54 protein-coding genes (1 of these 54 only partly in view) are annotated in these 57,671 nt (G+C 41.5%); 18 read left to right on the top strand and 36 right to left on the bottom strand.

The window, feature by feature from the left end; all coding sequences use genetic code 11:
* From pnpS to IEE86_RS11215, 6 genes are all read right to left on the bottom strand, one after another.
* Positions 1–184 carry the 5' end (the start) of a two-component system histidine kinase PnpS gene (pnpS, locus tag IEE86_RS11240; protein WP_191097306.1) on the bottom strand. Its footprint begins 1,559 nt before the window's first position, so the window shows 184 of its 1,743 coding nt (coding positions 1–184); it begins with the start codon at positions 182–184; its stop codon lies beyond the left edge, outside the window.
* Complete coding sequence (locus IEE86_RS11235; RefSeq protein WP_012010858.1) at positions 177–905, bottom strand: response regulator transcription factor; 729 nt, start codon at positions 903–905, stop codon at positions 177–179. Before IEE86_RS11235 ends, pnpS begins: the two co-directional genes overlap by 8 nt.
* A 186-nt stretch (positions 906–1,091) precedes the next feature.
* Positions 1,092–2,030, bottom strand: coding sequence for a malate dehydrogenase (gene mdh / locus IEE86_RS11230; RefSeq protein WP_191097305.1), 939 nt, complete (start codon positions 2,028–2,030; stop codon positions 1,092–1,094).
* 34 nt (positions 2,031–2,064) lie between these two features.
* On the bottom strand, positions 2,065–3,336 hold the full coding sequence (icd, locus tag IEE86_RS11225) for an NADP-dependent isocitrate dehydrogenase (RefSeq protein WP_024424789.1): 1,272 nt from the start codon (positions 3,334–3,336) through the stop codon (positions 2,065–2,067).
* A gap of 149 nt (positions 3,337–3,485) precedes the next feature.
* The gene (gene citZ, locus IEE86_RS11220) at positions 3,486–4,604 is read right to left on the bottom strand and encodes a citrate synthase (RefSeq protein WP_191097304.1); all 1,119 of its coding nucleotides are present in this window, start codon (positions 4,602–4,604) and stop codon (positions 3,486–3,488) included.
* Between the two features lie 375 nt (positions 4,605–4,979).
* Positions 4,980–5,444 (bottom strand): DUF441 domain-containing protein, encoded by a 465-nt coding sequence (locus IEE86_RS11215; RefSeq protein WP_191097303.1) that lies wholly within the window; start codon positions 5,442–5,444, stop codon positions 4,980–4,982.
* Positions 5,445–5,545: 101 nt separating this feature from the next.
* Here IEE86_RS11215 and ytvI point away from each other — a divergent pair, with 101 nt between their 5' ends.
* Positions 5,546–6,664 (top strand): sporulation integral membrane protein YtvI, encoded by a 1,119-nt coding sequence (ytvI, locus tag IEE86_RS11210; RefSeq protein ID WP_191097302.1) that lies wholly within the window; start codon positions 5,546–5,548, stop codon positions 6,662–6,664.
* 24 nt (positions 6,665–6,688) lie between these two features.
* On the opposite strand, the gene IEE86_RS11205 is transcribed toward ytvI, so the two are convergent.
* The 7 genes from IEE86_RS11205 to dnaE all read right to left on the bottom strand — a co-directional run bounded on the left by IEE86_RS11205 (position 6,689) and on the right by dnaE (position 17,115).
* A complete protein-coding gene (locus IEE86_RS11205) occupies positions 6,689–7,075 on the bottom strand; it encodes an FxsA family protein (RefSeq protein ID WP_191097301.1) in 387 nt (128 codons plus the stop codon).
* A gap of 99 nt (positions 7,076–7,174) precedes the next feature.
* Entirely contained in the window at positions 7,175–8,935 is a 1,761-nt protein-coding gene (gene pyk / locus IEE86_RS11200; RefSeq protein ID WP_191097300.1) for a pyruvate kinase, read from the bottom strand.
* Between the two features lie 27 nt (positions 8,936–8,962).
* Positions 8,963–9,922 (bottom strand): 6-phosphofructokinase, encoded by a 960-nt coding sequence (gene pfkA / locus IEE86_RS11195; protein WP_191097299.1) that lies wholly within the window; start codon positions 9,920–9,922, stop codon positions 8,963–8,965.
* A 341-nt stretch (positions 9,923–10,263) separates the two neighbouring features.
* On the bottom strand, positions 10,264–11,241 hold the full coding sequence (gene accA / locus IEE86_RS11190; protein ID WP_191097298.1) for an acetyl-CoA carboxylase carboxyl transferase subunit alpha: 978 nt from the start codon (positions 11,239–11,241) through the stop codon (positions 10,264–10,266).
* On the bottom strand, positions 11,226–12,101 hold the full coding sequence (gene accD, locus IEE86_RS11185; protein WP_191097297.1) for an acetyl-CoA carboxylase, carboxyltransferase subunit beta: 876 nt from the start codon (positions 12,099–12,101) through the stop codon (positions 11,226–11,228). Before accD ends, accA begins: the two co-directional genes overlap by 16 nt.
* A 304-nt stretch (positions 12,102–12,405) precedes the next feature.
* Positions 12,406–13,638: an NADP-dependent malic enzyme gene (gene ystJ / locus IEE86_RS11180; protein ID WP_191097296.1), complete on the bottom strand. Its 1,233-nt coding sequence runs from the start codon at positions 13,636–13,638 to the stop codon at positions 12,406–12,408.
* Positions 13,639–13,779: 141 nt separating this feature from the next.
* Positions 13,780–17,115 (bottom strand): DNA polymerase III subunit alpha, encoded by a 3,336-nt coding sequence (gene dnaE / locus IEE86_RS11175; protein ID WP_191097295.1) that lies wholly within the window; start codon positions 17,113–17,115, stop codon positions 13,780–13,782.
* A gap of 137 nt (positions 17,116–17,252) precedes the next feature.
* Between dnaE and ytrH the strand changes: the two genes are divergently transcribed.
* The 3 genes from ytrH to IEE86_RS11160 all read left to right on the top strand — a co-directional run bounded on the left by ytrH (position 17,253) and on the right by IEE86_RS11160 (position 18,389).
* Positions 17,253–17,594: a sporulation membrane protein YtrH gene (gene ytrH, locus IEE86_RS11170; protein ID WP_034320977.1), complete on the top strand. Its 342-nt coding sequence runs from the start codon at positions 17,253–17,255 to the stop codon at positions 17,592–17,594.
* A complete protein-coding gene (gene ytrI, locus IEE86_RS11165; protein ID WP_191097294.1) occupies positions 17,591–18,094 on the top strand; it encodes a sporulation membrane protein YtrI in 504 nt (167 codons plus the stop codon). The genes ytrH and ytrI overlap by 4 nt, the downstream gene beginning before the upstream one ends.
* Positions 18,095–18,203: 109 nt before the next feature.
* Positions 18,204–18,389 carry a YtzJ family protein gene (locus IEE86_RS11160; protein ID WP_047945299.1) on the top strand — a complete coding sequence of 62 codons (186 nt, stop codon included), beginning with the start codon at positions 18,204–18,206 and terminating at the stop codon, positions 18,387–18,389.
* Between the two features lie 47 nt (positions 18,390–18,436).
* On the opposite strand, the gene IEE86_RS11155 is transcribed toward IEE86_RS11160, so the two are convergent.
* Positions 18,437–19,378 (bottom strand): DHH family phosphoesterase, encoded by a 942-nt coding sequence (locus IEE86_RS11155; RefSeq protein WP_191097293.1) that lies wholly within the window; start codon positions 19,376–19,378, stop codon positions 18,437–18,439.
* A 147-nt stretch (positions 19,379–19,525) separates the two neighbouring features.
* Between IEE86_RS11155 and IEE86_RS11150 the strand changes: the two genes are divergently transcribed.
* Complete coding sequence (locus IEE86_RS11150; RefSeq protein ID WP_191097292.1) at positions 19,526–19,828, top strand: YtpI family protein; 303 nt, start codon at positions 19,526–19,528, stop codon at positions 19,826–19,828.
* 38 nt (positions 19,829–19,866) lie between these two features.
* Here the strand turns inward: IEE86_RS11150 and IEE86_RS11145 are convergent, their stop codons facing one another.
* The 14 genes from IEE86_RS11145 to sppA all read right to left on the bottom strand — a co-directional run bounded on the left by IEE86_RS11145 (position 19,867) and on the right by sppA (position 33,239).
* On the bottom strand, positions 19,867–21,189 hold the full coding sequence (locus IEE86_RS11145) for a CBS domain-containing protein (RefSeq protein ID WP_034279630.1): 1,323 nt from the start codon (positions 21,187–21,189) through the stop codon (positions 19,867–19,869).
* A 145-nt stretch (positions 21,190–21,334) separates the two neighbouring features.
* Positions 21,335–22,018 (bottom strand): metal-dependent hydrolase, encoded by a 684-nt coding sequence (locus IEE86_RS11140; RefSeq protein ID WP_191097291.1) that lies wholly within the window; start codon positions 22,016–22,018, stop codon positions 21,335–21,337.
* A gap of 65 nt (positions 22,019–22,083) precedes the next feature.
* Complete coding sequence (locus IEE86_RS11135) at positions 22,084–22,839, bottom strand: SDR family oxidoreductase (protein WP_191097290.1); 756 nt, start codon at positions 22,837–22,839, stop codon at positions 22,084–22,086.
* 90 nt (positions 22,840–22,929) lie between these two features.
* Positions 22,930–23,826 carry a phosphotransferase gene (locus IEE86_RS11130; RefSeq protein ID WP_224740932.1) on the bottom strand — a complete coding sequence of 299 codons (897 nt, stop codon included), beginning with the start codon at positions 23,824–23,826 and terminating at the stop codon, positions 22,930–22,932.
* A 134-nt stretch (positions 23,827–23,960) separates the two neighbouring features.
* Positions 23,961–25,334 carry an argininosuccinate lyase gene (argH, locus tag IEE86_RS11125; protein ID WP_191097289.1) on the bottom strand — a complete coding sequence of 458 codons (1,374 nt, stop codon included), beginning with the start codon at positions 25,332–25,334 and terminating at the stop codon, positions 23,961–23,963.
* Complete coding sequence (locus IEE86_RS11120; RefSeq protein ID WP_191097288.1) at positions 25,331–26,542, bottom strand: argininosuccinate synthase; 1,212 nt, start codon at positions 26,540–26,542, stop codon at positions 25,331–25,333. Before IEE86_RS11120 ends, argH begins: the two co-directional genes overlap by 4 nt.
* A 174-nt stretch (positions 26,543–26,716) precedes the next feature.
* Entirely contained in the window at positions 26,717–27,232 is a 516-nt protein-coding gene (locus tag IEE86_RS11115) for a MogA/MoaB family molybdenum cofactor biosynthesis protein (RefSeq protein ID WP_191097287.1), read from the bottom strand.
* Between the two features lie 100 nt (positions 27,233–27,332).
* The gene (locus IEE86_RS11110; protein WP_191097286.1) at positions 27,333–28,517 is read right to left on the bottom strand and encodes an acetate kinase; all 1,185 of its coding nucleotides are present in this window, start codon (positions 28,515–28,517) and stop codon (positions 27,333–27,335) included.
* A 230-nt stretch (positions 28,518–28,747) separates the two neighbouring features.
* Positions 28,748–29,722: a class I SAM-dependent methyltransferase gene (locus IEE86_RS11105; RefSeq protein WP_191097285.1), complete on the bottom strand. Its 975-nt coding sequence runs from the start codon at positions 29,720–29,722 to the stop codon at positions 28,748–28,750.
* 88 nt (positions 29,723–29,810) lie between these two features.
* The gene (gene tpx, locus IEE86_RS11100) at positions 29,811–30,311 is read right to left on the bottom strand and encodes a thiol peroxidase (RefSeq protein WP_003216787.1); all 501 of its coding nucleotides are present in this window, start codon (positions 30,309–30,311) and stop codon (positions 29,811–29,813) included.
* Between the two features lie 113 nt (positions 30,312–30,424).
* On the bottom strand, positions 30,425–30,877 hold the full coding sequence (gene ytfJ / locus IEE86_RS11095) for a GerW family sporulation protein (protein ID WP_007501733.1): 453 nt from the start codon (positions 30,875–30,877) through the stop codon (positions 30,425–30,427).
* Between the two features lie 14 nt (positions 30,878–30,891).
* Positions 30,892–31,599, bottom strand: coding sequence for a DUF2953 domain-containing protein (locus tag IEE86_RS11090; protein WP_191097374.1), 708 nt, complete (start codon positions 31,597–31,599; stop codon positions 30,892–30,894).
* Positions 31,600–31,698: 99 nt separating this feature from the next.
* Entirely contained in the window at positions 31,699–32,223 is a 525-nt protein-coding gene (locus tag IEE86_RS11085) for an RDD family protein (RefSeq protein ID WP_191097284.1), read from the bottom strand.
* A 14-nt stretch (positions 32,224–32,237) separates the two neighbouring features.
* Entirely contained in the window at positions 32,238–33,239 is a 1,002-nt protein-coding gene (sppA, locus tag IEE86_RS11080) for a signal peptide peptidase SppA (protein WP_191097283.1), read from the bottom strand.
* 445 nt (positions 33,240–33,684) lie between these two features.
* On the opposite strand from sppA, the gene IEE86_RS11075 reads away from it, so the two are divergent.
* The 10 genes from IEE86_RS11075 (at position 33,685) to IEE86_RS11030 (ending at position 44,849) form a co-directional block, all read left to right on the top strand.
* Complete coding sequence (locus tag IEE86_RS11075) at positions 33,685–34,488, top strand: NAD kinase (protein WP_191097282.1); 804 nt, start codon at positions 33,685–33,687, stop codon at positions 34,486–34,488.
* Positions 34,489–34,600: 112 nt separating this feature from the next.
* Complete coding sequence (locus tag IEE86_RS11070) at positions 34,601–36,043, top strand: DEAD/DEAH box helicase (protein WP_191097281.1); 1,443 nt, start codon at positions 34,601–34,603, stop codon at positions 36,041–36,043.
* Between the two features lie 187 nt (positions 36,044–36,230).
* On the top strand, positions 36,231–37,280 hold the full coding sequence (desA, locus tag IEE86_RS11065; protein ID WP_191097280.1) for a Delta(5) desaturase DesA: 1,050 nt from the start codon (positions 36,231–36,233) through the stop codon (positions 37,278–37,280).
* Positions 37,281–37,397: 117 nt separating this feature from the next.
* Positions 37,398–38,516, top strand: a complete 1,119-nt coding sequence (locus tag IEE86_RS11060; RefSeq protein ID WP_191097279.1) for a sensor histidine kinase — start codon at positions 37,398–37,400, stop codon at positions 38,514–38,516.
* A 14-nt stretch (positions 38,517–38,530) separates the two neighbouring features.
* Positions 38,531–39,130, top strand: coding sequence for a response regulator transcription factor (locus IEE86_RS11055; protein WP_191097278.1), 600 nt, complete (start codon positions 38,531–38,533; stop codon positions 39,128–39,130).
* Between the two features lie 199 nt (positions 39,131–39,329).
* Positions 39,330–40,250, top strand: a complete 921-nt coding sequence (locus IEE86_RS11050) for an iron-hydroxamate ABC transporter substrate-binding protein (protein WP_191097277.1) — start codon at positions 39,330–39,332, stop codon at positions 40,248–40,250.
* A 110-nt stretch (positions 40,251–40,360) separates the two neighbouring features.
* A complete protein-coding gene (locus IEE86_RS11045) occupies positions 40,361–41,047 on the top strand; it encodes a response regulator transcription factor (protein WP_191097373.1) in 687 nt (228 codons plus the stop codon).
* A gap of 2 nt (positions 41,048–41,049) precedes the next feature.
* Positions 41,050–42,054: a sensor histidine kinase gene (locus IEE86_RS11040; protein ID WP_191097276.1), complete on the top strand. Its 1,005-nt coding sequence runs from the start codon at positions 41,050–41,052 to the stop codon at positions 42,052–42,054.
* Positions 42,055–42,160: 106 nt separating this feature from the next.
* The gene (locus IEE86_RS11035; RefSeq protein WP_012010889.1) at positions 42,161–42,922 is read left to right on the top strand and encodes an ABC transporter ATP-binding protein; all 762 of its coding nucleotides are present in this window, start codon (positions 42,161–42,163) and stop codon (positions 42,920–42,922) included.
* The gene (locus IEE86_RS11030; RefSeq protein ID WP_191097275.1) at positions 42,912–44,849 is read left to right on the top strand and encodes an ABC transporter permease; all 1,938 of its coding nucleotides are present in this window, start codon (positions 42,912–42,914) and stop codon (positions 44,847–44,849) included. The genes IEE86_RS11035 and IEE86_RS11030 overlap by 11 nt, the downstream gene beginning before the upstream one ends.
* 40 nt (positions 44,850–44,889) lie before the next feature.
* On the opposite strand, the gene IEE86_RS11025 is transcribed toward IEE86_RS11030, so the two are convergent.
* Together IEE86_RS11025 and IEE86_RS11020 are read right to left on the bottom strand one after the other, a co-directional pair.
* Positions 44,890–46,242 carry an amidohydrolase family protein gene (locus IEE86_RS11025; RefSeq protein WP_191097274.1) on the bottom strand — a complete coding sequence of 451 codons (1,353 nt, stop codon included), beginning with the start codon at positions 46,240–46,242 and terminating at the stop codon, positions 44,890–44,892.
* A 103-nt stretch (positions 46,243–46,345) separates the two neighbouring features.
* Positions 46,346–46,933: an NAD(P)H-dependent oxidoreductase gene (locus IEE86_RS11020; RefSeq protein WP_191097273.1), complete on the bottom strand. Its 588-nt coding sequence runs from the start codon at positions 46,931–46,933 to the stop codon at positions 46,346–46,348.
* A gap of 117 nt (positions 46,934–47,050) precedes the next feature.
* On the opposite strand from IEE86_RS11020, the gene IEE86_RS11015 reads away from it, so the two are divergent.
* Positions 47,051–47,482, top strand: a complete 432-nt coding sequence (locus IEE86_RS11015) for a MarR family winged helix-turn-helix transcriptional regulator (protein ID WP_191097272.1) — start codon at positions 47,051–47,053, stop codon at positions 47,480–47,482.
* Positions 47,483–47,606: 124 nt separating this feature from the next.
* Here the strand turns inward: IEE86_RS11015 and IEE86_RS11010 are convergent, their stop codons facing one another.
* From IEE86_RS11010 to IEE86_RS10990, 5 genes are all read right to left on the bottom strand, one after another.
* The gene (locus tag IEE86_RS11010) at positions 47,607–48,221 is read right to left on the bottom strand and encodes a LysE/ArgO family amino acid transporter (protein WP_191097271.1); all 615 of its coding nucleotides are present in this window, start codon (positions 48,219–48,221) and stop codon (positions 47,607–47,609) included.
* 136 nt (positions 48,222–48,357) lie between these two features.
* Positions 48,358–49,935, bottom strand: coding sequence for an acyl-CoA synthetase MbcS (mbcS, locus tag IEE86_RS11005; RefSeq protein WP_191097270.1), 1,578 nt, complete (start codon positions 49,933–49,935; stop codon positions 48,358–48,360).
* A 225-nt stretch (positions 49,936–50,160) separates the two neighbouring features.
* Entirely contained in the window at positions 50,161–50,373 is a 213-nt protein-coding gene (locus IEE86_RS11000; protein WP_191097269.1) for an alpha/beta-type small acid-soluble spore protein, read from the bottom strand.
* 89 nt (positions 50,374–50,462) lie between these two features.
* Positions 50,463–51,668 (bottom strand): tRNA uracil 4-sulfurtransferase ThiI, encoded by a 1,206-nt coding sequence (thiI, locus tag IEE86_RS10995; RefSeq protein WP_191097268.1) that lies wholly within the window; start codon positions 51,666–51,668, stop codon positions 50,463–50,465.
* A 4-nt stretch (positions 51,669–51,672) separates the two neighbouring features.
* Positions 51,673–52,815 carry a cysteine desulfurase family protein gene (locus IEE86_RS10990; RefSeq protein ID WP_191097267.1) on the bottom strand — a complete coding sequence of 381 codons (1,143 nt, stop codon included), beginning with the start codon at positions 52,813–52,815 and terminating at the stop codon, positions 51,673–51,675.
* 200 nt (positions 52,816–53,015) lie between these two features.
* Between IEE86_RS10990 and brnQ (IEE86_RS10985) the strand changes: the two genes are divergently transcribed.
* Entirely contained in the window at positions 53,016–54,359 is a 1,344-nt protein-coding gene (gene brnQ, locus IEE86_RS10985; RefSeq protein ID WP_191097266.1) for a branched-chain amino acid transport system II carrier protein, read from the top strand.
* 208 nt (positions 54,360–54,567) lie between these two features.
* Complete coding sequence (gene brnQ, locus IEE86_RS10980) at positions 54,568–55,911, top strand: branched-chain amino acid transport system II carrier protein (protein WP_191097265.1); 1,344 nt, start codon at positions 54,568–54,570, stop codon at positions 55,909–55,911.
* Between the two features lie 41 nt (positions 55,912–55,952).
* On the opposite strand, the gene ezrA is transcribed toward brnQ (IEE86_RS10980), so the two are convergent.
* On the bottom strand, positions 55,953–57,656 hold the full coding sequence (gene ezrA / locus IEE86_RS10975; RefSeq protein ID WP_191097264.1) for a septation ring formation regulator EzrA: 1,704 nt from the start codon (positions 57,654–57,656) through the stop codon (positions 55,953–55,955).
* Between the last annotated feature and the right edge of the window lie 15 nt (positions 57,657–57,671).

Below are 57,671 nucleotides of genomic sequence, written 5' to 3'. Positions count from 1 at the left end.
TCGCCTTCAGATCCTCACCATTCATGGAAGAAAGGAGGAAGCTCGATTCCTTTTCCATTCGTTCCGTTAATTTTGTTTCATAGAAAACATGAAACATGTGATCCAGGAAAAGACCAAGTGCGACAAACACAATAAAAAGGAGAAAAATGAGCCCAGAGAACAGGCGGGTTCTTATTTTACTCATTTGGCTTTGGCTCCTCCAATTTGTAGCCTAAGCCGCGAATGGTTTTAATGTATGTTGGTTTTTTTGTATTCTTTTCAATTTTGTCCCGCAAGTGGCTGATATGAACATCCACGATACGTGTATCTCCTGCAAAGTCATAATTCCAAACGGCACTAAGCAGTAGATCACGCGTGAGGACACGGCCTTTATGCTTGGCCAAATAAAGCAGCAGCTCAAATTCTTTCGGCGTGAGCTCTAGTCGTTCTTCCTGGAAGTAGACTTCGTAATGTTCAGGTAAAATACGCAGTTCACCAATTTTGATTTGGTCTGCAATGATCTCTTCCTTCTCCTCCTGCGTGGGGGCAGGCTGAGATTGCTGCGCTCTTCTTAAAATGGCTTTGACCCGAGCACCAACTTCTCTAGGACTGAATGGCTTTGTCATGTAATCATCGGCACCAAGTTCAAGTCCGAGCACCTTATCAAATTCATCGTCCTTTGCTGTCAGCATTAAAATAGGGAACATCATTTTTTGAATTCTCAGTTGCTTGCACACTTCAATGCCGTCCATCTTCGGAAGCATTAAATCTAATACAATGAGATCAGGCTGTTCACTTGCTGCTTTTTCAAGCGCTTCTTCCCCATCTCTTGCCGTGACGACATCATAGCCCGCCCTTTCAAGGTTATAGCTTAGAAGTGTTACAATTGATTCTTCATCATCCACAACTAATATTTTTTTATTCATGTTGTGCCTCCAATTAGTGATTTCCCCTGCATCCGTTTTTTGTATTTTATGTGAAAAGCGAGAAGTCATGCTTTCTCTTTCATTTTAACGAAAGCTTAACAAGAGGACAATTTAAAATTTCGACAAGTTTTGTTTTGTAAACAAAAAGAAGACTCCTCTTAAGAGAAGCCTTCTTTTTTATTCATATTAAGACAATACTTTCATGACGTTCTTAACAGATTCAACAGAACGGTCAAGCTGACTTCTTTCTTCTTCTGTCAATTCAAGCTCAATGATCTGCTCAAGTCCGTTTCCACCTACGATTGTTGGAACACCAAGGTAAATGCCTTCGTAGCCATATTCACCTTCTAGGTATGCAATCGTTGGGATAACGCGGCGCTGATCTTTGAGGATTGCCTCAACCATTTCAACTAGTGAAGCAGCAGGTGCATAATACGCACTACCGTTACCTAATAGGTTCACGATTTCGCCGCCGCCCTTTCTTGTTCTTTCAACAATCGCATCAATTCGATCTTTTGGAAGCAATGTTTCAAGCGGGATACCGCCTGCATAAGAGTAACGAACAAGCGGAACCATGTCATCACCATGTCCACCAAGCACAAAGCCCGTCACATCTTTGACAGATAGGTTTAATTCTTGCGCAACGAACGTACGGAAACGTGCTGTATCAAGAATGCCCGATTGTCCAATGACTTTCTCTTTTGGTAATCCTGATTCTTTATAAACTGCATACGTCATTGCATCAACAGGGTTTGTTAACACAACAATGATCGCATCTGGAGAATATTTAACGATTTCACGTGTCACACTGCGCATGATTTTTTCATTTGTTGACACGAGGTCGTCACGGCTCATTCCCGGCTTTCTTGCAATTCCTGCCGTAATGACCACAACGTCAGAACCGGCTGTATCTTCGTAGTTAGAAGTTCCTGTAATGTTCGCATCGAAGCCTTGAACAGGGCTTGCTTCCAGCATATCAAGTGCTTTCCCCTTTGTTGGGTTCTCAAGCTGCGGGATATCGACTAATACGACATCCGCTAATTCTTTTTGAGCCGTTAGAAATGCTGTAGTTGCTCCAGTAAAACCTGCTCCGATGACAGATACTTTTTTACGCTTGTTTGCCATTTCCTTTTTCCCCTTTAACTTTAAAGTTTAAGAATCAAGACAAGTTTTTGATGAGCTCGTCAGCAAACTCAGAACATTTCACTTCTGTTGCGCCATCCATTAATCTAGCAAAATCGTATGTGACGACTTTTGATGCAATTGTTTTTTCAACTGATTGAATCACTAGATCAGCTGCTTCCTGCCAGCCAAGGTGCTCAAGTAAAAGCACGCCTGATAGAAGAACAGAAGATGGATTCACTTTATCAAGACCAGCATATTTTGGTGCTGTTCCGTGAGTCGCTTCAAAAATAGCGTGTCCTGTTTCGTAGTTGATGTTCGCACCTGGTGCGATACCAATTCCACCAACTTGTGCTGCTAGTGCATCAGAGATGTAATCTCCGTTTAAGTTCATTGTTGCTACAACATCGAACTCAGCTGGACGAGTTAGGATTTGTTGAAGGAAAATATCTGCAATGCTGTCTTTGACAATGATTTTGCCAGCAGCCTCTGCTTCACTTTGCGCTTTGTTTGCCGCGTCTTTTCCATCTTGTTCTACAATACGATCATATTGTGCCCATGTAAAGACTTTGTCGCCAAACTCTTTTTCAGCCACTTCGTAGCCCCAGTTTTTGAAGGCACCTTCTGTAAATTTCATGATGTTTCCTTTGTGAACAAGCGTCACAGACTTACGGCCTTGATCAATTGCATATTGGATCGCTGCTCTGACAAGACGAGATGTTCCTTCTTCAGAAACTGGCTTGATGCCGATACCTGACGTTTCTGGGAAACGGATTTTGTTCACACCTAATTCGTTTTTCAAGAAGTCGATTAACTTCTTCACTTCGTCTGATCCTTTTGCATACTCGATTCCTGCATAGATATCTTCAGTGTTCTCGCGGAAGATGACCATATCTGTGTCTTCTGGACGTTTTACAGGAGAAGGTACACCTTTGAACCAGCGAACTGGACGTAAGCATGTGAATAAATCTAGCTCTTGTCTAAGTGCCACGTTTAATGAACGGATTCCTCCGCCAATTGGTGTTGTCAGTGGTCCTTTAATGGCAATTAAGTATTCACGAATGTCTTCAAGCGTTTGCTCTGGAAGCCACTCGCCAGTTTTATTGTAAGCTTTTTCACCTGCATATACTTCTTTCCAAGTGATTTGCTTTTCACCTTTATATGCTTTTTCTACGGCTGCTTCAAGAACTCTTGATGCTGCTTTCCAAATGTCAGGACCGATTCCGTCCCCTTCGATAAACGGGATGATTGGATTATTTGGTACATTCAATACGCCGCCAGTAACTGTAATTTTTTCGCCTTGTGACAATGATATTACCTCCCAGGTTATGTAGTGAATATTTGAAACTTCTTGGCTTGATGTCTGCAAGCGAAGAAGTTTTTCACATGATTCGTTTTTTTGTTGACATGGGGGCTGATTGGCATTTTGAGGATCAGCCCCCACTTATTCTATAAACATTAGTCTCTTTCACTGATTGGAACAAAGGTTTGAAGATCAGGTCCAATGTATTCAGCTCTTGGACGGATCAGACGGTTGTTGTCATATTGCTCTAAAATGTGAGCAATCCATCCAGAGAATCGGCTGATCACGAAAATTGGAGTAAACAAATCATGATCAATACCAAGACTGTGGTATACAGATGCAGAATAAAAATCAACATTTGGTGGAAGATTTTTCTCTGATGTCACGATTTCCTCTGCGAGAACAGACATTTCATACCATTTCGGTTCGCCAGTGAGGTTTGTTAAACGCTGGCTCATTTCTTTTAGATGCTTTGCACGCGGGTCACCTTGACGGTATACGCGGTGGCCAAAGCCCATAATTTTTTCTTTCTTCTCTAGCTTACCATGAATATAGGAATCTACGTTTTCGACTTCCCCAATTTCTGTAAGCATCTTCATTACGCCTTCATTGGCACCGCCATGAAGAGGACCTTTCAAAGCGCCGATAGCTGCTGTTACACCAGAGTAGATATCTGATAGTGTAGCAACACATACACGTGCTGTAAATGTCGAAGCGTTTAATTCATGATCCGCATGTAGAATGAGTGCCTTATCAATCGCTTCAATTTCTACTGGTGATGGCTCTTCGCCATTTAGCATATACAAGAAGTTCGCAGCATAGCTGTATTCTTCTTTTGGCTGAACTGGCTCAAGACCCTTTCGAATGCGTGAGAACGTAGCGACAAGACCAGAAATTTTCGCCTGTAAGCGAATGGCTTTTCTGTAATTCGCTTCTTTGTCCATAATCTCTGATTCATCATCGAGTAAACCTAGTAAGGATACCGCTGTACGAATCGCAGACATTGGATGAACCCCATCCAGTGAATACGATTTGAAGTGCTCAATGATTTCTTGCGGAATGTGAGCATTTTCATTGAGCTGCTGTTTTAGTTCACTCAGCTCCTGCTCATTCGGCAGCTTTAAGTGCCATAACAGGTAGACAATTTCTTCGAATGTAGCTTTTTCAGTTAAATCATCGATATTGTACCCTACATAAGTAAGAGTATCATCAATAATTGAGCTTACGGATGAAGTTGTTGCCACAATACCTTCTAGACCTCTTGTTGCTGTCATGTTCAATCTCCCCTTTTTAAAAAGATTCCCCTTCGTTGCAGAATTCTCGCTTTTTGAAAGCGCTATCCAATCCGAATATGGTGGCAGGTACAGAAAAGAAAATGCTTACATTTACCTATACGGTTAGAGCGCTTTTAGCCTCATATCTCTTGTGTGATCAATGAGTTCAAAATTAAGCCTATTCCCATTATAAACAATAATCAGACATTTGTTAAATGTTTAACTATAATTTTTTTTGATAAATTTTTTTCCAGCCTTCCGTTTAGGGCATGGAATAAAGGGATTTTACTTCTTTTAATATATTTAATTATGTTTTATTGCAAAAGCTCGCGTGAGAAAAAAATGAAAAAGAAAGTGGCAAGAGCCACCCTCTATTCATCCACTGAAAAATTTTACAGCTTGCATGGCTAAATAGGCAATTCCTGCACCGATCAACGGGCCAACAGCCACGCCTTTAAATAAACTGACGGCCAAAATCGTACCGAACACAAGTGCTGCCGTGATATGCGGATCATTTTCAAGTAGTACAATCCCGTTTTTTGCAATAAGTGCTACTAATATACCCGCTCCAAGTGCAATCCAAGCATAGGAAGATTTCATGGCTTCTCCAAGTTGCTTAAATCCGATGTCACCTGTTGCAATTGGCACGAGCACAGCAATGGTAATGACGGTAACACCCCAATTAATGCCTTTTGATTGCAGAACCGGGAAAACCTTTTGATCCAGGCCAATAAGCTTAATTGCAATCAGCACAGAAACCGCTAAAATTAACGAATTGTTCTTCGCGATAAGTGCAATAACGAGTAAAAGAACCAAAAATAAATTTGCTTGAGTAAACATACGCCGCCCCTTCCTTTCTTTTTATTGCGACCTTTTCATATTACTAATCTTTTTGAATAAAATGAAGTATCGGACATGCTTGTTTTTTTGGAGGGGATTGTGTGAATCACACCTATGTGGCCATTTTTTTGCGAAGTTTGATGATGATCGGTATTGCCGCTGTTGCAGTGGTCTTTTTATATCAGTCTTTTCCGTTTCTATATCCTTTTTGGATCGCACTTGTTGTGTCCTGTTTGATTCATCCTGCCGTATGCAAAATAGAAGAGATCACCGGGATGCCTAGAGGGGTTGTGGTCATCATTGTTCTATTGCTCTTTCTCGTAGCAGCAGCCGGCTTAATGACGCTTTTAGTAGCGGAAATCATTTCAGGAAGTGCTTATTTAGCAAAGGTATTGCCAGGACACCTTGATCAAATGATCCGTATTGTGGAACATTTTTTCACAAATAAGATTCTGCCTTTATATCATGATTTGACTGCCCAATTTAATACGCTTCAAGCCGGACAACAGGAATCAATTTTGGGACAAATTCAAGCACTTGGAGATGAGGCGGCCGCTAAAATCGGGACTTTTCTTTCAAAAACGCTCGAGTTCATCCCAGCATTTTTAGGTCTTTTGCCTGATGTGGCAGCGACGCTTTTATTTTCCGCACTGGCCACTTTTTTTATCACAAAAGATTGGTTTACTTTTAAAAAATATGGTTCACGTATCTTTCCCGCAAAGTGGATGCAGCATACGCGCGCCATTTTATCTGAAATCAAAAAGGCGATTACTGGCTTTATGAAGGCTCAGCTTCTACTTGTTGCCATGACCATCGGCATCGTGCTGATTGGGCTGATGATTTTAAACGTCAATCATGCCCTTGTGATCGCTCTATGTATTGGGCTTGTCGATTTACTTCCTTACATTGGCAGCGGGACTGTTTTTCTCCCTTGGATCATTTACTCCGCCATGACAGGCAACCTTTCACTTGCCATTGGGCTGGGTATTTTGTATATTGTCGTGCTCATTCAAAGACAAATATCAGAGCCGAAAGTCTTAAGTAAATCCATCGGGCTTAATCCTTTAGCAACGCTTGTAGCACTATTTGTTGGTTTAAAATGGTTTGGTTTTCTCGGTCTTGCCATTGGCCCTGCCTCTCTTGTCTTGTGGCAGGCATTTCGTAATGCGGGCGTTTTCAGAGATATTTATCAGTACATTCGGTATGGCACGCAAAAATAAAAGAGACCTTCAACTGAGGTCTCTTTAGCGAATAATGGTATAGCGTTTCCGGTTTGATAAGTTTCTGAGCCAGCGTTCAAAGAGCGGCTTGATTCGCTTTCTCGTCACCGGAATGAGCAGAAATGCCCCAATAAGATCCGATAAGAATCCTGGAATGAGCAGCAGCAAACCGCCAATGAGAATGCAAAAGCCATCTACAATCGTTGCACCTGGCATCTTGCCATACTGTAAATCTCGTTGCACTTTTTGAAATGCTTCAATTCCTTGTTTTCTTGCAAAATAAGCACCTAGTGCACTCGTGAGCACGATGATGAGCATTGTTGGTAAAATGCCAATGATTTTACTGGAGATTAAAAACAAACTAATTTCCACTGCTGGGAACAGAATCAATAATAGTAGAAAATATTTCAACCATATCACCTCATGGGGTATCTTTCATTGAAAGCTGTTTACTTTTTTTAGTGTAACATAAAAAAAGAGAGGAGTCAGACAACTCCCCTCGTGTGTGATTTAAAGGACGCTTGCACGGCCTTTGTAGATCGCTCCGCGTGCTGGATCTACTGTAATCTCTTCGCCTTCTTTTAAAAGTGTTGTTGCGCTGTCAAGACCAACAATCACCGGAATGCCAAGGCTGAGTCCAACGACTGCTGCATGGCTTGTTAAACCGCCTTCCTCTGTGATAAGAGCAGATGCTTTCTCTAAAGCACCCATCATATCACGATCTGTGCAGTTCGCTACAAGAATGGCACCATCGTACATTTTTTCTTCTGCTTCTTTTCCGCTTTGTGCAATGACAACCGGCCCAAATGCAGATTTACGGCCAATTCCTTGACCCTTCGCAATGATGTCACCGACAACATATACTTTCATCAAGTTCGTTGTACCTGTTTCGCCAACTGGTACACCTGCTGTAATGACGATCAAGTCGCCATGTCTGACATAGCCAGTTTCAATTGACTTTTCTACTGCATTCTCAAGCATTTCATCAGTAGAATTCGTATTTGATCCGCTCTTTGCAAATACACCGAATACTAGAGACAGCTTTCTTGCTACTGATTCGTTTGCTGTGACCGCAACGATTGGTGCTTTTGGTCTATATTTTGAAATCATTCTCGCTGTATGACCGCTTTCAGTAGGTGTCACAATCGCTGCCACGTCAAGCTTCATTGCTGTATGCGCAACAGATTGGCCGATAGCATCTGTAATGCTGACTTCTACTTCTTCGCTTCTGCGAGAAAGAATCGCTTTATAGTTTAGGGCTTCCTCTGAACGTGATGCAATGTTGTGCATCGTTTGCACAGCTTCCACTGGGTATGTCCCTGCTGCTGTTTCACCAGAAAGCATAATCGCATCTGTGCCGTCAAAAATAGCATTTGCCACGTCACTTGCTTCCGCACGAGTTGGGCGAGGGTTACGCTGCATGCTGTCTAGCATTTGAGTTGCTGTGATGACAGGCTTGCCTAAACGGTTGCATTTTTTGATCAGCATTTTTTGAACAAGCGGTACTTCTTCTGCCGGGATCTCTACACCAAGATCTCCACGCGCAACCATCAGACCGTCAGACACCTCAAGGATCTCGTCGATGTTATCAACGCCCTCTTGGTTTTCAATCTTAGGAATGATTTGAATGTCAGCCGCGTTGTTCTTTTCAAGAAGCTCACGAATTTCAAGAACATCTGAAGCTCGTCTAACAAAAGAAGCTGCGATGAAATCGACGCCTTGTTCAATTCCGAATAGAATATCGTTGGCATCTTTTTCTGTAATACCTGGCAGGTTCACACTCACACCTGGTACGTTTACGCCTTTTTTGTTTTTGAGCGTGCCTGAATTCATGACTTTCGTGACGATTTCTTTGCGGTCCATGTTGAGTTCTTTGACCTCTAAACCGATGAGACCATCGTCTAATAGAATGGTTGAACCCACTTCTACATCATGAATTAAATCTTCGTATGTCACACTAATTCGTTCCGTATTCCCTACAATGTCTTCCATACTTACGATGAGATCAGCACCAGCTACTAGCTCAATTGAGCCGTTTTCAACTGTACGTGTACGGATCTCTGGACCTTTTGTATCAAGAAGGATCGCAATGTCCTTGCCTAAAGTTTTACCTGCTTTACGAATGTTTTCGATGCGTGCACCATGCTCGTCAAAATCTCCATGAGAGAAGTTTAGTCTGGCTACATCCATTCCTGCTTCAATCAATTCAGTCAGCGTTTCAATGCTTTCACTTGCTGGACCGATTGTACAAACGATTTTTGTCTTTCTCATTACTGTTCCTCCTAAGGTCTTCTCGTTTTATATAGAGAGCTCTTGTGAAAGTCGGTACATATGTTGATCGACTGTATGTTTTTTATCTAAGATTTCTAAAATATCGTGATGAACGAGCTCATTGCTTTGAATGCCTACACAGTGTCCGCCTCTTCCTTCTAGAAGAAGTTCTACTGCATACGCTCCTAAACGGCTTGCCAGTACTCGGTCAAACGCACTTGGAGAACCTCCGCGCTGAATATGTCCTAAGACAGATACACGTGTTTCAAGGCTTGTCTCCTCTTCAATTCGTTTACCAAATTCAACACCGCTGCCTACTCCTTCTGCTACGATGATGATACTATGCTTCTTGCCGCGCTCGTGTCCTCTTCTTAACCTAGCAATAATTTCGTCCATGTCATAGTCTGCTTCAGGAATCAAAATGGATTCGGCCCCGCCTGCAAGACCTGACCAAAGGGCAATATCACCAGCGTGTCTACCCATTACTTCCACGACGTATGTACGTTCATGAGATGTGGCTGTATCACGAATTTTATCAATGGCATCAATGACAGTATTCAGTGCTGTATCAAAGCCAATAGTGAAATCAGTACCTGGAATATCGTTGTCAATCGTGCCAGGGACACCTACACATGGAAAACCGAGCTCTGTTAATTTCTTCGCTCCCATGAATGAACCATCTCCACCGATAACAACAAGTCCTTCAATACCGAATTTTTTTAAGTTTTCAATCCCTTTTTCACGACCTTCAACTGTCTTGAATTCAGGACATCTTGCCGTGTAAAGTTTTGTTCCTCCACGATGAATAATATCGCCTACTGAACCTAATTCGAGTTTCTCAATTTTACCGTTAATGAGACCTGAATAACCATTATAAATGCCGTAAACTTCAACATTATGGTAAATAGCTTTCCTTACAACTGCGCGCACAGCTGCATTCATTCCTGGGGAATCCCCACCGCTCGTTAAAACTCCTATACGCTTCATCTTTTTCACCTCAGAGACCATATATGAATTAAACATACCATTTCCACTGCTTGAAAACAAACATGAGCAAAACCGGATGTTTTCAATACGAATTTCTAAAACCGTACTTATTATACAATTAAATAAACCGTTTTTAAACAAAAGTTAAGAAAGTCATGAAAGCAAATCTTTCAAAAAACGATTGGTCAATGCGCTATAAACCTTATCCCATCAAGGTTTTCAGACGTTTCAAATTTTATGAAAACAAAAGAAAATTATTTTCAAATAGCGCTTACATGAGGACGGTATTCATGAAAAAAGATGAAAAAAAATAAACGCCAGCCAAAAGGCTGTACGTTTATTTAGTTTACCCCAATATATTGATCTTCAATCGACACTTTGCCAATTGCTTTGTATTTTTGATATCTTTGTTCGACTAATTCTTCTGGCGATAGTTTGAGCAAAGATGTAAGTGACTGCTTTAATGTTTTTTCCATGTAGGCTGCTTGTTGTTTCACGTCTCGATGTGCTCCACCTTGCACTTCTTTAATAACATCATCTATAATATCTAATTCTTTTAGGTCTGGAGCGGTAATTTTCATTGTTTCTGCAGCTTTTTTCGCAAGTGATGAGTCCTTCCAGAGCAGTGCAGCTGCACCTTCTGGTGAAATCACTGAATATGTTGAGTTCTCTAGCATAAATAGGTGGTTTCCTACGCCTAAGCCTAGTGCTCCGCCACTTCCGCCTTCTCCAATGACAATACAGACAACCGGTACGCGAAGTCCTGCCATTTCGAATAGGTTTTTCGCAATTGCTTCACTTTGCCCGCGTTCTTCAGCTGCTTTACCAGGATAAGCTCCTTTTGTATCAATAAAACAAATGATAGGGCGATTAAATTTATCTGCTTGTTTCATTAGCCGCAGCGCTTTACGGTAGCCTTCTGGATGAGGCATTCCGAAATTACGGCGCAAGTTTTCCTTTGTGTCTTTACCGCGCTGATGGCCAATGACAGTGACAGGAAGCCCTTTAAACGTGGCAATTCCTCCAACAATGGCTTCATCATCGCCGTAGTAACGATCACCATGACATTCGAAAAAGTTGTCAAACAGCTCTTGAATGTAATCGAGAGTTGTTGGACGCATCGCATGACGAGCAATTTGGACTCTGTCCCACGGCTTTAAATTTGTATAAATGTCCGCTTCAAGCTTACTCAGACGCGTTTCAAGGCGCTCAATTTCCGCACTTAAATCCATTTCTGAGTTTTGTGTCAACTTTTTCAGTTCATCAATTTTTGCTCGAAGTTCAATGACAGGCTTTTCAAATTCTAGTTCTCCAGCCACTCTCGTTCACCTCCTGTGCTGTGTAATGCTAAGATTCTGCCTAGTGTTTCTTTCATGTCTGCACGGTGGATCACAGCATCGAGCTGACCATGCTTCAATAAAAATTCAGCCGTTTGGAAGTCTTCTGGCAGCTCTTCACGAATGGTTTGTTCAATGATTCTGCGACCTGCAAAACCAATTAATGCACCAGGTTCCGCAAAGTTGTAATCACCAAGAGATGCGAAACTAGCTGATACACCACCCGTTGTCGGGTTGGTCATCACAGAGATAATCAAACCTTGGTCCTCGCTGAACAGCTTTAATGCTGAACTTGTTTTTGCCATCTGCATGAGACTGAGAATCCCCTCTTGCATTCTCGCTCCGCCAGATGCAGTAAAGATAATAAATGGCACCTTGTCCGCTTTTGCTTTCTCAATCGCCAGTGTGATTTTTTCACCAACGACCGAGCCCATGCTGCCCATACGGAACGTGGCATCCATGACAGCAATCACAGCACTTTGGCCTTCAATTGCACCTTTACCTGTGACAATGGCTTCATTCAAAGATGTTTTTTCTCTGTCTTTCTCAAGCTTTTCTTCGTAGCCTGGGAAACCGAGCGGGTTTTCTGAAATGAGGTGCCCGTTAAATTCTTCAAATGTGCCTTCGTCTACAAGGCTTTCAATACGCTGTTTTGCATTCATTTGCAAATGCCTGCCGCAATTCATACAAACACGTAAATTTTTATCTAGTTCTTTGGTGAGCATTATTTTTTTACATTGCGGACATTTGGTCATGATGCCTTCAGGCACATCTTGACTTGCCTGTTCAGAGGGTACAGATGCATATTTTTTCTTTTTGCTGAAAATGTTCTTGATTGACAAATGACTACCTCCCTTTTTGAAGGGTTTTTTCTTTACACGCACATCCACTATTATAGGACATGTCATCACTGTACCGAAACTATTGTACTTTTTTTGTCAAACGCTGTCATCCTTCATTCCATTTTTTCAGTGGGGAATTGATGAGAAATGAGTATAGGTTTGGGGCGCTGAGCAGTTGATATATGTGAGTTGTGAACGTCTACAAAAAAATATCATTCCGGATGAAAAAATTTTCGCGTAAGAGAGGAAATGGTGCACGCCTTTCCTCCAATTTCAGAAAGAACGTGCACACTTTTCCAGTTGATTATTCGCCGATAATCGTTAATTTTCTTGTTTTTTCAGCGACAGCTTCTGGGTCGACTTTGATTCTTGCAACGCCCGTTTCCATTGCTGCTTTTGCCACAGCTTTTGCTACCGCTGGTGCTACGCGTGCATCAAACGGTGCAGGGATGACGTATTCAGCTGTCAATTCTTCTTCTGAAACTAGAGAAGCAATGGCTTCGACAGCTGCAATTTTCATTTCTTCGTTAATATGTGTCGCGCGCGCATCTAATGCTCCGCGGAAAATACCTGGGAATGCAAGTACGTTATTGACCTGGTTCGGGAAATCAGAACGGCCAGTTCCTACAACACTTGCACCTGCTGCATGTGCATCTTCTGGCATGATCTCTGGATTTGGATTAGCCATTGCAAAAATGACAGGATCTTTTGCCATTTTTCCAACCATTTCTTTCGTTAGAGCACCTGCTACTGATACCCCGATGAAGACATCTGCGCCTTCAATCACTTCTTCTAATGAACCTTCTTTACGGTCTTGGTTCGTGAATTTAGCTACTTCGTTTTTCACTGCATTCATACCGTTCGGACGGCCATCGTAAATAGCGCCTTTTGTATCACACATGACGATATCACGTACGCCGAAATGATAAAGAAGCTTGATGATCGCAATTCCTGCGGCTCCAGCGCCGTTTGCCACCACTTTGATTGAAGACATAGATTTTCCAGACAGTTTTAGGGCATTGACAAGTCCTGCTACTGTTACAATCGCTGTTCCATGCTGATCATCGTGGAAAACTGGAATGTTTGTCTCTTTTTTCAAACGCTCTTCAATGATGAAACAGTTAGGGGCTGCAATATCTTCAAGATTGACACCGCCAAAAGTCGGCTCAAGAAGCTTCACTGTTTCAACGATTTTGTCTACATCGTTCGTTGCAAGCGCGATTGGGAAGGCATCTACGCCTGCAAAGCTTTTGAATAATACAGCTTTCCCTTCCATCACTGGAAGAGATGCTTCAGCACCAATATTTCCAAGCCCTAAAACAGCGGTTCCATCTGTCACAACAGCGACCATATTACCTTTCATTGTATAATCATACACTTTGCTTATGTCGTCATAAATTTCTTTACATGGTTCTGCAACACCAGGTGAGTAAGCCAAGCTTAAGTCTTTCGCATTTTTCACTTGTACTTTTGATTTTGATTCGAGTTTGCCTTGATTCTCTTTGTGCATATGTAATGCTTCTTCTCTTAATGACATGTGATGAACACTCCTTCAAGTGGAAAATGATTTAATGAATTGCTAAGTTGATAAGCACATACTGGCAGTTTTAAATACACAGAATCTTTAAAATGATAACACAATAGGTGAATTTGTAAAACATATTCAGGCGATTTGTCATCATTTAATCACAACGTTTTGTTCACCGAGCAGCTCTTTTAACTGGAAAATCACCGCATGATCTGCATGAACTTTGTATGCATCTGGAAGTCTCATCGTCCTTTTTTGCTTCTCATAATACAAATACACATCTGCTTCTCCGCTATGCATCGAGATCACTCGTTTTACTTGCTCTAGCAGCTCCTGCGTATGGTTTTCTTCTTTTACCCGAATGTAGACAGACTCTTTTCTTTTTGTGCCCATTTCTTCAAGCAGAACCGCTTCTTGCACGATGATTTGACTGCTGTCATTTCTGACATCTATTCTGCCTTCAACATAAAGCATGGCGCCCTCCTCAAGTAAGGGGGACAGCTTTCTAAATTGCTCTGGAAAGACGACGCCTTCCATTTCTCCCGTTTCATCCCCAAATGTAACAAATGCCATCGATTGTCCATTTTTTGTCCGGATCGATTTCACTTTTGTCAAAAGACCACCCATTGAGACCTTCCGCTTAATATAGGAAGAAAGTCTGATGATTTCCACTGCACCATTCTCTCTTAAGCGATCTCGGTACGCTTGTACAGGATGATTAGATAAATATAACCCGAGTGCCTCTTTTTCAAATTGCAGGAGATCAACAAGCGGCAGTTCTTCTATCTCCGCATATTTTGGCTTAATAGAGAAGGTTGTATCCCCAAGAAAGTCCAGCTGATCCTCAGGATTTAAAAATGACACGTGGTCTAACGCAATATCTATAGATGCTAATAACGAAGCCCGATTTGGATAAAACTCATCCATCGCCCCTGAAAATATGAGCGCTTCAATCGTTTTTCGGTTGACACTCTTTGGTGATACCCTTGCGCAAAAATCAAATAAATCGTCAAACGGCTTTTCCTGTCTTGCCCTGTATATATCCTTTACAGCTGACACTCCGACATTTTTGATCGCTCTTAAGCTGTAACGGATCTCCCCTTTTTCAACCGTAAATGGAAATTCACTCTTATTAATAGAAGGCTTCAACACAGAGATCCCTTTTTCCTTTGCCTCATAGAAATATTGAGCGACTTTGTCTTCGTTTCCAATCACACTCGTTAAAAGTCCGCACATAAAATATAACGGATAATGCGCTTTTAAATAAGCAAGCTGAAAGCCAATCATGCTATATGCGACAGCATGGCTTCTATTAAAACCATAGTTTGCAAATTTGACGATTAAGTCATAAACGTCATTTGCAATGTTAACAGGATACTCCTTTTTTAGGCATCCTTCAACAAAATGGCTTCGCTCTTCATCAAGGACCTTTTTATCCTTCTTTGAAACAGCTCTTCTTAATAGATCGGCCTCGCCCAGCTGAAAGCCTGCCATCTTCGCTGCAATCAGCATGATTTGCTCCTGATAGACGATGACCCCATATGTATCCTTTAAGATGTCATACAAATCTGGATGCGGGTAGGAGACTTTCACTCTGCCATGCTTTCGGTCGATAAAGAGCGGGATATTCTCCATTGGACCCGGCCGGTAAAGGGCATTGACTGCCACGATGTCTTCTAAACTAGAAGGTTTCAGCCGTCTTAGCACTTGGCGCATCCCCTGTGATTCAAGCTGGAAAATCCCAGTTGTATCTCCCGCTGATAACAATTCAAACGTTTTTTGATCTTGATAAGAAATGTCACTAAAGTTAATGTGGACGTTTTCCTGTCTTTCAATCTGGTTTTTAATGGATTCTATTAGCGTTAAGTTTCTTAAGCCTAAGAAATCCATCTTTAAAAGTCCAAGATCCTCTAAATAATTCATGGCATATTGCGTTAAATACACACCATCATGGCCTTCTTGAATAGGCACAATCTGCGTCAGCGGCTCCTCGCTTAGCACAACGCCGGCTGCATGTGTCGACGTGTGTCGTGGCAAGCCTTCTACCTTCAAAGCGGTTTGGAAAACCTTTCGAAGCTCTTCTGATTGCTCAAGCAGCGTTTTTAATTCAGGAGATGCAGTCACTGCTTCTTTCAGCGTCGTTCCTGGCTTAGATGGAATCAGCTTTGCGAGACGGTCAGCGGCCTTTGAGTCAATCCCCATCACACGTCCAACATCCCTTAAGGCTGCTTTTGCTGCAAGTGTTCCAAACGTGACAATTTGCGCCACATGCATGTCCCCGTATTTGTCCTTTACATAAGAAATGATTTCATCTCTTCTCGTGTCAGGAAAATCAATATCAATATCCGGCATGCTGATCCGCTCAGGATTTAAAAAACGCTCAAATAAAAGGCCATGACGGATCGGATCGACATCTGTAATAAACAGAACATAGGCAACAAGTGAGCCTGCTGCTGACCCCCGTCCTGGACCTGTGACAATGCCTTGGTCATGTGCATACTTCATAAAATCCCATACAATAAGAAAATAATCACTGAAATTCATTTTTTGGATAATGCTTAGCTCATACTCAAGCCTTTTGACATACATTTCATTTGAAGCGATTTTTCTTTGTTTCATGCCTTCTGCGCACATTCTGCGTAAAAACTGATCTGCTGTTGATTGGTCAGGAGTTGGATAGGATGGCAGCTTTGTTTGTCCAAGATTTAAATCTACTTCACAGCGGTCTGCGATCTCAACCGTTCTTGAAAGCAGTTCAGGATCATCCGCATACCATTCCATCATCTCTTCGAGGGATCTGAAATGCTTGTCCCCTTGGTCTTCCTCTATATCTGAAAGCTGCTGTCCTGCTTTGATGGCCTTTAAGCATGTATACGCCGTTTTGTCCTCTCGGCTCATGTAATGAACATCTCCCGTTGCGACAAGAGGAATATCCGCACTTTGTGAGACGTCCCTCAGCTTTCCAGCAAGCGATTCGTCTTGCTGAAATGGCTGAAGCGCAATGTACATATGTCCCTCGCCAAAAATACGTTTCAAATGACTTGCCGCATCGTGCGCTTCTTCTAACTGATCTTGCGCAAGCAGCGTTTCAATATAGCCAGTTGTGCCTGGCGTGATGGCAATGAGCCCATGATGGTAGCTTTTCAGCCATTTTTGTTTCAGACCAGCTTTTGATTTTGATTTCAGTACACTGCTAATCTTGATCAAATTTTGATAGCCTTCATTGTTTTTTGCAAGGAGCACCAAGGGATAAGCTTCTGTCTCTTGTTCATCTATGAAAACAGAAGCTGTTAAACCGATCACCGGCTTGATGCCATGTTTTTTACATTCCTTATAAAATTCAACCGTTCCATACATCACATGGTCATCGGTAAGAGCGAGCGCTTTGTAGCCAAGTTCTTTCGCTTTCAGCACGAGCTCCTTGACCTTAGCTGCACTGCTTAACAAGCTGTATCCACTGTGGACCTGAAGATGAACATAAGACATGCTTCATCCGCTCCTTTCGTCTAAAGTCATTCTTTCATTATAAAACGCGATGCTGTAAGAAACAAATGTTCTTTCTTTTCCGTCCGTTCATACTTGTCCAGAACACGCCATATATTGAATAGAGTGAGGTGGAAAAAATGGATGTGAAGGAAGCCTTTATTCCAAACTTTATTAGTTGTTATTTTATCGCACTTGGGGTGATTTTAGGTGGGGCCATTATAGGCGGTGTAGGTGCTTATTTATCTGGTCAGCCGCCTCTATCTATTATTTCAAGTCTTGCGAACCGTTTAAAAATTTGGGCGCTTGTCGCTGCAATCGGCGGAACCTTTGATGCGGTCTATAGCTTTGAAAGAGGCATTTTCGAAGGCAACACACGTGATATTTTCAAGCAGATCTTATTAATTATCTCTGCCATGGGCGGTGCACAAACGGGATATCTCATTATTACGTGGCTCACGCAGGAGCATGTGTCATCATGAGAGTCCCGGAGCTTTATAAACGTCCAGGCTGGCAGCGTTTTTTTGCTGGGATGATGTTCGGCGCGATTATCAGCTGGCTGATTTTCCTCTTTACATATGGAACCTTTCAGGAAAAGCAGGTGACGCTGCTCCGTAGCCAGCAGCACCATATGGACAGTCTGAAAGAACAAATCACACTCTATCGGGAAGATTTGCATAAGTTAAATGAGGATAATAAGCAGCGCCTGCTGATCCAAAGCGTAGATGTTCATCTCGTGAATCGTGAGCAGTATAAAATCCCGGAGCCGGATACACTCAAGTTTGAGGATCAGGTCAAAGAGGACATTTCAGAGGTCATCACAAAGGATATTGAAAGTGTGTATAAAACAAAGGAATTATTAAAACGAACGGTGGAAAATAAAGAATATACGATTCGGGAAAAGGCATACCACGCCAAAGTGACAGAGCTGACGATTTATACGAAGCTTTCACTAGAAGTGCGTATTTCATTTGCTGAATAAATGATCATGTGGAATTTTTATGAATTTCTGCCCTCAATGATCGCTTTTTATTCCTAATTTTTATACACTAAAAGAAGAACGACATCCTAAATAGAAAGAGGTGAGGACAATGGAGGTTTACAGCTATCGTCAAATGGCACGAGACAAAGCAAGCCGTATCAAAGACGGCATGTGTGCTTATGCTGAGACAGAAATGATGGCTCATTTAATTAAAAAAGAATTAAAGCATCAAAATCTCCAAGCCTATGAAGATTCAACGCACATCGGCTGCTGGTTTATCCCTGTATCCAAGTAACCCTTTTCTCCAATATCAAAAAAGAGAGAGGGAGCTTGAACCCTCTCTCACGATGATGATTTACATACCTCTTCTAAATCACGCAAAATCTCATCTGCCACTGCCCAATCATATATGGACGCACCGGCTGCCAGCGGGTGACCGCCGCCATGATATTTTTTAGCAATGGTGTTAATGACAACGCCTTTAGAGCGGAATCTGACACGAATCTGATCGTTTTCTTCCACAAAAAAGACCCAAGCTTTAATACCTGCAATATTTCCAAGTGTTCCAACAAGCTGTGAGGCTTGCTGCGCTGTTGTTTGGAACGATTCCAAAATATCACGCTTAATAAAAACAGAAGCAACTCCATTCTCTGATAAAGAGATATGTTGAAAAATATAGCCATTTAATTTCACGACATTCAAATCCGTCTCATACAATTGATTGAAAAGGTCTGAAGATGAAAATGGATATTCGATGAGTTCTCCTGCATATTTAAGTGTCTTTTTCGTTGTATTCGGGAAAAGGAAGCGGCCTGTATCTCCTACAATGCCGGCATAAATTAGTTCAGCCGCCTTTGTATTCAGCTGATATCCTTCTTCTTTCCCCTCTAAATACAATTCATAAATCATCTCACTCACAGAGCTTGCCTCTGTATCCACCCAAAGCAGGTCACCATAGGGGTCTTCATTTGGATGATGATCAATTTTCATCAGCTTATCACCCATTGAATAGCGCTGATCATCAATTCTTGCTTGATTGGCCGTATCACAGACAATGACAAGGGCACCTTTGTACACTTCGTCTGGTACCTCATCGAGTTCATATAAAAATGAAAGGGATGGCTCCTGAGTTCCTGTCGCATAAATATTTTTTTCTGGATAGGTGGCACGTAAGATTTCCGTAAGGCCGCACTGTGATCCATACGCATCAGGATCTGGCCTTACATGTCTATGGATGATGATGGTGTCATATAATGATATGGTTCTAATCAGTTCTTTTTTCATAAAAACTCCTTCTTCTGCGATACTCTTTTTATTATTAAATCATAATCTATCCTGACGGAAAAGTGAGGAATAGACAATTTATTCTAGTAAGCAAGCCTATTTACGTTTAAAATAGGGTTGTAACCACTTACAATGGGGGCTTGGCACATGCTTGTTTTGATTGTGTTTATTATTTGTTCTGCCATGTTTTATTTATACTACAAAGCAAAGAATGTCCGTACGAACCGGCCGGTCGAGAAGAAATTCTGGTCTGCCAAATCCAGTATGGCACTTGGATGCTTTGTCCTGCTCTTCGGTGTGAATCAGTTATTTTTAAACCGCTCGTCACTCGCATTTGTCATTGGGTTTATTTTTGTTGCAGTTGGTATCGGCAGTACGTGGGCTGGGTATAAAGCCTACAAGCATTATCTTCCGCTCTTTTTAAAGGATGGCGAAAAGGATCATGCGTAATAAGCGGGAAGGGCGAGTGCTTCGCCCTTCTTTTTCATTTAACCTCTCTCCATCAGCTGCACCATCAGCATCGCTTTCCCTACGATATTCGATTGGTGGTACACCTCTACTTCCAGCTTCCCAAACTTGCGTCCTACTTCTAAAATATTCGGCTTGATCTGTATCGTGGACTCCATTTGTACCGGTTTTAAGAAGTAGACAGAAAGACTTTCAACAATCAACTCGCCTTTTTTATGAGATTTTAAGAAGCGGTTGGCAGATTCAATTAAAATTTGGGTAAACACCCCATATGAAATATTGCCAAGCTGGTTCGTCATTTGTGGTGTGACCTCATATTGATACACCGCATCTGCTTTTGGTTTTTCTGTGTCAGTCTCTTTAAACCCTCTTGAGACAACATCATCCAGTTTTTCGCCGACCTGCGGCTGCTTTTGAATCATTTGGAGCGCCTTGAGCACATCCTGACGGCTGATCATCCCAATCAGCTTCGCATGATCATCTACAACTGGCAGCACCTCAATCCCTTCCCACACCATCATTTGTGCAGCTGAGGCGACAGATGTTTTCCCAATGACCGTCAGCGGATTTTTCGTCATCACCTTTTCAATCGGTGTGGAGCGGTCATGGCCCGCAATATCCTTTGAGGTAAGAATCCCGTGAATCTTCATTTGATCATCAGCTACTGGGAAACGGCCGTGGCCTGTTTCATAATTCTTTTCATACCATTTCTCAAGCTTATCCTCTGGTGATAAATACACAGTCCGTTCAATCGGCGTTAAAATATCTTCCACAAGCACAATTTCTTTTTTAATTAATTGGTCATAAATGGCTCTGTTAATGAGAGCTGCTACAGTAAATGTATCGTAGCTTGTCGATAAAATCGGCAGTTCAAGCTCGTCTGCGAGCTGAATAATCTCATCATCTGTTGAGAATCCACCTGTGACCAGCACAGCCGCCCCTGCCTCTAACGCTTGCCTGTGGGCATTGATTCTGTTTCCGACGATCAGCAGGTTGCCAGCTGCGGTATATCGCATCATTGCATCCAGCTCCATCGCACCGATGACAAATTTATTTAACGTTTTATGTAAACCCGCTCTTCCTCCTAGCACCTGTCCGTCAATGACATTGACCACTTCTGCATATGTCAGCTTTTCAATATTTTCTTTTTTCTTCTGTTCAATTCGAATGGTACCGACGCGTTCAATGGTGCTAACGAACCCTTTATTTTCAGCATCTTTGATGGCCCGGTAAGCGGTTCCTTCACTTACTTTCATTTCTTTCGCTATGCGCCGGACAGAAATTTTCTCTCCGACATCTAATGAATCAATATACGATAAAATTTGCTCATGCTTTGTCGCCAATCCCGTTCACCCTTTTTGTTTTCAACGTTTTCATCTATGTTTCATTATAAAGGCAGGAGGCTTTTAATAGCAATTTGTCTTTTACGCCAGGACGATACAGGCAAACAAAAAAGCCGGCTTGTGTGCCAGCTTTTCTTTATCATGATTAAAGATCGATGGATTCTCCGCTGTTTAACACGTGACCGACACCGCCATGCAAACTGTCTGCAAATGCATGCGGGTCCTGCTCGATTGGCGGGAACGTGCTGTAGTGAATCGGAACGACCTGCTTTGCACGAAGCCATTCTGCTGCGATTCTTGCATCGTCTGGGCCCATGGTGAAGTTATCACCGATTGGAAGGAATGCAAGGTCAATATGATTCAGTTCACCGATCAGCTTCATATCTGAAAAGAGTGCAGTGTCTCCTGCATGATAAATCGTTTTGCCCTCAGCGGTAAATAAAATACCTGATGGCATACCTGTATACGTAATCGTTTTCGCGTCTTCATCAATGACAGCTGAACCATGAAACGCTTGCGTAAGCTTGACTTTACCAAATTCAAACTCACGTCCGCCGCCGATATGAAGTGGGTGGGTTTTCACGCCTTGCCAGCTTAAATAAACAGCAAGTTCATTTGGTGCGACAACGAGAGCGTCATTATTTTTAGCTATTTCAATGGTGTCACCAAGATGATCTCCATGTCCGTGTGTCAGCAAAATGACATCTGCTTTGACATCTTGTGGTTTGATATCTGTATGCTTATTCCCATTTAAAAATGGATCAATCCAAATATGGTATCCGTTTGTTTCAATGTGTACGACTGAATGTCCATGGTATGTAGCTTTCATGTAGTATGTCCACCTTTCGATTTTAATCTTCTATCATGTATTCCCTCTATAAAAAGCTAAATAACTTAGTGTCTATGAATGACATTAAGACCACCTGTTGCTTCAATGACGGTCCCTGTAATCAGGTCTGATCGATCATCACATAAAAAGGAGATGATGCGCCCGATATCCTCGCCTGTACCAGACCTGCCAATAGGCGTTTCGTCGTCTTTGATCTGACGTGCTTCTTCTATTGTAGATTCTTTCATGTCTCCAACGATTTTGCCTGGACAAACCATATTGGCCGTGATGCCATTTTCGGCTTCTTCAATGGCAATGGTTTTCGTCAAGGACGCCAGCCCCACTTTTGCCGCTCCAAAGGCTGACCTATGCATCCAGCCTGGTGCATGATCTGCCCCTTGGAAGCCATACGTAATAATGCGGCCAAAGCCTTGCTTTCTCATCATTGGGATGACCATTCGGAACAAATGGAACACTGCTGATAGGTTGCCTTCCATCATTTGATACCATTCATCTTCTGTATAATCCGCCAGTTTCTTTCGTTCAAAGATATAAGGACCGGCATTATTAATCAAGGCATCTATCCGCCCAAATCGCTCTGCTGCCAGCTCTACCATGTTTTTTAAATCTTCTTTGTTTGTCACATCACCTTGGACAAATTGAAGCTTTTCTTCGTATGGCTGCAATTCTTCTTTCATCTGCCGGACAGCTTCATCATCACTTCGATAATTGACTGTCACAGAATACCCCATATTCAGTAAAGACTCGGTGACTTTCCGGCCAAGCCCTTTAGAACCCGCTGTTATTAATGCGTGTCGCACACAATCTCCTCCTAAAGCAAAGGTTGCAAGTTCACATGTTTCTTATCTTTACTTTACTATAAACAAGCATTCGGCGCACTTCTGAACCCTTTATCGATGCGGGTAAAATAGTACAGGGTGATTCATCCACTTTTTCATATCCCATGAGCCATGAATATCGAGAAGTAGCGAAACAAAACGATAGCATTCTCTCACCTCATGAAGCTGGCGAGGGAGCGGGCAAATCTCTTCATAGCCCAATTGAACATCGCGGGCAGCTTCTTTCGTCAAAAGGTATTCTAGTGCAATAAAATCAAACGCAGGTGGTCCATATACGACATATTCCGTATCAACTAGACTCGTCACTTGATCATCTTTTTCAATATATTGAGACGGGTCTAAATCAATTAAAATAAGGCTCGTTGAATCAGGAGGACTTAGCTTTTCAAGCTTTTGCTGCACAATTTCTGCATAATACTGAAATTCAGGCTGATCAGCGTAATAGCGGCTGATGAGTTTGGACACAGCCTTTTTTAAAATAGCATGGAATTCTCTCAAATGCCTCTTTTCAGCTGCGAATACTGCACCGAAATAGTGAGTTCGATATGAATGAAGACGTGCTAGTTTTCTCCCATAATCCTGATAGAATTCTGATGAACGTCCCTCAAATGATGTTAAAGGTGTTCCTTCTACTTTTTCCATTACATTATAATGTCTCCCTGCCTTCTTCACTTGACAAACAACTTCTGGAATATGAAAGGAATTTGCATGAGACAGCTGTTGATTGATTTGATCGATATGCTCTTGTACAGTATGGGCATCTACGCCATAGATCATATTGATCCCAAAGACAAACTCACTTTCTTCTCTTGCAGTTTTAGGGGATTTTATCACATATTCCGTTTTATCTTGTAAGGAGATCAGCCACACATCATTAGCCCGTCCAGCATATTGTTCTCCTAACGTTTGAACTGAAACGATCGGTTGATGAAACAAAGCCTCTAGCATTTTCTTTATGATCTGCTCTCACTCCCTCTTCATCTTGACGCTGGTATGCTTTCATTTTCTCCAAAGAGGATGAATCTCCTTTTTTGGAGAAGAGCAAAAAACCATCCGTATCATACGAATGGTTTTTTGACGTTTTATGCTAGGCAGGCTTTTGCTTTTTCTAAAGCGAGCTGGATTTGCTTGAATCCAGTTCCACCTGCACTTGTTCTTTTTTCAACAGCCACATACGGATCAAGAACGGTGTAAATGTCTTGTTCGAAGAGGTTGCTTGCTTCTGTAAATGTTTCGAAAGGAAGATCACTTAAGTAGATGCCTTTTTGAATGCACGTATACACAAGCTTGCCAACGATTTCGTGAGCTTCACGGAATGGCATGCCTTTTTTCGCAAGGTAGTCTGCCACTTCTGTCGCATTTGAGAAATCTTCTTTTGTTGCTTTTTTCATGACATCTTCGTTCACTGTCATTGTTTGAATCATGCCTGTGAAGATTTGCAGGCTGCCAGCGATGGTTTTCACTGTATCAAACATGCCTTCTTTATCTTCTTGCAGGTCTTTGTTATACGTAAGCGGCAAGCCTTTCATAATGGTAAGAAGCCCCATCAGGTTGCCATATACACGGCCCGTTTTTCCGCGGATTAATTCAGCCATATCCGGGTTTTTCTTTTGCGGCATCATGCTGCTGCCTGTTGCGTACGTGTCATCAAGCTCAATGAATTTGAATTCTTGAGAGCACCATAAAATGATTTCCTCACAAAGACGTGAGAGGTGCATCATCACAAGGCTGCTATTAGACAAGAACTCTAATATGAAATCCCGATCACTCACGCCATCAAGGCTGTTTTCGTAAATGTGGTCAAAGCCAAGCAGCTCTGCTGTATATTCACGGTCAATCGGGAATGTCGTTCCTGCTAGCGCCCCGCATCCAAGTGGAGACACGTTAATTCGCTTTAATGAATCTTGAAAACGCGCTTTGTCACGCTCAAGCATCCAAAAATAGGCGAGCATATGATGGGCAAAGGAAATAGGCTGTGCACGCTGCAGGTGCGTATATCCTGGAAAAATCGTTTCAACGTGCTGTTCTGCTTTTTCTACAAGAACTGTTTGAAAGGAAGAGATCAGCTCAATGATATGCTCTACTTGGTTATTCAAATATAAATGCATATCGGTTGCGACCTGATCATTTCGGCTTCTCGCTGTGTGCAATTTGCCGCCAAGCGGTCCAATCTCATCAATGAGCATTTTTTCAAGGTTTAAATGAATGTCCTCATAATCCACTGAGAATTCTAGTTCATCCGCCTCTGCCTTTTTCATGAGCGTATTCAGTCCGTCTTTGATGACAGCGGCCTCTTCATCACCTAGGATACCGCATGTATTCAGCATACTTGCATGAGCAAGGGAGCCGGTCAGATCTTCTTTGACTAATTGTTTGTCGAAATGAATGGACGCGCCAAACTCATCGACCCATTTTTCTGGTGTTTTTTGAAATCGGCCTCCCCAAAGCTTTTTCATGCTTTAACCTGCTCCTTTTTGTTCACGATGCTGTTTACTTTTGTTGGTAAGCCCCAAAGGTTAATAAATCCTACCGCTGCATCATGATCGAATTCATCTGCTTTTGTGTAAGTTGCTAGATTTTCATCATAAAGTGAATATGGTGATTTACGTCCTTCAACAATCGCATGGCCTTTAAATAGTTTCACACGGACAATACCTGTTACGTTCTGTTGTGTTTCTTGTAAGAATGCGTCAAGTGCTCCTTTAAGCGGTGAGAACCATAAGCCGTTGTATATTAATTCAGCCATTTTTTGTTCAACGATTGGCTTAAAGTGCGCGACTTCTTTAACAAGCGTCAAGTCTTCAAGCTCTTTATGTGCTTTTAGAAGTGTGACAGCACCTGGGCACTCATACACTTCACGAGATTTGATGCCAACAAGACGGTTTTCAACGTGATCGATTCTGCCAACGCCATGCTGTCCAGCGACTTCATTTAAATGAAGGATGAGATCAGATAATGAATACTGGATACCGTCAATGGCTGTTGGTTTTCCTTTTTCAAACGTGATTTCAATGATTTCAGGTGTGTCAGGTGTTTTTTCAAGTGGATTTGTCAGATCGTATGCGCCTTCTGGTGGCGCAGCCCAAGGATCTTCTAAAATGCCACATTCGTTACTTCTGCCCCAAAGGTTTTGGTCGATTGAATATGGGCTGTCTAAGTTAATCGGAATTGGAATACCATGCTTTTGTGCATAATCGATTTCTTCATCACGAGACCATTTCCACTCACGCACTGGTGCAAGAACTTCTAGATCTGGATTCAATGCTTTAATGGATACTTCAAAACGAACTTGGTCGTTTCCTTTTCCTGTACATCCGTGAGCAACTGCAACTGCATTTTCTTTCTCTGCGACTTCTACTAATTTTTTTGCAATCAGTGGACGAGATAGTGCAGACACAAGCGGGTATTTTCCTTCATACATGGTGTGTGCTTGCAGTGCAGTCAGTGCAAATTCTTCAGCAAATTCTTCTTTTGCGTCGATCATGTAAGACTGAACCGCTCCGACTTGAAGCGCTTTTTGTTGAACGAATGCTAAGTCTTTTCCTTCACCTACGTCCAGGCAGCAAGCAACGACTTCGTATCCTTGCTCTTGTAACCATTTAACTGCAACAGAGGTATCAAGACCTCCGGAATATGCTAATACGACTTTTTTATTTTGTGACATGATTGAAAAGCTCCTCTCGCTTGTTTTGATTCTGTGAATGTTTTTTTGCATAAAAATAAGTTTTAATTTATAAACATGCATTTAGTATGTATACACTGTAACAAGGAAAAATTGTTTTTTCAACCCCTTTATGAAAAAAACTCTGCCAAATTTTCTTGGCAGAGTCATTTTGGGCTATTTTTGATCCTTTTCAAGCTCTCGCAAGACGTGAGGCAGCTCTGGGATAATGAGTTTTGTCATGGCTAAACGAACTGCTCCGGTAGAGCCTGGTGTGGCAAAGACAGCTTTTTGGTTAACGACCCCTGCCGTTGCCCGGGACAAGATAGCGGCAGAGCCGATGTCTTCTGTATAGCTCAGCATGCGAAAGATTTCGCCAAAGCCAGGAAGCTCTTTGGAGAAAAGAGGGGTAATGGATTCAATGGTGACATCCCTTGCGGCAATTCCTGTTCCCCCATTTAACAAGACGGCATCTATTTTCGGCTCGCTTGTTCCTTCTAGCACTGCGTCTTGAATCGCGCCAATATCATCTTTTACAATCTCGTATGCAAGAATGAGATGCCCCTGTTCTTTGAGCAAATCAATCATCAGGCGGCCGCTTTTATCTGTTTCCTTTGTCCTTGTATCACTGACGGTAATGACTTTTACATGAAGCCTCGCTTTCGCTTCGCGTTTATGTTCTTCGACACCCATATCTTCACACCGCTCCTTTCCATATTGCCTCACATTATAGCATGCTGATTTCAATAGAAAAAAGCTCTTTTCCGATGAGGAAAAGAGCTTTAAAAGGATGTTACGCTAAACGCATAACGTCTCTTGCAATCATCACTTCTTCGTTCGTTGGAATGACGATGACTTTGACAGGAGAGTGCGGGTAGCTGATGAATGCTTCTTCGCCTCTCATGTTGTTAAGGGAAGGATCCCAGTAAACGCCCATGAATTCTAGTCCACGAAGTACACGTGCTCTCACTTCTGAACTATTTTCACCAATTCCAGCTGTGAAGATGATCGCATCTACGCCATTCATTCTCGCTGCATAAGAACCAATGTATTTATGAATACGGCTTGCAAAAATATCAAGAGCTACTTCTGCACGGTCGTTTCCTTCTTCTGTTGCTTCTTCGATATCACGAAGGTCACTTGATAGACCAGACACACCTAAAAGACCACTCTTCTTATTCAAAGTTGAAAGGACTTCTTCAGCTGTATGTCCTGTTTTCTCCATAATAAATGGAATAAGGGCAGGGTCAATATTACCTGAACGTGTACCCATCGCAACACCAGCAAGCGGTGTGAAGCCCATGGATGTATCGATTGATTTTCCGCCTTCTACTGCTGCGATACTCGCACCATTTCCAAGGTGGCAAGAAATCAAACGAAGCTCTTCAAGCGGACGGCCTAATAGCTCTGCTGCACGCTCTGTCACGAACTTATGGCTTGTCCCGTGGAAACCGTATTTACGAATACCAAATTTTTTGTAGTAGTCGTACGGAAGGCTGTATAGGTAAGACTGCTCTGGCATTGTTTGGTGGAACGCTGTATCGAACACAGCAATCGCTGGTACATCAGGCAGAATTTGTTTGAAAGCTTTGATTCCTACAACATTTGCAGGGTTATGAAGTGGTGCAAGCTCTGAAAGCTGATCAATTTCATTGATCACTTCATCTGTTAATAGAACAGAGTCGCTGAACTTCTCTCCACCGTGAACAACGCGGTGTCCTACGCCATCAATTTCATTAAAGTCCTTGATGATGTTGAATTCAGTTAGTTTTTCAAGTAGCATTTTGACCGCTACTGCGTGATCTGGGATATCAGTGATTTCTGTTTTCTTTTCTCCATCTACAGAAATCGTAAAGATACTGTTGTCCATTCCGATTCTTTCAACAAGACCTTTTGTTAAAACGGTTTCTTCCGGCATGTCGAACAATTGGAATTTAAGAGATGAGCTTCCTGCGTTGATTGCAATAATTTTGGACATTCTTGTCGCTCCTTTTACTCAGTTGTTATATAAGGTTTCACGTTTTTTCCGGTGCTATATTCAACCTGTTTGAACGGGTCTTTTATAGTTTAACGATAAGTCCGAAAAATATCTGACTTTTTCATTTAAACATTGAAAACTTTGCATTTCAAGTGCACCTTCTAACTGTTACCGCTTACATCGATAAGTCGTTATTTTCTGAATAGTAAAATAGCCAGAGATCACTCTGGCTATTCTTTCGTTTCTTTTTCTTCTATAAACCACTGGTCTAATTTTCTCATCACACCAACCATCGCTTCCTTCTGCGAGAAGGATGGCAGATTGGCAAACAGCATCCGTTTTGGTGCATTTAGCCCCTCTTTTTTCTTTTGCATCACAAATAAGCTTTTCGCATGCTTTTTGTCTTTGAACATAGAGACTGGCAGCTGAATTAATGCATTCATATAAGCGTGATCTTTAATAAAATCCTTTAGCTGCACACTTTCTTTTCCTTCAAATAAATCATTTGGAATGATGAAGAATAAGAAGCCGCCTTCTTTCGTGTAACGAAGACTTTGTTCAATGAATAAATGATGCGCAAAGGAATGACCCTCTTTTGCCTTTAAGTCATAGTCTTTAGCACGCTCATCATTTGGGTAATAGCCGACTGGAAGGCTACATACGGTGACATCTGCTGGCGAGATAAGAAGTGGCTCAAGACTGTCCTGATGGAAAAGCTCGACTTCTTTCTCTTCTAAATTCGCCTGTGCCCAAGCAATTTTAATGAGCACATCATCAATTTCAGACGCAAAGCCGCGCTTTGTTTTTGCAGTGAGGTTGTTTAAAACTGCAAGCAGTAAGTTCCCTGTTCCCGCTGCTGGATCAAAAACAACAAGCTCTTGTTGGTCTTCTAAAAATTTATTCACCAAATAGCTGACAAACAGTCCAATTGTATCTGGCGTCATCTGGCGATTTGGATGGGATATGTCCTTTTGTCCTTTCAGTACGGCGAGCTGAAACGCTTTGCGAATCTGCTCATGATCATAAGAGGTGAAATCTGCTTTCTCTATTAAGTCCTTCAGTAAACCGTTTCGATCATTTGCCTGGTAAAAGGCTTCTCCTGCTTCTGCCAACGCTTCAATATAGGAAATGCTCTGTTCCTTTTTTAATCGAATAGAGGCTGTATCGAGCAGCTCAAAAATCGTACTCACTTGATCTTTCTGCAATGCTTTTCTCTCCTCGCTTTGTTAAAAGCTATATGTTCTCATTGAAAAGAGCCCCAGAATGAAGCCGGAGCTCTTGTCGATGCTGCTTTTATAACAGTGATTTTGCAGCTTCAATGGCTTTTTCATAATTTGGATGATTCGTTGCTTCGCTTACGTATTCAGTGTAAACCACTTTCCCATTTGGGTCTAATACGAAAACGGCACGCGCCAATAAACGCAATTCTTTCATATATACACCGAACGCTTCACCAAAAGACATATCTCTGTGATCAGATAATGTTTCAACATTTTCAATTCCGTTTGCTCCGCACCAGCGTGCTTGTGCAAATGGAAGGTCTGCACTAATCGTATAAATATTGACCGGACCTAAACCGGCTGCCTCTTCATTGAAACGTCTTGTTTGTGCGTCACACACACCTGTATCAATAGAAGGAATCACTGAGATGATCGTCACTTTTCCTGTTAAATCCGAAAGTGAAACTTCCCCTAGTGAGTTCGTTAATACCGTAAAATCTGGGGCCTGCTCGCCTACTTTTACTTCATTTCCTACAAGCGTGACAGAGCTCCCTTTAAATGTGATCGATGCCAAAACAATTCCTCCCTTATCAAATGTATGGTTCTATCATAGTAGAGAAAGCAAAAAACTGCAAAGCCTAATCGTCCATTTTGAAAAAAAAGTTAACTGCAGCGCAGCTAACTTTTTTAAAGGTCTATGTCATCTAGTTTTCGTTCTTTGTGGCGGTGCTCCCGTTCATCTTTCTTAAACATGTGCTGAAGACGTTCAATTGCTTGAGGAGCAGAATCCAATATTTTATCAAGCAGATGTGTGTGTTCATCCAAATGAAGCATTCGAACGCCGTTTGTTCCTACAATTAAGAAGGCGATTGGCGTAATGGATACGCCTCCTCCGCTTCCTCCGCCAAATGGGAGTCTCGGTTCTTTTCGTTCTTGTTCATCAGAACGTTTTTCTTTCTTTTGGTTCCCGTTAAATTCACTGCCGCCGGCTGCAAACCCAAAGCCGACCTTTGACACAGTGAGGATAACACTGCCGTCAGGGGTTTCGACTGGATCGCCGATGATCGTATTCACATCTATCATTTCTTTTAAGTTTTCCATCGCTGTCTTCATGAGACCTTGGATTGGATGATCTGCCATTTTCGGGTTCCTCCTTAAACAGATGATTCATTCTTCGTTGCTTGAAGAGAGGCACTTTTTCTCGCCTTTCTTCCTTTTAACCAATGAACAAGTAATCGAATGGCTGCAAGCATAGCATGTCCAATACGAAAATAAGCTATACATGTAAACTGGGTCTGTGACACATTGTGTTGAAAGGCAGGGATGACTTCATATACCGGTTTATGCTTAAAGGTGAGATGCTCCTGCATAAAGGCAAGCAGTGCTCCTTTGACTGACCATACACCGCCGGCTGCCACACCAGTTAATGCGGCGTCATGAAAGCCGATCCATGTTGACCAGTGAAATGATACAATTTTGATGTGAATGAAGAAGCTGCGAATAATCCGGTTTAAATCGACGATCTCTTTTGTGATACGTTCCATTTGATGAAGGATTTTCTTCACATCACGTTTTCCCACTTTTTTATGCATGGTCTCTTTTTCGTGACTAGACGTTTTGGAACTGGCCATTTTCTTTTCACGAATATCAATCGTTTGATCTTCCGGATTCACTTTCACCATCGGAATGTCTTTCTTCAGTCTGACGATTCCATATAAGGTGATAAACTTCACCGCAATGTGGTCATTGTCATTTGCATGTGAATAGTCCAGTGAAATGGTCACTTTCATAAAGATCAATAAGATCACAAGAAACAAAAAAGCTGCGATCCAAACGTACAGCACTGTGCTCACTTCCTCTATAACAAATGATGCTTCCTCTACGATTATGGCTCTCCTTCTGGATTTTATACCCAATCATCAAAAAAGAGTTTGACCGGTACCAGGCCAAACTCCCCCAAATTATGCGTTTGATTCAGTTTTTTCATATAAATGTTCATGGACGACCACCGTATCTGCAAAGTAGTCATGGACCCCTTGCTTTTTCGGCGTGAACCCAACCACAGCATAGAGAACAAAAAGCGTATTTATATATCGTCCAACAATTTCTCTAAAGAAAATGACATCCCATGCCAGCCGCTTCTCAGGCTGAAGTGAGACCACCTTGATCCCAAACACCATCTTGCCGAGTGTTTGTTGAAAGACTTTCGTCATGATGGCGAAATAAAGCAGGAACACAATCGTCGTTGTGACGGAAAAAGGCGAAAACCATCCTCCTCCTTTTGACCAGCCAAACAGACTAAAGATTGGAGAAACCGTCAAATGGTTTACACCCCAGACGACAAGCCAATCAAGAATAAACGCCCAAAATCTAATCCAAAAACCAGCAAACGCCTGTGCTTCAATTGAAGCGCGCTTCGCAAGAGCCGGCTTCCATTCTTCCTCTTGGCTGCGGCTTTCGCTTACTTCATCGAATGTAGAATCCATCTATGATCCCTCCTTTATTTTGAATAGAGATACATCGGTTTAGACCCGTTTGAGCCAGCCAGTGTTTCTTTTAAATTCAGAAAATCAATTTCGCTTTTAAAGAGCTTGCTTGCACTCATATTGAAAAGAGAGTTCCAGCCAAAGCTTTGAGAATAGCTGATCACTGTCGCACCTTTTAAGCCTTTTTCATTTTTCTTCATCGCTTTTAGTGCATCTTCATAGTATCCAAGCTCATCTACTAATCCGTTGGATTTTGCCTGTGTCCCGTCATATACTCGGCCATCGGCAATTTTCTTAACGTCTTGTTTAGACATGCCGCGTCCTTCAGAAATCACTTTGACAAAGCCTTCATAGGAATTGTCGACCATGCTTTGCATGATAGCACGCTCATCCTTTGTCATATCACGGTTTGGAGACATGATATCTTTGAATTTTCCGCTCTTAATGGTTTCATATTTAATGCCTAAATTATCCGCCAGCTTTGCATAATTCAAACTTTGCATGATCACGCCTAAAGAACCTGTTAATGTTTCAGGAGAAGCAAAGATTTTCTTCGCTGGTGTCGACACATAATAACCGCCAGAGGCTGCCATTGATCCCATAGATACGTAAATTGGCTTCTTCGCTTTTTTCACTTCTTCTAATTTTTTATGTATTTCAGCACTTTCATATACACCGCCGCCAGGAGAGTTCACGCGCAGCAATACACCTTTTACAGAAGCATCCTCTTTTGCTTTATCTAGTTCTTTTAAGAAAGCACGATGATCATAGCCTTCACCGCCTAAAAGACTTGATGCGCCGCCATTATCTTGAATGGTTCCATTAATCTCAAGTACAGCAATTTTGCCTGCACCGCTGCCATCCTCTAGTACCTTCTCTTCTATTTCATCCCCGAATCGATAGCTCATTTTATTGTCATTGACGTTTTCGAACAAGGCCATCGTGACACTGATCACAATTGAAAATCCGAAAACACCAAGTGCAATGATTAACGCTACCCATCTTTTCGCATTCATCTCTTTCTCCTCCTTTTTTGTCTCAGATCATTCATACGAATATCCACATGAAATGTTTCACAGGAATTGTGGTTTTTTTACATTTCATTTCAACATATGATAGCACCTATCTTAAATGACGATCAACTTTACATCGTCTACTACGAGAAGCTCATGATGAGAAATTGGCTTTTTTATCCTCTCCCTACACCTTATAGACTAGATGCTCACTACAACCAAACACCCAGACCATTCCTTCATGAGAAAACAGCTATTCAATTATGCTCAAAGACAGTCATGTCAAATCACTTACATCGACTCATTTCTAAAAAACAAACCGATCACGACCCGCGTCTTTCTAATGTTTTTACTTTCATATGAAAAAAGTGTAAAATGTCAGCAAGGGTTCATATGTAAGCCCTTTACTATTGGAAATTTATTTTTGACAACGAAGGGGAGAACGTCAATGACAGACAATCGTCGCAATGTATTTTTCTTTTACAAAAAAGATCATGAATTGGATGGACACATTTCTTCTCTAGAGAAGCTCGCTACCGATCAAGGTTTTCAAGTCGTCAAGCGTGCAGAGGATGCCCATATTATTGCTTCAATTGGTGGGGATGGCACATTTCTTCAAGCAGTTCGCAAAACGAATTTTCGTGATGACTGCTTGTATGTAGGGGTATCAAAAACTGAGAATTCGCATCTATACTGCGATTTTTCATTAGAACATTTTGATAAAATGATTGATGCCATGAACACCGAAAAGATTGAAGTGAGAAAATATCCAATCATTGATGTAAGCGTTGACAGTACAAATCAGTTCCATTGCTTAAACGAACTGTCAATTCGCTCTAGCATTATTAAAACATTTGTCATCGATGTGTATATAGATGATTTTCACTTTGAAACATTTAGAGGCGACGGAATGATTATTTCCACTCCGACTGGCTCAACGGCCTACAATAAATCCGTGAGCGGCGCCGTGGTTGATCCGATGCTTCCTTGTATGCAAGTTACAGAGCTGGCATCACTAAATAACAACTCGTACCGTACACTTGGCGCTCCTTTCATCTTAAGCAGTGACCGCAAGCTGACGCTGAAGGTTGTCCAGGATGGAAACGATCATCCGATTATCGGGCTTGATAATGAAGCGCTCGGCACAAAACACGTCAAACAAATTGACATTGGCCTTTCAGGAAAAGTAATCAAAACGGTCAAATTAAAAGATAACTCCTACTGGGAAAAAGTGAAACGCAGATTCCTCTAATCAAAAAGCTCCTATTGGGGGCTTTTTTCATTTCTTTTCGTTTAAGGTCATGGTGTCTTTGAAAAGATATGGTATGATGTCACAAGTATGAATGTACGAAAAGGAGAACATGATGCCATTACAACATTTTGATCAATATCCATTAAGCGATGAACTGAAACAAGCGCTTGAAGCGCTTCACTTCCATACACCTACACCCGTTCAGCATGAGACGTTATCGGTTGCTTTTTCAAAGCAGGACCTGATCGTCAAATCCCAAACGGGTAGCGGCAAAACTGCAGCCTATGGTCTGCCGATTTGTGAAATGGTCGATTGGGCTGAAAATAAACCTCAAGCCCTCATCCTCGTCCCCACACGCGAGCTTGCCATGCAGGTCAAACAAGACCTCACCAGCCTTGGACGCTTTAAACGAATCAAAGCGGCAGCCATTTATGGAAAGGCCCCTTTTCAAGCCCAGAAAGTAGAGCTTGCACAAAAAAACCATATTGTATGCGGTACCCCTGGGCGAATATTAGACCATCTTGAAAAGGGGACTCTTTCTTTAGAAAATCTCAAATTCTTCGTATTAGACGAGGCAGATGAGATGCTAAATATGGGATTTATTGATCAAGTTTCTTCTATTATTGAATATCTGCCGCCAAAGCGCACGTCGATGCTGTTTTCAGCGACAATGTCTGATGAAATGAAGAAATTAAGCGAACAGTTTTTACAATCACCAAGAGTCATTGAAATCGCACGTGAAAAAACGTTTGTACAACAAATCACCCACACCGTGATTGAAACAGAGGAAGAAGCTAAATTCTCACTTCTCCAGCGTACAATCGTCATTGAAAATCCAGATAGCTGCATTATCTTCTGTCATACACAGGACCGAGTGAATGAACTCACGATCAAGCTGGACGAATGGGATGTCCCTTGTGACAAAATTCATGGGGGTATGAGACAGGAAGACCGATTTGCTGTCATGGATGAATTCAAAAATGGCGAGTTCCGTTATTTGATTGCGACCGATATAGCAGCCCGGGGCATTGATGTCAGTGATATGACACATGTGATTCATTATGACCTCCCCTATGAAAAAGAGCGCTATATTCATCGAACAGGCAGAACCGGGAGAGCGGGCAAGAGCGGGAAAACGATTGCGTTTATGACCAAAAATGCGAAGCAGCTAATTGATGAATTACAGCAGGATGCAGGTATTGATTTTCAGATTCAGCCTTATCCGTCGAAGGAAGAAGCAGAGCAGCATGTAGAAAGCTTTGAAGAAAAGATTGACACGCCGATTCAAAAGGAAAATAAACAGGCAGGCGTTGAGAAGGATATTATGAAGCTTTATTTTAACGGCGGGAAGAAAAAGAAACTGAGGACTGTTGATTTCGTTGGGACGATTGCCAAAATAGAAGGCGTTGCATTCGATGACATCGGGATCATTACCATTCAAGATACGAAAACATATGTCGATATTTTAAACGGCAAAGGTCCTCTTGTGCTGAATGCCATGCGTCACACTACCATTAAAGGCAAGCAATTAAAAGTACATGAAGCACGTTCATAAAAAGTGAAGGCTGAGCGCCTTTCCTTTTTTTTTGAGATGAAACGAGTTCACAAACCCTGATGCCGTCAGGCTTTTGATCTCCAACATGACAAATGTCATATCGAATACATGACGGGTGCTACTATGAGCATGACGCCTTTCCTTCTATACTTTGAAGTAGAAAGAAACGGAAAGGACTTGAACTTTCATGACAAATTCAACAAACACAAAACAGCAAGCCACCTTAAGAAAACAAGTAGGTCAATTTTCTGGTGCTGATTCAAAAAAAAGTATCATGCAGCTCTTCAATACATTTATTCCATTTTTAGGGCTTTGGCTTCTTGCCTATTATAGCCTGAACATCTCCTACCTTTTAACCCTCTTCTTTGCGGTTATTGCAGCTGGTTTTTTAGTTCGTGTCTTTATTATTTTTCACGACTGCTGCCACCAATCCTTCTTTAAACAGAAGCCACTGAATCACCTGTTCGGTTTTTTAACAGGCGTGCTCACCCTTTTCCCTTATCTTCAATGGCAAAGAGATCATTCGATTCACCATGCCACAAGCAGTAATTTAGACAAACGAGGTACTGGTGACATTTGGCTCCTGACAGTCAAAGAATATCAAGAAGCATCAGTATGGACGAAATTCCGCTACAGATTTTATCGTAATCCTTTTGTGATGTTTATTTTAGGACCGATCTTTGTTTTCCTGATTCAAAACCGTTTCAATGTCAAAAGTGCTCGTAAAAAAGAGCGCTGGAATACCTATTTCACAAACGTATCAATTGTTTTGCTCGCAGGGGCGACCTATCTTCTTTTTGGCTGGGAAGGTTTGTTACTTGTCCAAGGTCCAATCTTTTTGATTTCTGGATCAATCGGTGTATGGCTGTTTTATGTGCAGCATACGTTTGAGGATTCTTACTTTGAAGCAGATGAACACTGGAATTATGTGCAGGCAGCTGTAGAAGGCAGTTCTTTTTACAAATTGCCAAAGCTTCTTCAATGGTTAACAGGCAATATCGGTTATCACCATGTCCATCATTTAAGTCCGAGGGTACCGAATTATCATTTGGAGCATGCACATGAGCATAGTGAGCCGCTTCAAAATGTTCCAACCATCACTTTAAAAACAAGTATCGAGTCAATGAAATTTAGACTTTGGGATGAAGAAACGAAAGCCTTCGTTACCTTTAAAGAAGCACGTCAGACGAAAAGCACACCTGTCATCAAAGGAGACATTCTCAAGAAGAATGCATAACTGGCGCAAGCTCTTTCTTACAATAGAAGGAGCTTGTTGGTATTTACAGGATGCGATAACGTGTTCAATTTGATAAAGTAGTGAAAAAGAATGAAAAATGGAAAAGGTGATTCATGGATGAAAAAACAACTTAAAATTCAAAAATTGCATGGGATTTCCCCGTATATATGGGCCATTTTTTTCATCCTCCCCTTTTATTTTATCTTTAAGACCCCATCGACTTTAGGCATTGTGATCGGTATCATTTTAAACGTCGTCTTTTTTGCCGTGTATCGTTTTGCCTTTGTCGCAAAAGGCTGGGCTTTATATGTATTCGGTCTTCTACTAATTGCGATTTCTACTGGCTATGTGATGCTCTACAGCTACATTTATTTCGCTTTTTGCATCGCCTATTTCAATGGGCATATTAAAGGAAAAGTACCTTTTTATATCTTATACTATATTCATCTAGGTAGCGCTGCTGTTGCGGTAAACTTTAGCTTGATTTTAAAAAAAGGATGGTTTCTCACACAAATTCCTTTTGTTGTGATCACACTCATTAGTGCCATTCTCCTCCCTCTCAGCATTCGAAGCCGAAAAGAACGTGAACGTCTTGAAGAGAAATTAGAAAATGCCAATGAACGGATCGCCGATCTTGTGAAACTTGAAGAAAGGCAGCGCATTGCTCGTGACCTGCATGACACCCTTGGCCAAAAGCTTTCTCTTATCGGTTTAAAGAGTGACCTTGCCCGTAAACTCGTCTATAAAGATCCAGAACAGGCACGTGCGGAACTTAAAAGCGTCCAACAGACCGCTAGAACGTCTCTTAATGAAGTGCGGAAGATTGTTTCCTCCATGAAAGGCATTCGAATCAAGGATGAAATGTCGAATATAGAGCAAATTCTCGAAGCGGCCGGAATTGAATTGATTTATGATGAAAAGGGAGCACCAAAACACATCTCTCTTCTCAACGAAAACATTGTGAGCATGTGCATAAAAGAGGCCGTTACGAATGTCGTGAAACATAGTGATGCCACTGTCTGTAAAATCACCATTCATCAAAAGGAAAAAGAAGCCGTCATCACGGTTGAGGATGATGGAACATTTAAAGGAGATCACCCCTCCTCTCAAACGAAGGGACATGGCCTTTTAGGAATTAGAGAAAGATTGGAATTTGCAAATGGACGCCTTCATATTGAGACAAAAGATGGGACGAAGCTGATCATGAGCATTCCAAATGATTCAGCAGCCAAATAAAAGGAGGGAATGAAATGATCAACATCTTTATCGCAGAGGATCAGCAAATGCTGCTTGGTGCACTCGGTTCACTACTTGATTTAGAAGACGATATGACGGTTGTTGGGAAAGGTACAAACGGTCAGGATGCCATTGATTTTGCGAAAAAACATCCGGTTGATATTTGTTTAATGGATATCGAAATGCCAGGAAAAACTGGGCTTGATGCAGCTGAAGAACTGAAAGAAACAGATGTGAAAATCGTCATTTTAACGACATTTGCCCGTTCTGGATATTTCCAAAGGGCGCTGAAAGCTGGCGTCAGCGGCTATATGCTGAAAGACAGCCCTAGTGAGGATCTGGCAAGTGCCATCCGCAGCGTAATGAAAGGGAAAAAGGTGTACGCCCCGGAATTGATGGAAGACTTATATAGCGATGAGAACCCTTTAACCGAACGAGAAAGATCTGTCCTTGAACTCGTTGCAGACGGTAAAAACACAAAAGAAATCGCAAAGGAACTCAGCATTAAAAGCGGCACTGTTCGGAACTACATTTCCATTATTTTAGATAAGCTAGAAGTCAAAAACCGAATTGAAGCCATCACACGCTCTAAAGAAAAAGGCTGGTTTAAATAACAAAAAGATCAGGTCATACGCTGCCTTGATCTTTTTTTCTTTCTAACAGATTCCCTTTATTTTTTATCTACAACTGACAAAATGTAATTGACAACAGACCGCCGTCTTGTGATATGATATCCAAGTGATAATAATTATCATTATCACTAATACAACCAAATATTCGGCCTGTGTGCCGATTTCAAAGGAGCCTACATTTATGAAGAAAATATTGTTCCCTCTGATGCTTATCTTTGTACTTGCGTTGAGCGCATGTGGCAATAACAGCAACTCTTCCTCAAATAAAGGAAACCAATCGACGTCATCAGACACAATTACATATCAATCTGAAAATGGTCCTGTGAAGCTGCCAGCACATCCAAAACGTGTCGTTGTTCTCGGCTCTTACACAGGTAATGTGATGTCACTTGGTGTGAACCTTGTTGGCGTTGACTCTTGGTCAAAAAAGAATCCACGCTTCCAAAAGAAATTAAAAAATGTAGAAGAAGTATCGGATGAAAATGTAGAAAAAATCATGAAGCTAAAGCCTGATGTCATCATAGGCTTAAGCAATGCAAAAAATGTAGAGAAACTGAAAAAAATTGCACCAACGGTTTTGTTCACGTATAACAAAGTCGATTACCTTCAGCAGCACATTGAAATTGGAAAAGTATTAAACAAAGAAAAAGAAGCGAAGGCTTGGGTGAAAGATTTCAAAGAACGCGCAGCTGAAGCTGGAAAAGAAATTAAAGCCAAAATCGGTGAAGATGCGACGGTATCTGTATTTGAAAGCGGCACAAAAGATCTTTATGTGTTTGGAGATGCTTGGGGCCGCGGAACAGAAATCCTCTATCAAGCCATGAAACTGAAAATGCCTGAGAAAGTAAAAGAAAAAGCGTTAAAAGCCGGCTACTATGCCGTTTCACAAGAGGTCATTCCTGAATTTGCTGGAGACTACATGATCATTAGTAAAAACAGCGAAATGGACAATTCCTATCAAAACAGTGATATCTACAAGTCCATCCCTGCCGTGAAAAAACATCGTGTGTATGAGGCAAGTGCAGAAGAATTCTACTTTAACGACCCGCTCACACTTGAATATCAACTATCATTCTTTAAAAAGCACTTTTTAGGAAAATAAGCGAAAGCAAGGGATCTCTCCCCTTGCTTTTTTCTTGTCTGCTTCTAGCGGCAGCGCCTTATTTCCGCTACAATGACATACAGACGAATATAAAAAGTGTGGTGCTGGTTTTGTTTAAAATTTTACTGATTGAGGACGATACAACCCTCTTCCAAGAAATCAAAGAGCGTCTAGTCAACTGGTCCTATGATGTCTATGGGATTCACAATTTTCAACAGGTCATGCAGGAATTCACTTCTGTTCAGCCTGATCTCGTTATTATCGATATACAGCTGCCAAAATACGATGGCTTTCATTGGTGCCGGATGATTCGGCACCATTCAAATGTTCCGATCATCTTCCTCTCATCCCGAGACCACCCTGCAGATATGGTCATGTCGATGCAGCTTGGTGCTGATGATTTTGTGCAGAAGCCCTTTCACTTTGACGTTCTCATTGCCAAAGTAAGTGCTGTTCTTCGCCGCGTGCATGATTATAATGCAGAACCCGCCAACTTAAAGGTTTGGTGCGGCGCTACCATTGATCTAGAAAAAAACACCGTGACAAATGAACACGGTGAGGTTGAATTAACGAAAAATGAATTATTTATCCTCAAGGAATTGGTGCAGCATAAACATCATATCGTCAGCCGTGAATCACTCATACAAGCGTTATGGGAGGATGAACGATTTGTGAGTGACAATACGCTGACTGTAAACGTCAATCGCCTCAGAAAAAAACTAGACGAGATCTCCCTTGGTACCTTTATTGAAACAAAAGTGGGACAAGGATATCTTGCAAAGGAAAAGGATGATTAATGATGCTGCAAGCATTTTTAAAAGAACGAAGAAGCTGGATCCTGTTCTTTCTTAGTTTGCAGCTCCTCATTCTGTTTGTTGCGTATTTAGATACGACCATTCCAATAGCTTCTCTTTTTTATATTGTATTACTGTCTACCTTACTCATGATCGTCTTTCTCTTTTTCCGATATCGAAAAGAAACGGCTTATTATGAGCGGCTGAAAGAATGGGATGAGAGCATTGATCATCAAATGCGCCTCACTCCCTCTTCCCCATTTGAACAGCTCGTACATGATGCGACGTCAGAGCAAATTGACCGATACCGGCAGATGGCAACTGAGAAGACCATCGCCCTTGAAGAAGAAAAGGATGAGCTACTTTCATGGATACATGAGGTCAAAACACCGCTGACAGCGATGCACTTAATGATTGACCGCTTAACAGAGCAGCCGCTGAAAGCAAATATGACATACGAATGGCTCAGAATTCATTTATTACTCGATACCCAGCTGCACCAAAGCAGAATACGTCATATCGAAAATGATTTATATATTGAAAAGCTTGATCTGCAAAGCATCCTAGCACAAGAAATCAAAGCCCTCCAATCATGGTGTATGCAAAAAGGAATTGGCTTTGAACTGGCACTTGAAGAACGCGACGTATTAAGTGATACAAAATGGTTATCCTTTATGATCAGACAAGTGCTGACAAACGCAGTTAAGTACAGCCATTCATCTGATATTGTCATTGAAAGCAGACAAATGAATGAACAAGTTGTACTGTCGATCACAGATCAAGGCAGAGGAATTGACCCAAGAGACATATCTCGTATTTTTGAAAAGGGCTTTACTTCAACAAGACATCATCATGATACCGCATCAACGGGAATGGGGCTCTATTTAACAAAAAAAGGAGCAGACGCTCTTCATATCACAATTGAGGTCACCTCCACTATAGATCAAGGTACAACCTTCACCTTGACCTTTCCGAAAAAGAATGATTTTGTTCATATTGCGAGCATGTGACAATAATGTCACATGCTCGTCTATTTTGTTCGCCAAATCGAAGGAAGTCGGTCTGGCTTCTTTTTATACTAGAGATATCAATTAAATAGAAAAAGGGGTTCAGCATATGAACATTTTAGAAGCTCGCAAGATTTATAAAAGCTATGGAAATAAATTCAATAAACAAGAGGTGCTGAGTGGCATTGATTTGACGATAGAAGCTGGAGAATTTGTCAGCATCATGGGGCCATCAGGCTCGGGGAAAACAACCCTTCTCAACGTATTGTCATCAATCGATCATGTGTCCAGCGGATCGATTCGTATCGCAGATGCTGAGATGACACAAATGAAAGATCAGCAGCTTGCTGAATTTAGAAAAAAACAGCTTGGCTTTGTCTTTCAAGATTATAATTTACTTGATACGCTCACTGTCAAAGAGAACATCCTTTTGCCATTATCCATCTCCAAAACACCAAAAAAAGAAGCGTTTGAACGCTTTCAACAGCTCGCAGAAGACATGGGGATTTATGAACTAAGAGACAAATATCCGAACGAACTCTCTGGTGGACAAAAGCAGCGGACATCAGCGGTTCGTGCCTTCATTCATGAGCCTAGTCTTATTTTCGCTGATGAACCTACCGGAGCGCTTGATTCAAAATCTGCATCTGATTTACTCAATAAGCTGCAAGATTTCAATCGAAAACGAAAAGCGACCATTGTCATGGTGACACATGATCCTGTGGCAGCGAGCTATTCAAGACGCGTCATTTTTATCAAGGACGGACAGATTTATACTCAGTTGAATAAAGGTGCTTTAGAGAGAAAGATGTTTTTCGAGGATATTATGAAAACGCAAGGTGTTTTAGGCGGTGTGAAGCATGAACATTAATCAGCTCATCCTCCGTAACTTGAAGAAAAATTTAAAAAATTACTATTTATATGTGTTTGCTCTCGTGTTTAGTGTGGCGCTCTATTTTTCCTTTGTCACCTTGCAGTACTCACCAGCACTTGATGGTGTAAAAGGCTCCATTAAAGGCGGCGCTTCAATTAAAGCCGCTTCGGTTCTGCTCATTGCCATCGTCGGTATTTTCCTGCTATATGCGAATAGCATTTTTATTAAACGCAGAGGAAAAGAAATAGGTCTCTTACAGCTCATTGGTATGACGAAACAAAAAATTGCCAGACTTCTCAATGCAGAAAACTTTATCCTCTACTTGGCAGCCATGGTTATCGGCATCATTGCAGGCTTTATCGGTTCAAAGCTGATGCTGATGGTGTTATTTAAAGTGACTGGTGTTAACGCCATCGCCAATCTACATTTTTCAGGTATGGCCCTTCTGCAAACACTTATTGTCTTTTTCATTATCTATGGATTGATTATGCTGAGAAATAAGCGTTTTATTAAAAAACAGACGATTTTATCTTTGTTTAGAACAACATCTTCGACAGAACAGCGTGTGAAAAAGATCTCTGTGTTTGAAATCATCATTGGGGTTTTCGGTATTGTCTTGATCAGCTCAGGCTATTATATTTCTTCTAAGCTTTTTACCGGCTCGTATACGTCGAAGCTTGAGTTACTTTTAGCCATGATTTATATTCTAGCCTCTGTCATTATCGGTACCTTTCTTTTTTATAAAGGCTCTGTTTCTTTCATTGCCAATATTGTACGTAAAAGAAAAAATGGCTATCTCGCCATTCATGAAGTCCTGTCTCTGTCATCCATTATGTTCCGGCTAAAATCAAATGCACTGCTTTTAACGATTATTACAACCGTATCTGCACTTGCCATCGGTTTGCTGGCCCTTAGCTACATTTCCTATTACTCAGCAGAAAAAACCGCTAATCATATAATCCCAGCTCATTTCGTCATGGGCTCAGAAAAAGAAGCAGCAACCTTCACTCGTGCACTTTCTGACAAACATATTGCTTATGATCAAAAGCAGTTCAAAGTGATTCAAGCGGATTTTGATGCGAAAAAAATCATGGATACAGAGTTGAAAAATATGAAGAATAAACCAGGCGTATTGACACTGCCCGTGATCAGCGAGAAAAATGCACCAAATATTCATGTGGAGAACAACGAAGTCATCTTAAGCGGCTACAGTGATCTATTAAAGAAATTCATGCCGATTCAAAGCTCAGGCGATGTGAAGCTTCTCATCAAGAAACCGCTTGATTTGAAAGTCATAGATATGAAGAAAGATTATCTCATTTCTTACAACTTCACTTTTGGCGGTCTGCCTGTTGCAGTCGTGAGTCAAGATGTTTTTGAGCAGCTCGACAAAATGAAAGATCCTAAATTGCAGCTTGAGAATAGCCAATATATCGCAGTCAATATAAAAGATGATAAAAATCTTGAACAAGCAAATAGCGTGTTTACATCTTTAAAACTAGGTGACAACAGCATGTCTCAACTAGCTTCAGCTCAGCAGCAAAAACAAACGATAGGACTTGCGATGTTTGTGGTCGGATTTTTAGGTCTCAGCTTCCTTGTCACATCAGGCTGTATTTTATATTTTAAACAAATGAACGAAAGTGAAGAGGAACAAAGCTCCTACACGATCTTGCGCAAGCTTGGTTTTACTGAGAAGGATCTATTAAAAGGCATCAGGCTTAAACAGCTGTTTAACTTCGGGATTCCGCTCATCATCGGATTGCTGCACAGCTACTTTGCTATACAATCCGGCTGGTTTTTATTCGGCGGTGAACTGTGGACACCAATGCTCATCGTCATGTCGATTTATACCGTTTTGTATTCAGTCTTCGGATTCCTGTCAGTCCAGTATTATAAAAAAGTCATTAAAGAATCCTTGTAATCCATTCCCCATAGGACTAAGCCTATGGGGATATGTTTGTTTATGATGAAGCTGATTCAAATTTATGCGATAAAATATGATCTCTTGCTGCATAAGCTTTTCGTTTCACCTCTTCTAGGTTCACACCGACAAGCTTTCCATTTTGTTTCACTGCTTTCCCTGCAACATAGACGGAATCAACATTTGAAGGATGTGCCGTTTGGACAACCGCTCCAGCTGGGTCTGTCATCGGCAGAAGATTCATGCTTGTCCGATCAATCAAGATAAAATCGGCTTCTTTTCCAGGTGTAAGCGAACCAATTTTATCATCAAGCTTCAATGCCCGAGCTCCGTTGATTGTCGCCGCTTCAAGCATTTGATGAGCAGAGAGCCCAAGCTCAGGTCCCGGCATCGTCCCTTCCATCAACAAAGATTGATTTTGGATCGCTCGCTCTGCCTGAAGACCGAATTTCATTTGTGCAAACAAATCTCCTCCTGTCGCTGTCACTACATCTACACCAAGCGTCGGGAGTACTCCATGTTCAATCGCAAGACCTGTCACAGGATAACCGTGCCCCATCATCATTTCAATTTCAGGGGTAATGGATATTGAGCTACCGCTGTCTGCCAGCATGTTCATTTGATCCGCGTCGATTGCATTGATATGCACCATGTTCAGATCAGATCCTAGTAGCCCTGCTTTATGAAGCCGCTCAATCGAACGATCAGCCGCCCCCCAATTCCCAAAGCCAATGTGCATACTGCATAGTGCATCTAGAGACCTGGCTGTTTCGATTTCAAATACTGTGGTTTCCCATGAGGAAAACTCAGGCCCACGAATAGCAAGCCCCATCGTCAAAAGCTGATCTGTTGATTGAAAATGTGTTTTTTTCACACGGGCCGCATCTTCCATATTGGTGAGCGTACTTTCCCTGTCCCAATATTCAGCATCGCCAGAGGTACCAAAAGCAAAAACAGCCCGAATGCCCGCATCCTTTAATCCACCAATGAGCTCATCTGTATGATCCATTGAATTGATCATTGTCCAGTCTAAAAACGTAGTCACCCCTGCATCTAATGCCTCTAATGCCCCTAAATAATTGGCGATTCGATCGTCTGATGGACGTCTCATCGCTCCATAGTTGCCATAATATATTTTGCTTAAATATGTTTGTAAAGACCAATCTGTTCCTATGCCCCTGATGACAGACTGCCACACATGACGATGTGTATCCACAAGACCTGGCATGATGACCATATCGGATGCATCTACAATGTCAGCATCACTTGCTTCAATTGAAGGTGCGACTTCTAAAATGTGCGCCCCTTCAATTAGTAAATCTCCCTTTTCGAGAAAACCTAAAGCTGGATCAAGTGTTAAAATAGCTGCATCTTTAAACAATGTTTTCTTCATCTATATCCCCCTTTTCAAATGAAGAAGATGAGTCATCCCACCCTCTATGTCATTTTAAAACAGAATAGGATCAAATTAGAAGAAAAGTGACTTATCTAACTGTTTACGCGCTGATTTTTTTGAAATAATTGTATATGCGTTTTAATTTGACATCATGTTTTCCCTTTGGGCTTTCCATCATGCCAAACTCAAAGAACTTCACAGGCTTGATCCCGACATATTGTAAGAGAGCTCGTTTCATTAACATCTTATGGGCATTTTGCAAAAAGAAGAAAGGATAGTTGGTCGGTCCTTGCATCGTCGATACACAAACGGCATTTTTTCCTTTTAACAGCCCTTCTGGAAGCAGTCCGCCTGTTTGACGATAGACGAAATTCGCAGCAAACATGCGATCAATAAAGCCAAGCAGCATAGCTGGAGGCCGTCCCCACCAAATCGGATAAACAAACACGATTTTGTCCGCCCATTTGATCTTTTCCTGATACATCTGAATGTCAGGATCCTTATGCATATCACGCCTTTTTTTCTTTTCGTTAAAAATAAGCACAGGATCAAATTCTTCTTGATATAAATCAATGATCTTCACTTCTTGAACCTTTGGATTTTCTTCACTGCCTTTGACGATTTCTTTCAAAAAAGCACCATTTAAACTATTGTGATGAGGGTGTGTATAAATAATGAGTACATTCATGTGTCGTCTCCTTTAGTTATCATTTGATAACAAAATGATACACCCTGTTTATTTGGTTGTCAAATGATAATTGTTTTTTGATAATAAATTTGGTATGTTACATAGGAGGTGAAAATCATGAAACATCCACATTTCTTCAAGGAATTCGTCGCATTTGCTTCTACTTTTTCAGAGCGGAAGCATGACCTGATGAGCAAAGTCAAACCACCTGACTTAACGCCCTTACAATATTTGATTCTAGAGCAGCTAGCTGTCAGCGAGCCGCTTACACCTAGTGAAATCGCTGATTGTCAGCACATGTCACTTCCAAATGTCAGCAGAGAACTAAAGAAACTACAAGAAAAGCAATTCATCGATAGACGTGAAGATCAAGAGGATAAACGAAAGCATGTCATTATGCTGTCTGAAAAAGGCCGTGAATGTATGGACAAAGCATTTCAGCAAATTGAAGCGATGCTCATAGACAGTCTTTCTCCCTCTAACCAAAATCAAATGGATGATATCGTACAAGCTCTCCGTCTGTTAAATCAAACCATTTTCAAAAAATGATTCAATGAAAAAAGCATGAGCGATACGCTCATGCAAGGATTGGGTTGCCAAACTTTTAAATTGTACAAAAAGCGTCTGGATTTTTACGCCCAAACGCTTCTTTGATGTATTCTCTATGTATCCTTTAACCAACAAGCTGATACGCGATATATAACGCGACCAGCCAGATCATAATCGCCGAAGCTTTATTGATACGGTTCATCCATTTGCCATTTGTATCTAACTTCCCTAACATCTTGCCTAAAAGAGCGAGACCAATAAACCATAGCCACGAGACGATGATGCAGGCGAGTGTAAACGCCACTTTTTCAGCCCCGCTATATTGAAGCGAATTCGTTCCAATCACACCAATTGTATCGAGAATCGCGTGAGGATTTAAAAGTGAAACTGAACAGGCAAATACAATTTGTTTTCTCGCAGGCATGAATTCCATCTTTTCTTTATCATCTGATGTGGAGCTTGCGTTCCACACAGACCATCCCATATAAAGTAAAAAACAAAACCCAATCATATAAAGACCGATTTGCAGTACAGGAATGGTAAAGACAACAACCGAAACACCGATGACAGCTAGCGCAATCAAAAGTGTGTCACAAAGTGCAGCAGTAATGATGACAGGCAATACGCGATATAATCGAGGCTGAAGCGCTCCTTGTTGAAACACAAAAACATTTTGTGCGCCCAAAGGTAAAATGAGACCAAAGGCAAGCACAATTCCATGAATGATTGCAACAAACATCTTCTAACATTCTCCTTTTCCAGCAATTCCTACACATTTTAACATAAAACATCATCACTGCTTTCAACGAATTTGATGATCCATGCAAAAAAAGCGCTGGATGCTTTCCATCCAAACGCTTCTCATTTCATTTGATTTATGCTTTTCGCGCAAGCTCTCTTTCTCTCAGCTCTACACGACGAATTTTCGCTGACGGTGTTTTTGGCAGTTCGTCAATGAATTCGATTTCTCTTGGGTATTTGTATGGTGCTGTTGTGTTTTTCACATGTGTTTGCAGCTCTTTGATGAGCTCATCACTTTGTGCAGATGCATCACGCAAGACGACGTAGGCTTTGACGATTGAGCCTCTAATTTCATCTGGGCTGGCCACGACCGCACATTCTTTCACTGCTGGGTGTTTAATCAGTGCATCCTCTACTTCAAACGGTCCAATGGTATAGCCTGAGCTGACAATGATGTCATCTCTGCGGCTTTCAAACCAGAAGTACCCATCTTCGTCTTTTTTCGCGCGGTCCCCCGTAATAAAGTAATTCCCTCGGCGCTGCGCCTTTGTACGGTCTTCATCTTTGTAGTATTCCTTAAATAGAGCCGGCGTTTCAAGGTGAACAGCAATATCCCCCACTTCTCCTGGAGCGCATACGCTGCCGTCCTCATCAATGATCTCCACTTCATTACCAGGGGTTGGTTTTCCCATACTTCCAGGCTTGATGTCCATTCCTTTTAGCACCCCGACTAGCAAGGTACTTTCCGTTTGGCCGTACCCATCTCGTACTTCTATATCAAAATGGTTTTTGAAGGTATCGATGACTTCACGGTTCAGCGGCTCTCCCGCAGAAACAGCACTATGAAGTTTCGGCAGCTCGTACTGGCTCAAATCATCAACTTTCGCCATAAACCGATATTCTGTTGGTGTACAGCATAGGACATTGATTTCATTTTTTTGAAGCAATTCTAAGTACGTATTCGGATTAAATTTCCCTCCGTATACAAAGCCTTCTGCCCCGCTTCCTAAAACAGATAAGAGGGGACTCCACACCCATTTTTGCCAGCCTGGTCCCGCTGTCGCCCACACTTTATCTCCTTCATTAATGGAGAGCCATGCTTTAGCAGCTGTACGTAAATGTGCATACGCCCAGCCGTGTGTATGAACAACCCCTTTTGGGTTGCCAGTTGTACCAGATGTATAGGATAAGAATGCCATGTCTGTACGTATGGTTGGAGCCATTTGTAGCTCGCTTGATTGCTGATCCTTTTGCGCTAGAATGTTTGTCCAGCCATGATCATTTTCACCAATTGAGAATGTTTTAAAATCATTTGGCTGATTGGTTCCCTCGAACGATTGAATGAATGACGCGTAAACGATCGCTCCCTTTGCTTCTGCATGTTCAATTCGGTAATCTAAATCCTTCGCACGTAGCATTTCTGAACAAGGAATGACGACCATTCCGGTTTTCAAAATCGCCAAATAAATGCTGTATGCCTCTAGCATGCGCGGCACCATCACAATGATTTTATCGCCTTTTTTAAAGCCTGCCTTTAATAATACATGACCAATTTTATTCGCCTCTTCTACTAATGCTGCGTACGTCACATGCGCCTCGTGGCCATTTCCGTCCTGCCAATGCAGGGCCATTTTTTCCCTGTCATGACTGAACGCTTCAATCTCACTGACTAGGTTATATTGTTCTGGTGCAATTAAGTCTTCTCTTTTCATGGTACAGCTCCTTTTAGCCTCTTTCTATGAAACGAAACATGTTTCAATTTACCTATTCTAACACTCATAACTGAAAAATGCTTGAATTAGGACCTACTCCTAGTATTATGCCATAATTTTTTCAATCCGTCTTCTTTTTTAGAAATATTCAAACTATTTTTATGTACAAAAAGAAAAGAGCGGGAATCATCCCGCTCATAAGCCATAGCTTTTCAATTGTGTGTCTTAGAAAGATCCGCCACCAATATGTTGTTGAGCGTAAGATACAAGACGCTTAGTGATTTCTCCACCAACTGATCCGTTAGCGCGAGCTGTTGTTTCTGGTCCAAGGTTTACACCAAATTCTGAAGCGATTTCATACTTCATTTGGTCGATCGCTTGTGAAGCGCCTGGAACGACTAATTGATTAGAACTGCTTTGTCTGTTTTGTTGAGCCATGTGTTCTCACCTCCTTGTGAATATAGAATGTGTAGAAACACATGACTTCATGCGATTGATTTTATGGTAATTATTATGAAATTTTTGTTTTAGAATAAATCAGCGAATTCGTCTGCCGCTTTCTTTTCATTTGTGACAATGATCGTTTCGATTTGTTCGACTGCCTCGTCAAGCATGGGCTCAAAATCAGCAAAGCTTTCGTAGCGTTCTACCTTTTCAAGCTTTGGTTTTGTTTTAGGCGATGGCGGCGTAAAGATTGTACAGCAATCCTCAAAAGGCTGAATGCTTGTATCATATGTGCCAATTCGTCTTGCTTCATCAATAATGTCATTTTTATCCACAGCAATGAGCGGGCGAATGATTGGTGTATTGGTCACATGGTTAATGGCATACATGCTTTCAAGTGTTTGACTTGCGACCTGGCCAAGACTTTCACCGGTAATAATGGCAAGGGCATCACGCTTCGCTCTTATTTTATCAGCGATTTTCAGCATCATTCTTCTTGTTGATGTCATCGTATAGTTTTCAGGTACTTGTTTGTGAATCAGCTCTTGGATTTTGGTGAATGGAACAATGTGAAGCTTCACTTCACCTCCATAGGCCGCTAAACATTCTGTGAGGTCTATGACCTTTTGCTTGGCACGTTCACTTGTATACGGAGGACTAAAAAAATGAACGGCTTCAATTTGAATCCCGCGTTTCATCGCCTGATATCCGGCAACCGGGCTGTCAAAGCCGCCTGAAAGCATGAGCATCGCTCTTCCGCTTGAACCGACTGGCAAACCGCCTGCACCCTTTACATCTTTAAATGTAATGTACGTTGCATGTTCCCTTATTTCAATTCGCAAATGCACATCAGGCTGTTTCACATTCACCGTTAAGTTTTCCGTATTTTTCAGAACATGTCCGCCAATTTCTCGGTTCATTTCATTTGAATCAAGCTCAAATTGTTTGTAGGAGCGCTTCGTTGAGACTTTAAATGTATTCCCTTTTTCATACACTTCCTGCACGGCCGTTAGCGCTGCTTCTTTGATTGCGTCCAGATTCGTCTCGCATTTTACCGCAAGAGAAAAACTTTGAATGCCAAATACACTTTTGAGTTGTTCTGAAATCGGCTCAGGATCTTCTCCATTCAGCATGATGGTGATGCGGTCTCTGTCAGATGCGTACTTTAATGCTTCAAAATCTTTCAATACGAACCGAATATGCTGTCTTAGCTTGTCAATAAATTTCTTTCTATTTTTCCCTTTTGTTGAAATCTCACCAAAACGGACTAAAATATGATCATATTTCATGCTGTTATCTCATTCCTTTTAATTTTTTCACACTTTGTGCGATGGATGTGATGATCTTCGGTGCAAGCTCTGGTCCTTGCCCATATGTCAAACTGATTCTCATACTGCTTTTGGCCACTTCCTCTGATTTGCCCATCGCTAGAAGTACACGGCTCGGCTCTTTTTTCTTGGCTGAACAGGCAGATGTTGTGGAGACGTAAATGCCTTCTTTTTCTAGCATATGGAGGAGGACTTCAATTTGAATACCTGGTACTGAAAAATTCACAATGTGCGGCGCACTTTGTGTTATCGGTGTGTTGATGACGATACCTTCTATTTCTCCAAGCTGCGTTTGCAGCTGCGTTTTTAAGCTCAGCATCTCATCATGATGCTTTTCAAGCTGCATAAATGACTGTTTCATGGCTTTTGCTAAGCTGACAGCTCCAGCAGGGTTTTCAGTCCCTGAACGAAGGCCTAGTTCCTGTTCTCCTCCTGTGATGAAAGGTGTAAGCACTATCTCTTTCTTTAAAAAAAGAGCCCCTGTCCCTTTCAAGCCATGAATTTTGTGGCCTGACATCGTCAAAAGGTCAACATCTAGCGGCTTATGAAGTGCTACTTTGCACATCCCCTGCACGCCGTCGACATGAAAAAGTGCGTATTTGGCATGCTCACGAATGATGCCTGCAGCTTCTTCAATTGGCTGGATGGCACCTGTTTCGTTGTTCACATGCATCATACTGACAAGCACTGTATCAGGACGAAGCACTTCTTTTAAATGAGTCATATCTACATGGCCATGCTCATTTACTTGAATATAGGAGATTTCAAAGCCAAATAAAGCTTTCAGCTGTTCAAATGATTCGATGACAGAGGGATGCTCAATTGTTGTTGTCACAATGTGTTTGCCCCGATTCATCTTGGCGAGAGCAGCCCCTTTAATGGCGATGTTATTCGCTTCTGTTGCGCCAGAAGTAAAAATAATCTCATATTGCTTCAAGCCTGTATAGTGAAGCATTTGCTTTCTCGTTTCACTTAGCAGTCTGCTTGCATCAATCCCGAGCTGATGAAGCGAGGACGGATTGCCAAAGAAACGCTCACTCACTTGTTGATATACTTGTAAAACCTCAGGGTACGGTTTTGTTGTTGCGCTATTATCAAGATAAATCATACCTGGACTCCTTACAAAAAACTTTAAAAATAAATGCATTTATATGTTACCATATTGATGTCAGACAGAGAATTTTCTGAAAATGGCAGTTGACAACTTTTCATTTTCATAATATCATCCATAGTGCAATTGTCACATAACCACTTAAATTGTCAGAATATTTAAATTTGGCACAATACACTGATTGAGGAGGAACTATTTTGAAAAATAGTTTAAGTATAAAAGAGACATTAGCCATTGGTTTAATGCTTTTTGCATTATTCTTTGGCGCAGGAAATATGATTTTCCCACCTGTTCTTGGACAATATGCTGGTGAAAACGTATGGCTTGCCATCGGTGGATTTTTACTCACAGGAGTAGGACTTCCGCTTCTAGGGGTTATTGCTGTCGCCCTTACAGGTACCGGAGCCAAAGGGCTTGCGGATAAAGCTCATCCTAAATTCGGAACCATTTTCACCGTCATTCTGTATTTATCCATAGGACCCTTTTTCGCTATTCCGCGAACAGGTACCGTTTCTTACGAGATTGGATTAGCTCCGTTTCTGTCAGAAGCACAAACTTCTTCTTGGATTCCATTATTCATATTTACTCTTGTGTTTTTCACAATTACGTATCTTCTCTCTTTGAACCCATCAAAGTTGGTTGATCGAATCGGTAAAGTGCTAACACCTATCTTATTAACAGTTATTGCAATTATTGTATTTAAAGCCATTGCTACACCGATGGGAATAATTGGTGCACCTGATACAACTTATGAAGCAAATCCTCTCTTCACTGGATTTTTAGAGGGCTATAAAACAATGGATGCTCTTGCTTCTATTGTATTTGGGATTGTTGTCGTGACAGCTGTTAAAGATAGAGGGATCACAGAGCGCAAATCGCTTGCATCGGCTTGTATAAAGGCTGGTCTTGTTGCAGCAGTTGGACTAGCACTAGTGTATATCTCGCTTGCTTATGTCGGTGCTTCAAGTCCCGATGCAACCGGAATGGTTGGGGCGAATGAAGGCGGCAAACTGCTTTCACTATCAGCAAACTTTTTATTTGGTTCTGCTGGTAACATTGTCCTTGGTGCAGCCATTTTATTCGCTTGTCTCACAACAAGTGTTGGACTTGTCTCATCATGCGGCGAATATTTTTCGAAGCTTTTCCCAGCACTTTCTTATCGTACAGTCGTTCTCATTGTTTCTTTATTTAGCACATTCGTTGCTAACCTTGGATTGGCACAAATTATCTCTTTATCAGTCCCAGTACTTGTGACGATATATCCACTGGCCATTGTCATTATTTTATTATCGTTCCTTGACCGCTGGATTAACGGCAGACGAGTGATTTATGTGGTATCCCTGATCTTCACTGGATTTTTTTCCATCATTGATGGCTTACTGGCTGCCAAATTCAATCTCGGTGGTTTGCCTGACATCTTAGATGCATTTATTCCATTTTACGATTTAGGCATTGGATGGGTCATCCCAGCGATCATCGGCGCAGGTATTGGTGTACTCATCTCTATGTTAACTAGCCCGCCTAAACAGCTCGCATCCTAGTAATGCTTGAAACATCCTCTTCCAAAGATGAAGGGGATGTTTTTTTATTGTCCTCCATATACTAAAATAGAAAAATTCATGACTTTTGTACGAAAACACATGTTGACATCAGGCGTACATCCTTTATAATTAGTGAATGTTAATGAAGAACGGTTTTAGCAACTAATTAACAGAATATTTCAACATAATAATGGAGGCTTTATATTCAATGAAAGCAACTTTGTCGACGAAAGATACGGTTATTATAGGATTTATGCTATTTGCTCTATTCTTCGGCGCCGGTAATATGATTTATCCACCAGAGCTTGGGCAATATGCTGGGCAAAATGTGTGGAAAGCAATGGGCGGATTTTTATTAACAGGTGTCGGGTTACCCCTTCTTGGGATTATAGCGATCGCTTTAACAGGACGTGACGCAAAGGGACTTGCGGATAAAGCACACCCAGTGTTTGGAACAGTGTTTACAGTCATTTTATACTTGTCCATTGGACCGCTTTTTGCGATTCCTCGTACAGGAACGGTCTCATATGAAATTGGTGCATTGCCCTTTTTAGCAGATGTACCCGCTTGGCTGTCGCTTCTTTTATTCACATTCGTCTTTTTTGGCATTACGTATTATCTTGCTTTAAATCCAACGAAGATCGTGGATCGTGTAGGGAAAGTGTTAACACCGATTAAATTTACGATTATTTTGATTATTATTGTGAAAGCGATTTTGACACCGATGGGCGTCATTGGCACACCAGATGTATCCTATAGCAATGGTTCATTTTTCAAAGGATTTCTAGAGGGCTATAAAACAATGGATGCTCTTGCTTCTATTGTGTTTGGGGTTGTTGTTATCAATGCCATTAAAGGACGTGGTGTGACAAGTAAAAAGGCACTGGCTTCTGCTTGTATCAAAGCAGGTCTTATTGCAGCTTGTGGATTAACATTTGTTTATCTATCGCTTGCTTATTTAGGTGCTTCAAGTACACACGCCATTGGTTTTGTTGGAGATGGCAGTAAAATCTTGGCTCAGTCTTCTCAATTTCTTTTTGGCAGTTTAGGAAATATTGTGTTAGGTGCTGCGATTACGGTTGCTTGTTTAACGACAAGTATTGGTCTTGTCACATCCTGCGGGGAGTATTTCTCAAAGTTATTGCCTAAACTTTCTTATAAAACAGTTGTGACACTCGTGACATTATTCAGTTTTATCATTTCGAATTTTGGACTTGCTCATATTATCGCTTTCTCTGTACCAGTTTTAACTGCGATTTATCCGCTAGCGATTGTGATTATTGTATTATCACTTGCAGATAAATGGCTTGGTCATAGAAGACCTGTTTATGTCCTCTCGCTCATTTTAACGGGCTGCGTGAGCTTATTTGACGGCATATCCGCTGCAAAGCTTCCGATCGGTCCATTGGAAGACATCTTTCAAGCAGTGCTGCCTTTGTATGACCTTGGCATCGGCTGGATTGTGCCAGCTATCCTCGGAGTCGTGATTGGGTTCGTTCTCTCTCTTTTCACTTCTTCTGCTTCACAAGAACGCCAGAAACAAGCATCATAGTATGAAAAAAGCTGAAGTCCAGTGAAAGGACTTCAGCTTTTTTATTGGTGCTGATATTCTTTTTCTTGCTGCGCTAAAAGCTTCTGCACGGCTCCTGGTGATGCTTTTTCAACTGCCGATGCTGCCACATCAAATGAACCGTTATAATCGTAAGCATAAAATCTTCGTTCTGCCTCTTTTAATTGTTCTGATAAAATATGATTTTGGCTTCTAAAACGATTGCCAAATTGAATGATCCGTTCAATTTGACCCACTTTATTGAGCATTTCTTGTGTCTCATGGGTGACATTTCTCACTGTTTCAGAGGCTTCCTTTAATTGTTGATTCACTGCCGGCATGTTGAGCGGCATGTTCTCCAGTTGCTCGTGAACTTGCTGAATCATCTCCTGCGCTTTTTCAGCACGGTCTTTGATGTCAGCAGGTACACCTGGAATATTGCTTTTATGCAGCTGGCGGACTGTATCTGTCAGCATTGTCTTGAGTTCAGCCAGTGTTTCTCTCGCTTGTAATTCTTCTTTTCTTAATGATTGAAGATGATCCTTAAACGTTTCGTGCAGCGCTTTTGCATCATCAATAAAGGTCTCGAGCTGATTGATTTCATCCATTAATAATGAATACGCCACGTGATCACGATCTAGCTTCTCGCGAATTTGCTTCATAAGCTTTTCGATTTCTTCTAAGCGTTTCTCGAATGCTTTCTGTTGATCAAGCTCTCCGGCTGTCAGCTTGTAGCTTTCTTTTACAAGAGCTGTCTCTGCCTTTGTTTGCGTGTGATCCTGTTCAAGCTTTTCAAATGCTTCCGTAAGCTCGGGCATTTTGCTTTTGATTTCATGACCTGCTTCTACTTCTGCTTCCAGCTGATCATACAGCGTCTGAATCGCGTCATCGATCATTTGGAGGGTGCTTGATGCCTCATCTAAGTTGAGTTCATCAATGAGCAGCTTTTCCGCACGGGTCAGCTGTTTGTTTAAGTTCTCCAGCTCTTTTGTCATCTGGATGTGCTCTAGCTTGTAGCCTTTGTCTGTCATTTCCTGATAACCATCTTTCAGCTTTGTCAGCTGACCTGGTACGGTTTGTTTGCAGTCCGCAATAAGTTTCGGAACATCATTAATATACAATTGAAGCTGATCGAGTCTGCGGTCTTGCTCAAGCAAAATTTTTCTTGCTTTCATGTAGTTTCCGTTTTCTGTCTCTTCCTCGTACTGCTTGATCCCTTCCCAGGCCTCATCTAAGTCCTGCTCCATTCTGTCATAAAGGGTGCCATATAAATGGCTGTACGCAAGCAGATTTTTTCGCACTGTTTGGTATTGCTCTTTGACCTTTTCAATGTCTTTGCGGTTTTGCTCCTCGCTTGTGACAAGGTCTGCAATCTCTTTTAAAATGTCTTCAATATTCGAATCAGCAGCACTTAGCAAGTCCTCAATATGCGCAAGAACCTGCTTGGCTTTGGAGAATCGGTATTTATCAGAATACTCTTCTGCATCATACAATAGCTCCTCTACCTTTGGAAGATGGGCTGTGACGATATCGTCCCACTCTGAACGCCATCTTTCAAAAAATTGCTCTGTTTCTCCTGTCATTTTTAAATGTTTGATTTTTGAAATTTCTTCTACAATTGATCTGTTTAAAATTTCAATTTTCCATGCTTCCAATCGGTCAATCTCTTTATATATATTTTTTCGCAAAAAATAACCGACTGAAAACAAAGCAAGCAAAATGACAATTAAACCGATGATTAACTCCATAATGAGCCCCCTTGT

The organism is Bacillus crepusculi, from assembly GCF_014764715.1.
Classification (GTDB): Bacteria; Bacillota; Bacilli; order Bacillales; family Bacillaceae; genus Bacillus.
The sequence above is the reverse complement of the archived record's forward strand: the minus strand, read 5'-3'. Positions and strand labels throughout refer to the sequence as shown.

Excerpts from the sequence above, each read along its gene's own strand:
- IEE86_RS11115 (WP_191097287.1), bottom strand. The coding sequence starts at position 27,232 with ATGGGTGTCGAAGAACATAAACGCGAAGCGAAAGCGAGGCTTCATGTA.
- IEE86_RS11025 (WP_191097274.1), bottom strand. The coding sequence starts at position 46,242 with ATGAAGAAAACATTGTTTAAAGATGCAGCTATTTTAACACTTGATCCA.
- brnQ (WP_191097265.1), top strand. The coding sequence starts at position 54,568 with ATGAAAGCAACTTTGTCGACGAAAGATACGGTTATTATAGGATTTATG.
- citZ (WP_191097304.1), bottom strand. The coding sequence starts at position 4,604 with ATGACAGCAACAAGAGGTCTAGAAGGTATTGTGGCAACAACTTCATCC.
- IEE86_RS11160 (WP_047945299.1), top strand. The coding sequence starts at position 18,204 with ATGGAGGTTTACAGCTATCGTCAAATGGCACGAGACAAAGCAAGCCGT.
- argH (WP_191097289.1), bottom strand. The coding sequence starts at position 25,334 with ATGAAAAAGCTTTGGGGAGGCCGATTTCAAAAAACACCAGAAAAATGG.
- IEE86_RS10990 (WP_191097267.1), bottom strand. The coding sequence starts at position 52,815 with ATGATTTATCTTGATAATAGCGCAACAACAAAACCGTACCCTGAGGTT.
- IEE86_RS11215 (WP_191097303.1), bottom strand. The coding sequence starts at position 5,444 with ATGTTTACTCAAGCAAATTTATTTTTGGTTCTTTTACTCGTTATTGCA.
- IEE86_RS11015 (WP_191097272.1), top strand. The coding sequence starts at position 47,051 with ATGAAACATCCACATTTCTTCAAGGAATTCGTCGCATTTGCTTCTACT.
- sppA (WP_191097283.1), bottom strand. The coding sequence starts at position 33,239 with ATGAATGCGAAAAGATGGGTAGCGTTAATCATTGCACTTGGTGTTTTC.
- IEE86_RS11235 (WP_012010858.1), bottom strand. The coding sequence starts at position 905 with ATGAATAAAAAAATATTAGTTGTGGATGATGAAGAATCAATTGTAACA.
- IEE86_RS11075 (WP_191097282.1), top strand. The coding sequence starts at position 33,685 with ATGACAGACAATCGTCGCAATGTATTTTTCTTTTACAAAAAAGATCAT.
- mdh (WP_191097305.1), bottom strand. The coding sequence starts at position 2,030 with ATGGCAAACAAGCGTAAAAAAGTATCTGTCATCGGAGCAGGTTTTACT.
- thiI (WP_191097268.1), bottom strand. The coding sequence starts at position 51,668 with ATGAAATATGATCATATTTTAGTCCGTTTTGGTGAGATTTCAACAAAA.
- IEE86_RS11000 (WP_191097269.1), bottom strand. The coding sequence starts at position 50,373 with ATGGCTCAACAAAACAGACAAAGCAGTTCTAATCAATTAGTCGTTCCA.
- pfkA (WP_191097299.1), bottom strand. The coding sequence starts at position 9,922 with ATGAAGCGTATAGGAGTTTTAACGAGCGGTGGGGATTCCCCAGGAATG.
- IEE86_RS11035 (WP_012010889.1), top strand. The coding sequence starts at position 42,161 with ATGAACATTTTAGAAGCTCGCAAGATTTATAAAAGCTATGGAAATAAA.
- desA (WP_191097280.1), top strand. The coding sequence starts at position 36,231 with ATGACAAATTCAACAAACACAAAACAGCAAGCCACCTTAAGAAAACAA.
- ytrI (WP_191097294.1), top strand. The coding sequence starts at position 17,591 with ATGAGAGTCCCGGAGCTTTATAAACGTCCAGGCTGGCAGCGTTTTTTT.
- IEE86_RS11140 (WP_191097291.1), bottom strand. The coding sequence starts at position 22,018 with ATGAAAGCTACATACCATGGACATTCAGTCGTACACATTGAAACAAAC.
- IEE86_RS11050 (WP_191097277.1), top strand. The coding sequence starts at position 39,330 with ATGAAGAAAATATTGTTCCCTCTGATGCTTATCTTTGTACTTGCGTTG.
- IEE86_RS11155 (WP_191097293.1), bottom strand. The coding sequence starts at position 19,378 with ATGAAAAAAGAACTGATTAGAACCATATCATTATATGACACCATCATC.
- mbcS (WP_191097270.1), bottom strand. The coding sequence starts at position 49,935 with ATGAAAAGAGAAGACTTAATTGCACCAGAACAATATAACCTAGTCAGT.
- IEE86_RS11150 (WP_191097292.1), top strand. The coding sequence starts at position 19,526 with ATGCTTGTTTTGATTGTGTTTATTATTTGTTCTGCCATGTTTTATTTA.
- IEE86_RS11130 (WP_224740932.1), bottom strand. The coding sequence starts at position 23,826 with ATGCTAGAGGCTTTGTTTCATCAACCGATCGTTTCAGTTCAAACGTTA.
- ytrH (WP_034320977.1), top strand. The coding sequence starts at position 17,253 with ATGGATGTGAAGGAAGCCTTTATTCCAAACTTTATTAGTTGTTATTTT.
- IEE86_RS11120 (WP_191097288.1), bottom strand. The coding sequence starts at position 26,542 with ATGTCACAAAATAAAAAAGTCGTATTAGCATATTCCGGAGGTCTTGAT.
- IEE86_RS11060 (WP_191097279.1), top strand. The coding sequence starts at position 37,398 with ATGAAAAAACAACTTAAAATTCAAAAATTGCATGGGATTTCCCCGTAT.
- IEE86_RS11085 (WP_191097284.1), bottom strand. The coding sequence starts at position 32,223 with ATGGATTCTACATTCGATGAAGTAAGCGAAAGCCGCAGCCAAGAGGAA.
- ezrA (WP_191097264.1), bottom strand. The coding sequence starts at position 57,656 with ATGGAGTTAATCATCGGTTTAATTGTCATTTTGCTTGCTTTGTTTTCA.
- IEE86_RS11110 (WP_191097286.1), bottom strand. The coding sequence starts at position 28,517 with ATGTCCAAAATTATTGCAATCAACGCAGGAAGCTCATCTCTTAAATTC.
- IEE86_RS11030 (WP_191097275.1), top strand. The coding sequence starts at position 42,912 with ATGAACATTAATCAGCTCATCCTCCGTAACTTGAAGAAAAATTTAAAA.
- ytfJ (WP_007501733.1), bottom strand. The coding sequence starts at position 30,877 with ATGGCAGATCATCCAATCCAAGGTCTCATGAAGACAGCGATGGAAAAC.
- IEE86_RS11010 (WP_191097271.1), bottom strand. The coding sequence starts at position 48,221 with ATGTTTGTTGCAATCATTCATGGAATTGTGCTTGCCTTTGGTCTCATT.
- IEE86_RS11070 (WP_191097281.1), top strand. The coding sequence starts at position 34,601 with ATGCCATTACAACATTTTGATCAATATCCATTAAGCGATGAACTGAAA.
- IEE86_RS11040 (WP_191097276.1), top strand. The coding sequence starts at position 41,050 with ATGCTGCAAGCATTTTTAAAAGAACGAAGAAGCTGGATCCTGTTCTTT.
- pyk (WP_191097300.1), bottom strand. The coding sequence starts at position 8,935 with ATGAGAAAGACAAAAATCGTTTGTACAATCGGTCCAGCAAGTGAAAGC.
- ystJ (WP_191097296.1), bottom strand. The coding sequence starts at position 13,638 with ATGTCATTAAGAGAAGAAGCATTACATATGCACAAAGAGAATCAAGGC.
- IEE86_RS11020 (WP_191097273.1), bottom strand. The coding sequence starts at position 46,933 with ATGAATGTACTCATTATTTATACACACCCTCATCACAATAGTTTAAAT.
- IEE86_RS11055 (WP_191097278.1), top strand. The coding sequence starts at position 38,531 with ATGATCAACATCTTTATCGCAGAGGATCAGCAAATGCTGCTTGGTGCA.
- dnaE (WP_191097295.1), bottom strand. The coding sequence starts at position 17,115 with ATGTCTTATGTTCATCTTCAGGTCCACAGTGGATACAGCTTGTTAAGC.